Genomic DNA, 57,671 nt, shown 5'->3' with positions numbered 1-57,671 from the left:
TCGCGCAGCGAGCGGGTAATGGTGCTGGAGATCCCGCCGTACAGCGAGGCCTCGATCAGGCGATAGTATTTACTTCGATCGGAGGCGGAACGCAGACGACGCGCCACCACGCCCAGGTCGAACATCAGCGAGTGATACTCGGTGATCGAGTTGAACTGCTTAAACTGGACCCCTTCCATCGCCTCGAGCTTGTCTTTCAGCTCATTGAGACTAACCACGCGCGCCTGGCGATCGTTCAGCGTTTCGGTTAACAGCTGGGTCGGCAGGATAGCGGTGGGCAGCCCCTGAATGGCGAAAGGCTTGATATCGACTTTGCGATCGCGCCCGGCAACCTGCTGCAGACGCACGCCGACCACCACGCGCTGATGGCGCGAGTTGATGACGTCGAGCACGGAGTAACAGACCCCGGCGCGCAGCTTCCCGTGCAGGCCTTTATCGCGTGAGCCGCTGGTGGCCCCCGCTTCGGTGGTGTTACGGAAGTGCAGCAGGGTTAAATCGGGGATCAGCGCCGTGACGAAGGCCGCCATGGTCGTCGACTTACCGGCGCCGTTCCCCCCGGAGAGGGTGGTGACCAGTTCATCAAGATCAAAGGTCCGGGCAAAGAAACCGTTCCAGTTAACCAGCGTCAGCGAGCGAAACTTACCGCGTTCAATCATTACTCTTCCTCCCCGCTATCCGGCTGGTTCTCTTCATTCTCATCATTGAGCTGCAGGTGATTTTCCAGGGCCATCGCTTCCCCGTCGCGGATCAGGCGGCGCTGCGCCTCGCGCGGGTCGTCGCCGGCGCGCACATCGGCGCCAAAGCGGAATACCGATTCGGTAATACGGAACTTGCTGCTGTCATGGCCCATAAACCACACCATCCCCAGACGGCGCAGGCGGTTAAGCGACGCGCGCATTTTTTCCTGCAGCTTCTGGCGGTCCAGATCCGAACCGGTGGAACGGTTGTTGACCAGCTTCAGCAGCCTGGATTCATCCGCCAGGGTCAGCAGCTCGTCATACAGCTCCTGCTGGGTGAAAATCCCTTCATTTGCCAGGCGCTCCGGACTGAGATAGAGATAGCAAAGAATTTTGCCCACCATCATATCCAGTTCGGACAGCACCGAGCGTGAAATCAGGGTTGTGGAACGCGGGCGCAGGTAGAAGAAGCCCTCCGGCGCGCGGATCAGCTCGACGTTATAGCGAGCATAAAACTCTTCCAGATAATCCTGGAAATCCATCAAAAATGCGTGATTATCCAGCTCGTCGAGGCCGATATGTCGGCCCGCGCGCAGGGCGCTGTCCAGCGCCGGAAATAACGGATTGGCCAACGCCTGCGCCAGCTTAACCGGCATCACTTGTTCAATATTTGTCAATGACATGCGCCTGTACCTTGGCTCCGTAATCATTAATCGGCTGCCATTTGGCTGGCAGTCCGGTGAAATCTGCCTGGGCGACGCCCAGCTGTACCGCCTGATCCACGACGATCCGCGCCACGTCAAAGTGACGCCCACGCGGATATTGCGCCAGGAACTCCCGCGCCACCAGGCCGAGATCCAGCGGTATTCCTTTCTCTTTATAGACCGCCAGCTGCGCTTCGATCAGCGCCGCCAGCTGCTCGCGAATTTCGTTAAACTCTTCAAATTCAAGGTCCGCAGGCAGCTCGCCGGTGACCTCTTCATCGCGCAGGGCCATCTCCTCGTCGCGCATATCCAGCAGACGGTCGGCGTTGGCGTAAGTCAGCGCCCACGGCTCATCAAAATAGGTCTGTACCGACTGGCGCAGACGCTGAGCGAAGACGCGGTTCTTATCCATATCGATAGCGGTACGGATAAACTTGTGCACGTGGCGGTCATAGCCGATCCACAGGTCAATCGCCTGCTGGCCCCAGCTGACGATGCGGTCGAGCTTGCTTTGCAGATCGAACACCAGCCGGTCGACAAAATGGAGATCGTCGCGCGCCATGGTCGAATCCTGAATGCGCAGCAGATTCGCCTGCAGCTTATCCCCCGCCGCATCCAGCGTATCCTGCAGTTCACGCAGGGTGCCGGAAGTTTCCGACAGCAACAGTTCACAGCTGGAAATCGCCGCGCGCCAGTCTTTGTTCAACAGCTGCGCGATATCGTCTTTCACCAGCTGCTGCTGCTCATCCATGATGCGCTGCGTCAGGTCGATGCTGTCGAAAATTTCCGCCACCGAATACTTCAGCGGGGCAAAAACGTTGCGATGCCAGTGAAACTCATCGCCGCCCTCTTCTGCCGCGTCCGCCGCGCGCTTCAGCTCGCCGGCGACGATCGACAACTGCATCGAGAGACGCAGCGTCGAAAATTCGCGCTGCCGGATATAATAATCGGTGATCCCGATCCCCAACGGCGTCAGACGATAGATTGCATTGCCTTCGGTAATTTCGCTGGTAAAGCGGTTCAGCAGACGCTGGCGCACCAAATCGTTGATGGCGTTATTGGCGCGCTGGCTGATGGTTTCGCTGGTCTGCTCAAACGCATCACTCACGTGGCGGAACGCATCCACCAGTTCTCCCTCGCTCATTTCTCCTTCCAGCCGTTCGCCATTCAGGGTGGCGATCGCCAGCAGGAAAGAGAGCCTGTCGACCGGCAGCGAGATAGAAAAATCATTTTTCCTGGCCCAGGCAACCAGTTCGGGGACTGTCTGGGAAAATTCACTCATACTTTATCCTTGCATCTGCGGCTATGAGCCTGGCTCTTAAGCGCGGTGACATGAATATAACGGCCCAGGCTGAGGTACGGCTCCTGACGACAGTAGCGCGTCTCCAGCTCCAGCAGCGCCGCATAGCTGTCATGCTGTTGGCGTTTTTCACGCAGATAATCATGAAACACCCGCACGCCGGTTTTGCTGACAATTTGCCAGCCAATCTCTTCCAGCCAGTGATAAACCTGCTGCGGCTCACGCGGATAATCCGGCGACAGCGTGCGTTTTTTCTTTTTTGGCATGCCCAGTTGTACGTAATCGAAATTACCGGCAACCATATTGTGCATCAGCAGGCCGTTAGCATTGTAGAACATCAACGACAAGCCGCCGCCAGGACGCAGCGTCGACCACAGGGTACGCAGCACCGCCTGGGGCTCCGCCACCCACTCCAGCACCGCATGAAACAGTACCAGATCGACCGGGCTTTCCAAGTGCTGCGCAATATCCTGAGCCGCGCATTGTACAAAATGCATGTTGTCGATCACACCTTTATCGACAGCAGCCTGGCGGGCGCGGGCCACCATTTCAGCAGAGAGATCGCACAGCGTCACGTGATGGCCCAGTTGCGCCACTTTAATGGCCGTTTGCCCTTCGCCGCCGCCGGCATCCAGTACCCTCAGCGGTCCCGGTCCCAGCTGCGCCAGCAGCGGCTCCAGATCCTGCCAGAGGATCGCCTGGCGCAGCTGGCCTTTTGTGGTGCCGTAAATATTGCGCGAAAACTTTTCAGCAATGTCATCGAAATTGCGATCCTGCACGGGCGACTCCACAAGCCAACACAAAACCGCTATTTTGTCATACCCGCGCCGAGAATGAAGCGATCTGTTATAAGATCCGAACATAACTTTGGTTATATGGTTAAAAAAGGAACCATCTGGCATGCTTTTCACGCTAAAAAAGATCGTCGGCGGTCTGCTGCTGCCGCTTCCTGCCCTGCTGTTGCTGATCGGTATCGGGATCGTCCTGTTATGGTTCAGCCGCTTTCAACGTACCGGGAAGCTATGCGTGAGCCTCGGCTGGCTGCTGCTGGCGCTGCTGAGCCTGCAGCCCGTGGCAGACAGCCTGCTTAAACCGATAGAAGATCGCTATCCCACCTGGCGCGGCGAGCAGCCGGTGAGCTACGTGGTGGTGCTGGGCGGCGGCTATACCTGGAACCCGGAGTGGGCGCCAAGCTCTAACCTTATCAGCAACAGCCTGCCGCGCCTGACGGAGGGCATTCGCCTGTGGCAGGAGAATCCGGGATCGAAAATGATCTTTACCGGCGCGGCGGCAAAAACCAACCCCGTCAGCACGGCGGAGGCCGGGGCGAGAGTGGCGGAGAGCCTCGGCGTACCGCGCAGCGATATCATCGTGCTCGATAAGCCGAAAGATACGGAAGAGGAAGCGCTGGCGGTGAAGGGCGCCATCGGCGACGCCCCCTTCCTGCTGGTCACCTCGGCGTCACACCTTCCGCGGGCGATGCTCTTCTTTCGCCATGCCGGTCTGGACCCGCTGCCCGCACCGGCTAATCAGATGGCGATCACGTCACCGCTCAATCCGTGGGAGCGGGTCATTCCTTCTCCGGTGTGGCTGATGCACAGCGACCGGGTCGGCTATGAAACGCTCGGTCGCGTTTGGCAATGGCTGAAAGGCAGCTCAGGCGAGCCAGGGCAGGAGTGATTTTGCGGCGAGGTCGAAACGGGCGCGGTCAAAGCGCCCGGTATTGACCAGACTATCCACCTCATCCCACAGCAGATAAAGCCAGCGCCGCCAGACAAAGGCCTCGGAAACCGGCGCCTGCTGCAGGTAGCGCCATAGCAGCTGCTCGGCCTGGCCCCCCTCCGCGAGACGGAACAGTTCGTACTCCCGCGGCGCCCACAGCATCATCCCCGGGCCGACCATCGCCAGCAGCTGGTCGCTGCGCGGATCTTTCAGCATGCTGCGCAGGGTGAAATTGCCGTGCACCAGCACGGCATTATCATTGAAATCGCGGAACAGCTCAGGCAGACACTCGCGAGAGCGGAACAAAACCCGCTTATCCTGCATGGTCAGGCCGGTGTCCTGATACAGGTTCAGGGTGCTCCACAACATCGCCACCCGCTGCCGGTACCAGTTCGGCCACAGATTGTCCTGGGTATTATCGACCATCCCCACGCAGCCGCCGCTGTCCTGACGATGCCAGGCCAGCAGCGCCTCGACGATCTGCTCCTGCAGCTGCTCCCAGCGCGCCGGGGTGCGGGTGGGCGCCTCCACCGGGACGCCGCGCAGGCGCTCAAGCAGCAGCACGTCCGGCCCGGGATGCTCTTCATGCGTCATCACGCCGTAGACCACCGGCATGCGCACCGTACCGCTGCGCGCCAGAGTGGAGATCTTCCAGGCCAGCTGCCGCGCCACCCCGGGCGTGGTGAAACTTCGCGCCAGCAGCGGCATCGGATTTCCCTGCGCGTCATACAGGGACCACAGCGCCGTAGCGGCTTTTTCACTGACACACTCCACCCGGCTCAGCTTTTCGCCAAGCAGGTGACTGAGTTCGGTTCGCAACTGTTCCATTGTCGATTACCCCTATGATCACTACTGATTTCATAATGAGCGCCCGCACCTGGGTTGTCATCGGATAAGATCAAAAATGGGCAAAAAAAGCATAAAACTGGTGGGGATATCCCCTCCTGCAAGGAGGGGACAGAGGACTAGCGCAGTTCAGCGCGGACGCGCGCCAAATCTTCAGGGGTATCGACGCCGGTGCCGGGCACTTCGGCCGCCACGGCGACGTGGATCTTCTCGCCATACCACAGCACCCGCAGCTGCTCGAGCATTTCAATCTGCTCCAGCGGGCTTGGCGCCCAGCTGACGTAGCGGCGAATAAAGCCGGCGCGATAGCCATAGATGCCGATGTGGCGCAGCAGAGAATCACCAATGGCGTCGCGGGAGTGGGCAAAGCGATCGCGATCCCAGGGAATGGTGGCGCGGGAGAAATAGAGCGCATAGCCCTGCGCATCCATCACTACTTTGACCGCATTTGGATTAAACGCCTCTTCCGCATCGTGGATCGGTACCGCCAGCGTCGCCATTCCGCTGGTGCTGGCAGCCAGATTCTCCGCCACCTGGCGGACGATAGCCGGGGGGATCATCGGCTCATCGCCCTGGATATTGACGATGATGGTGTCATCGCTGAACGCGCACTTCTCCACCACCTCCGCCAGCCGTTCGGTGCCGGACTGATGGTCGGCGCGGGTCATGCAGACCTCGCCGCCGGCGGCTTCAACCGCCCGGGCGACATCTTCGTGATCGGTGGCGACAATAATGCGTTCCGCGCCGGATTCGCGGGCGCGCTCCAGCACATGGACAATCATCGGCTTGCCGTTAATGTCCTGCAGTGGTTTTCCCGGCAGGCGCGTGGAGGCGAAACGCGCAGGAATAATGACCACGAAACTCATGAGTGACTCTCTTCTACCGCCAGCGGACGCGCTTCTGTCTCCAGCAGCACAGGGATGCCGTCGCGGAGCGGAAACGCCAGACTATCAAGTTTGCAAATAAGTTCTTGCTTATCCTGACTGTAATACAGCTTACCGTTACAGACCGGGCAGGCGATGATTTCAAGTAAACGGTGATCCATGTTTCCTCCTGATGGACCGGATAGATTTCTCAGCAGCATAACACAGGAAGGTCGGCGCCGGGATCAATCGGCATCGATTTCCCACCCCTGCGTCTGGCCGACAAACAGCCCTTCCGGCAGGCGTCGGCACAGGATCCGCTCTGCCGATTGCCAGCGTGCGAAATCGTTGATCGCCCGGCGCAGCCCCTGCTCCAGACCACGGGTGATCTTCACCCCATCCTCCAGCCACAGGGCGAAGATCTCCAGTTCCCGGCTTTTGCGATGTATTTTACTGTCCATCCGCCCGACCAGTTTTCCCCGGTGCAGCAGAGGCTGTACGAAGTAGCCATACTGACGCTTCGGCGCAGGGGTATAGCACTCCAGGCGATAGCTGAAGTTGAACAGCTGCTCAGCGCGTTTCCGATCCCAGACCACCGGGTCGAAGGGCGAGAGCACGGCGCTATGGCTGGCGGTAAGTTTACCGCCGGGCGCGGACTCCAGCTGCGCCAGCGCATCGCGATGCAGCCACATCTCGCCAAGCGCTTCCACGTTGGCCGGGGTCACCAGACCCTCTTCCTGCCAGGCCGCCAGCAGACCCGGTAGCGCCGGCTGACGTAAACGATAGTAATCCGCCAGCCACTGGGGACGAAAGATGCCGAGGCTGCGGGCGCTGTTGCGCAGCATGATGGCCTCTGCGGCGTCGCGGGACAGCGCATCGCGCTCGTCGTCCCAGTGCGGCATCACCCGCCGGGTTAAATCATACACGCGGTGAAAGTTGCGCCGCTCCACCACCATCACTTCCCCGGCGGTAAACAGCCCTTCCAGGTGGCGCTTATGCGGTTTCCACTCCCACCAGCCGCTGGCGCCTTTGCGAGGGTGGGCAAAATCCGCCGAGCGAACCGGCCCGTTTTGGCCGATATACGCCACCAGCTCTGCAATACTGCCGGCATGCTCCTCCATCCACGCGCGATGATATTTCCAGCCCATCTTGTCGGGGTTCAACATCCGGTGGCGCACAAGGGCGAAATCGCTGCGCGGCAGAAAACAGGCTTCATGCGCCCAGTATTCCATCAGCTCGCCGTTGCGCAGCGACTCATCCAGCCAGTGCTGCGGATAGCTGCCGAGACGGCTGAACAGCACCAGGTAGGGGCTGCGGGCCACCACGTTGATGGTATCGATTTGCAGCAGCGACATCTGCTGGACGGTGGAAAGGATGTCATTTGGGCGAGCGCGACGCCGGGGCTTTTTTAATAACCCCTGCGCCGCGAGATGGAGGTGGCGCGCCTCATTAAGCGATAGTTGCAATACCGACATGCAGGTTCTCCGTCAGGATTTCCAGCACAGCGGCGAGCAAAGCCGGCGCGTCGGTTAACGTTGCGCCAACGTCGCTAAGTCCGCAAGCAACCGCTGTGCGCGTTCATCGGCCATTATGGCGTCGACCGGTAAATACCACCAGTTCGCAGCGGCGAAATCGCGACATTTCACGGCGTCTTTTTCGGTCATCAGCAGCGTCTGCCCGGCGGTTACCAGGGCGGCGACATCGGCCTGGCTCAGCGCCTGATGGTCCGCCAGAGCCACGGTTTTGACCGGTTGGACGCCACTGCTTTCGAGGGTGGCGAAAAAGCGCGGCGGATGGCCGATGCCGGCCATTGCCACCACGTTAGTGAAGGTAGAGACATCGCGACGTTCACCGGTGAGCAGGTTGACCGCCATCCCGGGACGCAGCTGCATCGGGATCTCTCCCGGACGCGCCACGCCGCCGTTGACGATAACCGCATCAACGCTTTGCAAGCGCGACGCCCGCTCACGCATCGGCCCGGCAGGCAGCCACCAGCCGTTGCCAAAGCGGCGCACGCCGTCGATGACGACAATTTCCCGGTCCCGCGCCAGCTTATAGTGCTGCAAACCATCGTCGGTCACGATAATCTGCAGATCGTGCGCGCTGAGCAGCGATTTCACCGCGTCGCTGCGCAGTGGGGAGACAGCCACCGGCGCGCCGGTGCGCTGATGGATGAGCACCGGTTCATCGCCTGCCTGCGCCGTACTGGTCCGGTCAGTTAACACCAGCGGGTAGCGTTCGGCTTTACCGCCGTAGCCGCGGGAGACCACCCCAACGCGAATGCCGCGCTGTTGCAGCTGCTCCACCAGCCAGATCACCACCGGCGTTTTACCATTGCCGCCGGCGGTCAGGTTACCGACCACCACCACCGGCACCGGCGCGCGCCAGGCTTTTTTCCACCCCAGCTGATAACTGAGGCGAATCACCGCGCTCACCAGGCCATACAGCCAGGAGAGCGGCAGCAGCAGGCGCCACAGCGGCGATTCACCGGACCAGATGCGCGCGATCATTCGCCGAATTGCATCTTATGCAGCTGGGCGTATACGCCTTTATGCTCCAGCAGGTCGTGGTGCGTTCCGCGCTCCACGATCCGCCCGTCTTCAACCACCACGATCTCATCAGCCTGCTCAATGGTTGACAGACGGTGGGCGATAACCAGCGAGGTGCGGTTTTTCTGCAGCTCATCCAGCGCCGCCTGAATCGCACGCTCGGACTCGGTATCCAGCGCCGAGGTGGCTTCATCGAGGATCAGGATCGGGCTGTTACGCAGTAGCGCACGGGCGATAGCAATACGCTGGCGCTGGCCGCCGGACAGCATCACGCCATTTTCGCCGATGATGGTATCCAGGCCATTGTCCATCTTGTTGATGAAGTCCATGGCGTAGGCCATCCGCGCAGCCTCTTCAATTTGCTCGCGGCTGTACTCTTCGGTACGGGCATAGGCGATGTTATTAGCGACGGTATCATTGAACAGGTGCACGTTCTGTGAAACCAGCGCGACCTGGTCGCGCAGCGAGCTCAGCTTGTACTCGCGCAGGTCGTGGCCATCCAGCAGGATCTGCCCGTCGTCGACATCGTAGAAGCGTGTGATCAGGCTGGCGATGGTCGATTTACCCGACCCGGAGCGTCCCACCAACGCCACGGTTTTCCCTTCCGGGATATCGAGATTGATATTGCGCAGCGCGGCCACTTCGCGACCCGGATAGGTAAAGGTGACGTTCTCGAACTTGAGATTGCCTTTCGCCCGCTCAATGACGCGCGTACCTTCGTCTTTTTCCTGCTCGGAATCGAGGATCGCAAACAGCGTCTGGCATGCCGCCATCCCGCGCTGGAACTGGGCATTGACGTTGGTCAGCGACTTCAGCGGACGCATCAGCGCAATCATGGAGGAGAAGACCACGGTAATGGTCCCGGCGGTCAGGGTGTCCATCACGCTCGGGAAGCTGGCGGCATACAGGACAAAGGCCAGCGCCAGGGAGGCGATAAGCTGAATGATCGGGTCGGAGATAGACGAGGCGGAAACCATCTTCATCCCCTGCAGGCGCATTTTATTGCTGACCTTATCAAAACGTTTAGTTTCCACTTCCTGGCCGCCAAACATCAGCACCTCTTTGTGCCCTTTCAGCATCTGCTCGGCGCTGGTGGTGACCTGCCCCATCGTGTTCTGCATATTCTTACTGATATTGCGAAAACGCTTGGAGACCACGCGGATTGCTACCGACACGATAGGCGCCAGTACGATCAGGATCAGCGACAGCTGCCAGCTGTAATAGAACATCATCACGAACAGGCCGATAATCGATGCCCCTTCGCGGACCACGGTGATCAGCGCGCTGGAAGAAGAGGAAGCGACCTGCTCGGAATCATAGGTGATACGTGACAGCAGCGTCCCGGTAGACTGCTTGTCAAAGAATGCCACCGGCATACCCATCATGTGGCCGAACAGGCGACGACGCATGGTCATCACCACTTTGCCGGAAACCCAGGAGATACAATAGCTCGAGATGTAGCTGGTGATCCCACGCAGCACCATCAGCCCGATAACCACCAGCGGCATCCATAGCAGCACTGAGCGATCCGTTTTACCAAAACCATCATCCAATAACGGTTTAAGAAGCGATAACATGAAGGTGTCACTGCCCGCGTTAAGCACTAACGCCACCGCCGCTACGATTAGCCCGGCTTTAAACGGTGCAATAATCGGCCAAAGTCGGCGGAAGGTCTGCCACGTGGAGAGATCTTTATCGTTCTGCATTCAATAAACCAGCTTGTGTTGAAATAGCCGCATATTCTACCCGTTATCGGCGGGCGCGCCAAACCACTGATGATACCAACGTGGTAAAACTTGATCCCGTAAGCTATGGATTTGCCACCCTTCTGCAGAAAAAACCACCGTTATCTGCCCATGCTGCGGCGTGGCGAACCAGCGATACCCCCGCTGGCGATAACGCTGAACGACCTTGTGCGAGGGCATCCGCCACGCATTGTAGCGCGAAGCGGAAACCAGCGCGGCCGCGCCATCCACCCGCCGGATCAGCAGTTCGCTGGAGGAGGTGTTGCTGCCGTGATGGGGAACCTGAATAAGTGTAGACGCCAGATGCTGCCAGTAGCGGCTGATCATCGCCTGCTCCGCCTGACGTTCTATATCGCCGGTCAGCAGGATGCTGGAGCGACCGTCATCGATCCGCACCACGCAGGAGTGATTGTTTCCCTTTGCCGTGCTGCCCGGCAGCGGCCACAGCGCCTGGAAAGTGAGTCCCTGCCACTGCCAGCGCTCGCCGCGATGGCACGGCAGATGACCCGACCAGCCTGGCGGGCTGCGCACCCACGCCTGCGGCCATGCCTGCAGCACCGATTCGAGGCCGCCGCGATGGTCAAGATGCTCGTGGCTCAGCATAATCCCCTGCAGCTGCAGATGGTGCCAGCGCAGCCACGGGATAATCACCTGTCGACCGCTATCGCCCTGCGGCCATGCCGGCCCGGTATCGTACAATAACGCCTTGCCGTAACGCTCGATCACCATCGCCAGCCCCTGCCCGACATCCAGCATCGTCACCTGCCATTGGTCCGCGGGCGGTTGCCGGCTGAATGGCCGCGTCAGCAAAAACAGCACGCTCAGACACAGCGCCGGCGAATGTCGCCAGCTCTGAAAACGCCAGCCCATCACCAGCAGCCACGGCAGGCTACTGATCCAGAGCCAGCGGGCATCCAACGTCAGCCAGCCGTCCGGTAAACGTCGTAACCCCCAGAACAACACCGCCAGCACGCGATCGGCCGCCAGCCAGATCAGCGACGCCACCATCTCCGGTCCAGTGAGATGCAGCAGCATTCCGGCGAGAATGAGCGGCACCGCCAGCAGGGTCACTAACGGTACCGCCAGCAAATTGGCGGCCATCGATGTCAGGCTTATACCGTGGAAGAGCAGCAGTTGCAGCGGCATCAGCAGCAGCGTCACGCCAGCCTGCAAATGCGCGAGGGCGAACAGGGCTTTCCACGGCCAGCGCCAACGGCTGTCAGGCAGCGGTAACCACTGGTACCAGAAGATCAGCCCCGCCACGGCGAAGGCGGATAGCCACAGGCTTTGCGACAACACCGCTAACGGATCGGCAACCAGTATCGCCCCCAGACAGCAGAGCCACACCTGCCACGCCGTCCAGCGTTGACCCGACAAACGTAAAGCACAGCAGACCGCAAGCCCTACGCAAGTGCGCAGGGCCGGCGGCTGCATACCGGTCAGCCAGGCATAGCCGACGGCGCCCGCCAGTCCGGCCAGCAGCGGTAGCCGCCAGCCGATCCAGCGCCCCGGTAAAAGTGACTGTAATCCGCGCAGCAGGAGCACGATCAGGGAAGCCGCGAGGGCAATATGCAAACCGGAGATAGCCATCAGATGGGAGGTGCCTGTGTTCTGCATCAGGACCTTTATCTCCGCCGGCAGCGCCAGCCGCTCCCCCATTCCCAGCCCCAGCATCACCGGATGCCAGGGATAAGTCTGCAATCGCCGGGTCAGCGACGCCAGGTAGCGGGCACGCAGACTGCAGCGGGTATCCAGCGCGGAAGCGGTGACGATCCCCCCGCTCAGCGGCCGATGCTGAGCCAGCGCATAGCGCTGGCTGTCGAAGCCCCCGTCATTGAGCTGTCCATGCACCGGCCGCAGGCGCAGCGTCATCATCCAGCGCTGCCCCTCGCAGACGGGCGCAGGTGCAAGTTCCCCGTATAAAGTCACGCCAACCGGAGGGAACAGGAAGCGACCCGCCAGGCGCACAATCTGCCCGCGGTGCAGGGTCTGACCATCCGTCTCGTGAAGGATCACTTCCGCCTGACGGACGGCGCCGGTGAGGTGCTGCGTTGGCCACAGCGCCTGATACGCGCTTAAAACTCCCCAGACCATCAGCAGAAGCGTCACCGCCACAACGGCGACGACCGTCCCGCGCAGACGGGTCAGCAACATCGCCAGTACGCCGGCGACCGCCAGAATGCCCGGCCCCGGCAACGCGGGTAGCCAGAGTAGCGGCAGTATTGCGATGATGGCGCATCCGGCAAGCCATGGTAGACGCATAAACACCTCCCTGTGAGCGGGCAGTGTTACGCAAAGCGAGGCTGGCGTCCTGGGGCAGTATTCAGGCGCGCGCGCAGCGTTCCAGACAATCGTCACGCTTGCAGTCAGGCACTTTTGTTTTGCGAGGCGGAACGCAAATGGCGGGTACAAAAAAAGCACCCAAAGGTGCTTTTATCGTCAGGCAGGTTGCACGTCGTGCAACTCACCCTTCATAAATATTGGCGCGGTCACGTAATTCTTTCCCGGGCTTAAAGTGCGGAACGTACTTACCTTCCAGTTCGACTTTATCACCAGTTTTCGGGTTACGTCCGGTGCGAGGTGCTCGATAGTGCAGAGAGAAGCTGCCGAAACCGCGGATTTCAATGCGCTCACCTTGAGCAAGCGTTGAGGCCATATGTTCCAGCATTTCTTTAACAGCATCTTCCACCGCTTTCGCCGGAATGTGAGATTGCTGGCTGGCAAGTCTTTCAATCAATTCTGACTTGGTCATTATTCCTCCGGTTTCCTTCAAGGCAAAAATTAGCTAACAGCTTAAACAAGGGCGGCCGTAGCCGCCCTTTGTGCTTGATTACAGGACGAATCCTGCAATCTGTCAAGTAAACTCGTCACTATTCAGGTTGTTATTACCTGAATGACAAAGATTACTCGCCTTTCGCTGCTTTGAACGCTTCAGCCATGGCGTTGTTGGAGAAGTTCGCGTCTTCCTGCTTGTTCACGGTAGCGATAGCGTCTTTTTCTTCCGCTTCGTCTTTCGCACGTACAGACAGGCTCACTACGCGGTTCTTACGATCCACGCCAGTGAATTTCGCTTCAACTTCGTCGCCAACGCTCAGAACCAGAGTTGCGTCTTCAACGCGGTCACGGGATGCTTCAGAAGCACGCAGGTAACCTTCTACGCCGTCAGCCAGTTCTACGGTTGCGCCTTTAGCGTCAACTGCAGTCACTTTACCAACAACGATAGCGCCTTTCTTGTTCAGAGCAACGTAGTTGTTGAACGGATCTTCCGCCAGCTGTTTAACGCCCAGGGAGATACGCTCACGCTCTGCGTCAACCTGCAGAACAACTGCTGCGATTTCGTCGCCTTTTTTGTATTCACGAACTGCTTCTTCGCCTGCAACGTTCCAGGAGATGTCAGACAGGTGAACCAGGCCGTCGATGCCGCCGTCCAGGCCGATGAAGATACCGAAGTCAGTGATAGACTTGATTTTACCTTCAACACGGTCGCCCTTGTTGTGGGTTTCCGCGAACTGCTGCCATGGGTTAGATTTGCACTGCTTCAGACCCAGGGAGATACGACGACGCTCTTCGTCGATATCCAGAACCATTACTTCCACTACGTCGCCAACGTTAACAACTTTGGACGGGTGGATGTTTTTGTTGGTCCAATCCATTTCGGAAACGTGAACCAGGCCTTCAACGCCTTCTTCGATTTCAACGAAGCAGCCGTAGTCGGTCAGGTTGGTCACGCGACCGGTCAGTTTGGTACCTTCCGGATAACGTTTAGCGATAGCTACCCACGGATCTTCGCCCAGCTGTTTCAGGCCCAGGGATACACGGGTACGCTCGCGGTCGAACTTCAGCACTTTAACAGTGATTTCGTCGCCAACGTTTACGATTTCGCTCGGATGCTTAACGCGTTTCCAGGCCATATCGGTGATGTGCAGCAGGCCGTCAACGCCGCCCAGATCAACGAATGCACCGTAGTCAGTGAGGTTCTTAACGATACCTTTGACTTCCATGCCTTCCTGCAGGTTTTCCAGCAGCTGATCGCGCTCTGCGCTGTTTTCGGATTCGATAACGGCACGACGAGAAACAACAACGTTGTTACGCTTCTGGTCCAGCTTGATGACTTTGAACTCAAGCTCTTTGCCTTCCAGGTGCAGCGTGTCGCGCACCGGACGAACGTCTACCAGGGAACCCGGCAGGAACGCACGAATACCGTTCAGCTCAACAGTGAAGCCACCTTTAACTTTGCCGTTGATAACACCGGTAACAGTTTCAGCGTCTTCGTAAGCTTTTTCCAGCGTGATCCAAGCTTCGTGACGTTTAGCTTTCTCACGGGACAGCAGAGTTTCACCGAAGCCGTCTTCTACTGCATCCAGAGCAACGTCAACTTCGTCACCAACCTGGATTTCCAGCTCGCCCTGGGCGTTTTTGAACTGCTCAGCCGGGATGGCGGACTCAGATTTCAGACCGGCGTCAACCAGTACTACGTCTTTGTCGATAGCAACAACAACACCACGAACGATGGAACCCGGGCGGGTTTCGATTTCTTTTAAGGATTCTTCAAACAGTTGAGCAAAAGATTCAGTCATGTTTAATCTTCAGGTTAATATTAACGTCCACCTGGCTCCGTGCCGGATGGGGTTGTTTCACATACCCGCTGACCATCCCTTGCCGCGGGGTACTGCTATAATTCGGAGGCTTCGACGCGTGACCGGTTAAGGCTTACGCAACGGCCAATTTTTCGCGCGCATATTGTAGCGCTTTTTCAATCACTTGCTCAATGTTTAGTTCGGTTGAATCGAGAACTAATGCATCGGCAGCCGGGACAAGCGGCGCCACGGCGCGATTTCTATCGCGATCGTCACGCTCTTTTATCTCGGACAAAAGACGTTCAAAGTTAACATCAAAGCCCTTTTCCTGCAACTGCCGCATGCGGCGATGCGCCCGCTCATCGGCCGAGGCATCGAGGAAAATTTTCACCGGCGCGTCCGGGAAAACCACCGTGCCCATATCGCGCCCGTCGGCAATCAGCCCCGGCAGCTCACGAAAGGCGCGCTGGCGGCGCAGCAGCGCTTCGCGAACGCGAGGGAAAGCCGCCACTTTCGAGGCGGCGTTCGCGACCTCCTGGGTGCGAATTTCGCCGCTGACATCTTCCCCTTCCAGCACCACTTCCAGGTTGCCGTCAGTAGAAATAAAGCGCACGTCAAGATGGGCAGCCAGGGGCACCAGCGCCTCTTCGGACTCCACGTCAACATGATGATGCAGCGCCGCCAGCGCCAGAACGCGGTAGATCGCGCCTGAATCTAACAGATGCCAGCCCAGCGCTTCCGCCATTGCCTTGCACAACGTACCTTTACCCGCACCGCCAGGCCCATCAATGGTGATTACCGGAACTGTTGCCGTCATCTTTTTCTCCTTCAGCAAGGCGCATAAATATCTAAACGCCGCGCATTATACGCATCTCTTCGGCGGAAAGTGAGTCTTGCTTTTAAATTACAGATAACTGGAAATCTCATGCGGAAGAATTGAGCAATTATAGCGGGCTGATTGAGCATCAGCCCGGAAGATGAGGCAGTTTTACTTTTTATCTGCAGCGATACGGTCGCGGATATGCTGCGCGCGTTCAGCTGAAGGCGGGTGTGAATCGAACAGAGATTTACTGTGGCCGGCGTCAAGGCTGGCCAGCTTGTCGAAGCTGCCCACCAGCCCCTGAGTGCTGATGTTGCGTTTTTTCAGCAGATCGTAAGAGAAATCATCAGCATCCGACTCCTGCGAGCGGGAGAACGCAGAGTTGATCATTCCCTCAGCGATATCGCCCAACTGAGATTTAGACAAGCTTGCAGCCGCTTCGCTGGTCGCTGAAATTGCATCGCGTGCGGCAATAGTCGCATACGCGGTTTGCATCGCTTTGCGCGAGTGTCCGAGCGCTACGTGACCCAGCTCATGGCCCAGAACCGCTTCAACTTCATTATCGGTCATCATGTCCATCAGGCCGCTATAGACGCGGACGCAGCCGTTGGCCATTGCCCAAGCGTTGACGTCGGATGTCATGTAAACCTTATAGGTTACCGGCGTGCCGTTGATATTATTTCCTAACGCTTTGGCAATTTTATTCAGACGTTTGGTGTACTTACTTGATGCACTAGCCAGTTTATTTTCACTATCCATTTGCTTACAGGCATCGTCGGAAAGCGTTTTGACTTCAGAGTCAGAAAGCGTCGCCGCTTTGTAAGCCGTCATTCCTGAATTGACGAGGGCGTTGGTGTCCATCCCCTGCATATTTTTACAACCTGCCAACAACGTGGCGGAAACGGCCAAAGCCAGCATTACTTTTGTATTTCTCATATCAATCATCCATTGATTAGCATAATAAACGCTTATAAATCCTATATTTACAAGCAAGCAAGGCTAGCATTTAGTTTCCTGTCCGACAAGCAGAGATAAAAAAACGCCGACCTGAGGGTCGGCGTTGTTACCTTAAATTCGCGTCATTCAGGCCGGCGTACTGATCCGCGCCAGTTGCTCAAAATAGTCGGGGAAGGTTTTCGCCGTACACTTCGGATCAAGGATGGTCACCGGCGTATCAGACAGCGCCACCAGCGAGAAGCACATCGCCATCCGGTGGTCGTTATAGGTGCCGATTTCAGCATACTTCAGCGTCGCCGGCGGGGTGATGCGAATATAATCTTCACCCTCTTCCACCTCGGCGCCCACTTTACGCAACTCGGTCGCCATGGCGAACAGACGGTCCGTCTCCTTGACCCGCCAGTTGTAGATATTGCGCAGCGTGGTGGTCCCTTGCGCGAACAGGGCGGCGGTGGCGATGGTCATCGCGGCGTCCGGGATATGGTTCATATCCATATCGATAGCCTTGAGCTCGCCCCGGGTACAGGCGATGAAATCGTCGCCCCAGGTGACGGTGGCGCCCATTTTTTCCAGTACGTCGGCGAAACGAATATCGCCCTGTACGCTGCCGCGGCCAATACCGGTGACTTTCACCGTGCCGCCCTTAATGGCGCCAGCGGCAAGGAAATACGAGGCCGATGAAGCATCCCCTTCCACCAGGTAATCCCCCGGCGACTGATACTGTTGCTTGCCGCGCACCACAAAGCGCTGATAAGACTGGTTGTCCACCTCAACCCCGAAGGTTTTCATCAGGTGCAGCGTAATGTCGATATAGGGTTTTGACACCAGATCGCCCTTAATGGCGATCACGGTATCCTGCGGCGCCAGCGGCGCGGTCATCAGCAGCGCGGTCAGGAACTGGCTGGAGACGCTGCCGTCAACTTCAACGTTGCCCCCCTGGAATCCCCCGCGCAGGCGCAGCGGCGGATAATTTTCCTGCTCCAGATAGTCGATCTGAGCGCCGCCCTGACGCAGGGCATCCACCAGATGGCCGATCGGGCGCTCTTTCATTCGCGGCTCACCGGTCAGCACGATATCGTTGCTGCCAAGGCACAGGGCTGCCGCCAGCGGGCGCATCGCGGTACCGGCGTTGCCGAGGAACAGCTCCAGCGCCGCTGCGGCATGCAGCGGGCCGCCGTTGCCGGTCACTTCACAGCGGGTACGGTCAGCAGACAGGGTGTATTGAACCCCCAGCGCACTCAGGGCATTCAGCATATGGCGCACATCGTCGCTGTCCAGCAGGTTGGTCAGCACCGTCGTGCCGCGGGCCAGGGCGGCCAGCAGCAGCGCGCGGTTGGAGACGCTTTTCGAACCTGGCAGGTTCACGGTGCCCTCTACGCGTGCGATGGGTTGTAACGTCAGGGAATCCATCAAACTTCACTCTCAAACAAACAGAATAAAAACCCCGCAGACAGGCCGCGGGGAGGAAGAAAGGAACGGGCGATTAACCGTGGCGGCGTTCGAAGTCCAGCATAAAATCGGTTAACGCCTTCACGCCGTCTAACGGCATCGCGTTGTAGATGGAGGCACGCATGCCGCCCACCACCCGGTGGCCCTTGAGCGCGTGCAGCCCGGCGGCAAACGACTCTTCAAGGAACAGTTTATCCAGCGCGCTGTCCGCCAGCTGGAACGGCACGTTCATACGGGAGCGGTTGGCTTGCGCCACATCGTTACGATAGAAGCCGCTGTTATCGATCACGCCATACAGCAGTTCGGCTTTCTGCTGGTTGATCTTGTCCATCGCGGCAACGCCGCCCTGCTGTTTCAGCCACTTAAACACCAGACCGGCCAGATACCAGGCAAACGTCGGCGGCGTGTTAAACATCGAGTCATTCTCGCTTAACACGGTGTAGTCGAGGATTGACGGGCAGGCCACGCTGGCTTTACCCAGCAGATCTTCACGCACGATGACCAGCGTCAACCCTGCCGGGCCGATATTTTTCTGCGCGCCGGCATAGATCACGCCGAAGCGGTTGACGTCAATTTCGCGGGACAAAATGGTGGAGGAGAAATCGGCGGTCACGATGACGTCGTCGCCGAAGTTCGGCGTATCGTCAATCGCGATACCGTCAATGGTTTCGTTCGGGCAGTAGTGCAGATACGCCGCGCCCGGCGTCAGCTGCCACTCGCTCATTGGCTTGACCGCGCGCTTGCCGTCGACGGTGATTTTCGCGTCGATGACGTTAGGCGTGCAGTATTTCTTCGCCTCTTTGACCGCGCTGGCGGCCCAGTAGCCAGCGTCCACATAGTCAGCGACGTTTTTATCGCCGAGGATGTTCAGCGGGATCCCGGCGAACTGGCCGCGACCGCCGCCATGACAGAACAACACTTTATAGTTGGAAGGGATATTCAGCAGAGAACGGAAGTCCTGTTCTGCCTCTTCTGCCACCTGGATGAACTCCTTACCACGGTGACTGATTTCCATGACCGACGTACCCAGACCGTGCCAGTCGCACAGTTCCTGCTGAGCCAGTTTGAGTACTTCCGCCGGCAGCATTGCCGGGCCCGAACTGAAGTTATAGACCTGAGCCATTTCCCCTCACCACGTTGCTATGTTGTTTTGCCCACGAACCGCCGCGGGCATAAGTTATTCCTGTGGCTATCGGTTTTATCATTCAGTGACACGGTCCGCAATGGCTAAAACTCGCCGACAGCAAAACGCGGCAGCCGTCACACAACAGAATCTATCGGCTTGACGTAATAAAACCGACATATTTGCTGTCAGGTGAGCCGTTTCGCCCGGCTGGCCTTCGACCATTCTGCATTTGCGCAGCGGGAACATATTCGCTTTTCTCCCGCCTGCATCGCCATCACGATGCTGCAGCGTACGCAGGCGTAGATCCCCTCCTGAGGAATAGTGGTATAGCGCGTGGTGCAGTGCGTCGGGAGAATCGACAACCCGGCCCTCACCTCGTCATCGGGATAATAAAACACGCTGATCTGGCCATTGGTTTCAAGGATCGCCAGCCGCACCTGGCCGAGCTGCTCGACGCTGTTGACCCGTAGCTCCATAAAAAATTCGAATTCGGTCATATTTTCCGCATGCAGTTTCTCCCATGCCAGTTGCCCCTCCTCCACCACCACGATAGGCTTGCCCTCCAGCAGATCCTCCAGCTTTTCACTATGCCCCATCAGCCACATGATGCCGCGATAAAGCAGCGCCAGCGTGACGAAGACCACCAGCACCGGCAACAGCGGGACATCGTCATAAAACGCCACGTCCCCCGCCGCCGAGCCGAGGGTCAGAATAATCAGCACTTCAAACAGCGACATCTGCCGCACGCCGCGCCGTCCGGTAATTTTGAGGAAAATAAAGACCAGAACGAAGGTGTAGAGGCTGCGCAACGCCACCTCGCCGAGAAATTCCACCGGCACTTTATCGAGTGCCATCCTCTGCCAGTCAAAGGCTTTCATTATCATCTCCCTGAGCATTAAAAGATGTCTCTAAGCATAGCCAGATGATGGAGATAGCACCTGTCAGATAAAAGCCGTATCATTGCGCGCTTTCCGTACGACAAAAGTGATCGCCATGACCCAAACGTTTATTCCCGGCAAAGATGCCGCCCTGGAAGATTCCATCGCTCGCTTCCAGCAAAAATTGCTCGACCTCGGATTTGATATCGAAGAGGCCTCGTGGCTGAACCCGGTGCCGCACGTGTGGTCCGTTCACATTCGCGATAAGGAATGCGCGCTGTGCTTTACCAATGGTAAAGGCGCCACCAAAAAGGCAGCCCTCGCCTCCGCGCTGGGCGAATATTTCGAGCGCCTGTCCACCAACTATTTTTTCGCTGACTTCTGGTTAGGCGACACTATCGCTAACGGCCCGTTCGTTCACTACCCGAACGAAAAGTGGTTCCCGCTGACCGAAAACGACGACGTCCCGGAAGGTCTGCTGGATGCCCGCCTGCTCACGTTCTACGATCCGGACGATCAGCTGACGGCCAGCATGCTGGTGGATCTGCAATCCGGTAACGATGAGCGCGGCGTGTGCGGCCTGCCCTTTACCCGCCAGTCCGACGGCGAAACGGTCTATATTCCTATGAATATCGTCGGCAACCTGTATGTCTCCAACGGCATGTCCGCCGGCAACACCCGCAATGAAGCTCGCGTGCAGGGCCTGTCCGAAGTCTTTGAGCGCCATATCAAAAACCGCATCATCGCCGAAAGCATCGGCCTGCCGGAGATCCCGGCGGAGGTCATGGCGCGCTATCCGGGCGTTGTGGAGTCGATCGCCAAACTGGAAGCCGAAGGTTTCCCGATCTTTGCCTATGATGGCTCGCTGGGCGGCAAGTATCCGGTTATCTGCGTCGTGCTGTTTAACCCGGCAAACGGCACCTGCTTCGCCTCTTTCGGCGCCCATCCGGACTTCGGCGTGGCGCTGGAGCGTACGGTCACCGAACTGCTGCAGGGCCGCAGCCTGAAAGATCTCGACGTCTTCACGCCGCCGACCTTCGACGACGAAGAAGTCGCCGAGCATGCTAACCTCGAAACCCACTTTATCGACTCCAGCGGCCTGATTTCCTGGGATATGTTCAAGCAGGATGCCGACTATCCGTTCGTTGACTGGAGCTTCTCCGGCACCACAGAAGAAGAGTTCGCCACCCTGATGGCCATCTTCAAGGCCGAAGATAAAGAAGTGTATATCGCCGACTACGAGCACCTGGGCGTTTACGCCTGCCGTATCATCGTCCCGGGGATGTCGGATATTTACCCGGCGGAAGATCTGTGGCTGGCGAACAACAGCATGGGCGCTCATCTGCGCGACACCATTCTGTCCCTGCCGGGCAGCGAGTGGGAAAAAGAAGATTACCTGGCGCTGATCGAGCAGATGGACGATGAAGGCCTGGATGATTTCACCCGCGTTCGCGAACTGCTGGGCCTCGCCACCGGCAAAGACAACGGCTGGTATACCCTGCGCGTTGGCGAGCTGAAAGCCATGCTGGCCCTGGCCGGCGGCGATCTGGAGCAGGCGCTGATCTGGACCGAGTGGACCATGGAGTTCAACGCTTCGGTCTTCAGCGCGGAACGCGCTAACTACTATCGCTGCCTGCAGACCCTGCTGCTGCTGAGCCAGGAAGAGGAGCGTCAGCCGTTGCAATACCTGAACGCCTTTATCCGTATGTACGGCGCCGAGGCGGTCGAAGCCGCCAGCGCGGCGCTGAGCGGGGAAGCGCCGTTCTATGGCCTTCAGGCTGTCGACAGCGATCTGCAGGCCTTCCCGGCCCATCAGTCGCTGCTGAAGGCTTATGAAAAACTGCAGCGAGCGAAGGCGGCGTTCTGGGCAAAATAAGCCCTAAGCGCGCCATCGTGGTGACCAGCAACGGAGCCCAATGCGGCTCCGTTGATTTCACCTGACGAGGCGGCCACTATAGTTTGTAGTTGCAAAGTTAATTAATAGTAAATAATGCGCTTATAAGATTTACCATTCGTTAATTTTAAATAAAATACTCCATATTAATTAACTCAAAAAATGGCGTGAAAACGAAAAAATTCAACATAACTTATAAATTTTAAAATTTATTTTCTTCATAATATTCAATCATTTAACCGCTAAAAACACAAAAACCACACACTAAAAAGGCATATAGTTCCGGTGAGATATGATCTATATCAATTTCCCTTCTATAATGCTTTGTTAGTATCTCACCGCCAACTTATATAAAGAGAGAGTTAGTGTGAAAGCTGACAACCCTTTTGATCTTTTGCTCCCTGCCGCGATGGCGAAAGTCGCCGAAGAAGCAGGTGTCTATAAAGCAACGAAGCATCCGATGAAGACCTTTTATCTGGCGATCACCGCTGGCGTTTTCATCTCCATCGCTTTCGTATTCTATATCACCGCGACCACCGGCACTGCCGCGATGCCTTATGGGATTGCCAAGCTTATCGGTGGGGTCTGTTTTTCCCTGGGTCTGATTCTGTGCATTATCTGCGGCGCTGACCTCTTTACCTCTACGGTATTGATCGTGGTGGCGAAAGCCAGCGGTCGAATTACCTGGGGGCAACTGGCAAAAAACTGGCTCAACGTCTATTTTGGTAACCTGGTGGGCGCACTGCTGTTTGTGCTGCTGATGTGGTTATCAGGCGAATATATGACTGCCAACGGCGGTTGGGGGCTCAATGTCCTGCAGACCGCTGACCACAAAATGCACCATACTTTTGTGGAGGCCGTGAGCCTGGGTATCCTCGCTAACCTGATGGTTTGTCTCGCCGTATGGATGAGCTATTCCGGTCGTAGCCTGATGGATAAAGCGATGATCATGGTCCTGCCGGTAGCGATGTTCGTTGCCAGCGGCTTTGAGCACAGCATCGCCAACATGTTTATGATCCCGATGGGTATCGTAATCCGCAACTTTGCAAGCCCGGAATTCTGGACCGCAATCGGTTCGACTCCGGAAAGTTTCTCTCACTTGACCGTTATGAACTTCATCACTGATAACCTGATTCCGGTAACTATCGGGAACATTATCGGCGGGGGTCTGCTGGTCGGGTTGACATACTGGGTCATTTACCTGCGTGGCAACGACCATCACTAAGGGTTGTTTCAGGCAGTAAATAAAAAATCCACTTAAGAAGGTAGGTGTTACATGTCCGAGCTTAATGAAAAGTTAGCCACAGCCTGGGAAGGTTTTGCGAAAGGTGACTGGCAGAATGAAGTCAACGTCCGTGACTTTATTCAGAAAAACTACACCCCATATGAAGGCGACGAATCCTTCCTGGCTGGCGCGACTGAAGCGACCACCAAGCTGTGGGACAGCGTAATGGAAGGTGTAAAACAGGAAAACCGCACTCACGCGCCTGTTGATTTTGACACTGCCCTGGCTTCCACCATCACCTCTCACGACGCAGGCTATATCGAGAAAGGTCTGGAAAAAATCGTTGGTCTGCAGACCGAAGCGCCGCTGAAACGTGCGATCATCCCGTTCGGTGGTATTAAAATGGTTGAAGGTTCCTGCAAAGCGTACAATCGCGAGCTGGACCCGATGCTGAAAAAAATCTTCACTGAGTATCGTAAAACTCACAACCAGGGCGTTTTCGACGTCTATACTCCGGACATCCTGCGCTGCCGTAAATCCGGCGTGCTGACTGGTCTGCCGGATGCTTACGGCCGTGGTCGTATCATCGGTGACTACCGTCGCGTTGCGCTGTACGGTATCGACTTCCTGATGAAAGACAAATTCGCCCAGTTCAACTCTCTGCAAGCGAAACTGGAAAGCGGCGAAGATCTGGAAGCGACCATCCGTCTGCGTGAAGAAATCGCTGAACAGCACCGCGCGCTGGGCCAGATCAAAGAGATGGCGGCTAAATATGGCTACGACATCTCCGGTCCGGCGACCACCGCTCAGGAAGCTATCCAGTGGACCTACTTCGGTTACCTGGCTGCCGTTAAATCTCAGAACGGCGCGGCAATGTCCTTCGGTCGTACCTCCAGCTTCCTGGATATCTACATCGAACGTGACCTGCAGGCGGGTAAAATCACCGAGCAAGACGCGCAGGAAATGGTTGACCACCTGGTCATGAAACTGCGTATGGTTCGCTTCCTGCGTACCCCGGAATACGATGAACTGTTCTCCGGTGACCCGATTTGGGCAACAGAATCCATCGGCGGTATGGGCGTTGACGGCCGTACTCTGGTGACCAAAAACAGCTTCCGCTTCCTGAACACCCTGTACACCATGGGGCCGTCTCCGGAGCCGAACATCACTATCCTGTGGTCTGAAAAACTGCCGCTGAGCTTCAAGAAATTCGCTGCTAAAGTGTCCATCGATACCTCTTCTCTGCAGTATGAGAACGATGACCTGATGCGTCCGGACTTCAACAACGACGACTACGCTATCGCATGCTGCGTAAGCCCGATGGTTGTTGGTAAGCAAATGCAGTTCTTCGGTGCTCGCGCCAACCTCGCAAAAACCATGCTGTACGCTATCAACGGCGGCGTGGATGAAAAACTGAAAATGCAGGTGGGTCCGAAATCTGAACCGATCAAAGGCGACGTTCTGAACTTCGACGAAGTGATGGAACGCATGGATCACTTCATGGACTGGCTGGCTAAACAGTACGTCACTGCGCTGAACATCATCCACTACATGCACGACAAGTACAGCTACGAAGCCTCTCTGATGGCGCTGCACGACCGTGACGTTATCCGCACCATGGCGTGTGGTATCGCGGGTCTGTCCGTTGCTGCTGACTCCCTGTCCGCAATCAAATATGCGAAAGTTAAACCGATTCGTGACGAAGACGGTCTGGCTGTCGACTTCGAAATCGAAGGCGAATACCCGCAGTTTGGTAACAACGATGCTCGCGTCGATGACATGGCCGTTGACCTGGTTGAACGTTTCATGAAGAAAATTCAGAAACTGCACACCTACCGCAACGCGATCCCGACTCAGTCTGTTCTGACCATCACCTCTAACGTGGTATATGGTAAGAAAACCGGTAACACCCCAGACGGTCGTCGCGCTGGCGCGCCGTTCGGACCAGGTGCTAACCCGATGCACGGCCGTGACCAGAAAGGTGCTGTTGCCTCTCTGACCTCCGTAGCGAAACTGCCGTTTGCTTACGCGAAAGATGGTATCTCTTACACCTTCTCTATCGTACCGAACGCGCTGGGTAAAGATGACGAAGTTCGTAAGACCAACCTGGCGGGTCTGATGGATGGTTACTTCCACCACGAAGCGTCCATCGAAGGTGGTCAGCACCTGAACGTGAACGTAATGAACCGCGAAATGCTGCTCGACGCGATGGAAAACCCGGAAAAATATCCGCAGCTGACCATCCGCGTATCTGGCTACGCTGTACGTTTTAACTCCCTGACTAAAGAACAGCAGCAGGACGTTATTACCCGTACCTTCACTCAGACCATGTAATTCCCTGTCTGACTGAAAAAGCGTACAATAAAGGCCCCACATCAGTGGGGCCTTTTTAACAAGCAATCCCCGCCCTAGCCTGCTTTGCCAGTTATCTATACTTTGGGTATCTGTCAAAACAGACTCGACACAGCCGCTGAGCTGTGCACCAACACGGCCCCGGATGGGCCACATCTGGAGAAAACACCGCAATGTCAGTTATTGGTCGCATTCACTCCTTTGAATCCTGTGGCACCGTTGATGGCCCGGGCATCCGCTTTATTACCTTTTTCCAGGGCTGCCTGATGCGCTGCCTGTACTGCCATAACCGTGATACCTGGGATACCCACGGCGGCAAAGAAATCACCGTTGAAGAGTTAATGAAAGAGGTAGTGACCTATCGTCACTTTATGAATGCTTCCGGCGGCGGCGTCACCGCATCGGGCGGCGAAGCGATCCTGCAGGCGGAGTTTGTTCGCGACTGGTTCCGCGCCTGTAAGAAGGAAGGTATTCATACCTGTCTCGATACCAATGGCTTTGTTCGTCGCTACGATCCCGTTATCGACGAACTGCTGGAGGTAACAGACCTGGTGATGCTGGATCTCAAGCAGATGAACGATGAGATTCACCAGAACCTGGTCGGCGTCTCTAACCATCGTACGCTGGAATTCGCCCAGTATCTGGCGAAGAAGAATATCAATGTCTGGATCCGCTACGTGGTGGTTCCGGGCTGGTCAGACGATGATGATTCCGCGCACCGCCTGGGCGAATTTACCCGCGATATGGGCAATGTCGAAAAAATCGAGCTGCTGCCCTACCATGAGCTGGGCAAACACAAATGGGTAGCGATGGGCGAAGAGTACAAGCTGGACGGCGTCCATCCGCCGAAGAAAGAGACCATGGAGCGAGTCAAAGGCATCCTTGAGCAATATGGGCACAAAGTGATGTACTAATCCCACCGGGCCGGTGATGCGCTTATGCCGGCCTGCAACGGCGTGGGAAGCTGTTACCGTCCAGCCGTTGCATTCTTATGCAAGACGGCTCTACTGCAGTAAGCACAGGCTATTAAAACGGATGACGCGCAGCATGCGCTGCGCGCTACAGGGTCAGGCGTGCGCCACCGGCGTTGGATGATGCCCGGCTTTGCGCAGCAGGGTCAGCAGATAGATAAACGACACGCTGGCGATCATAATAAACAGCAGGTTATCCGAGAAGTTCTGCATCAGCATCGCCGTCAGCGTCGGGCCCAGCAGGCTGCCGATGGTATAGCTCATCAACAGCGCCTGGTTCATTGCCACCAGCTGATGGTGCTCCACTTTTTCACAGGCCCAGGCCATCGCCACCGGATAGAGGGTAAAGCCCGAAGCGCCCAACACAAACAGCGCCGGCGCCATCGCCGCCTGGCTGAGCATCGCCATACATCCCAGAATCACCACAAAAACCTGCACCCGCAGCACCAGCAGGCGACCGTAGCGGTCTGCCAGGCGCCCTACCGGCCACTGGCCGAGGATCCCGGCGCTAACCATCACCGCCATCCAGAAGCCAATGCCGGCGTCGCTGACGCCCTGATGGTTCAGCCACAGCGGCATCAGACCATACAGCGAGCCGAGGACAATCCCTGAGATAATGCAGCCATTGACCCCGTGGCGCGCCTGGCGCAGCTTCAGCATCGGCCAGATACGTACCGTTTCATGTGGCTCTTCGGCCTGCCCCATGATGCGGGTAAACAGCAGCGGCAGGATCGCCGCCAGCGCCAGACCCGTCACCCACGGCAAGACGCTCATTAAATCGGTGGGGAGTTTACTGACCATCAGCTGGCCCAGTACGGTACCGACGTAATAGACCATCATGTACGCCGCCAGCAGACGACCGCGGCTGCGTGAAGTGCCGCTGCAGACCAGCGCGCTTTCCACCACCACCCAAATCATCGCGCAGCCTACGCCGGCGATAAAACGCCAGCTCAGCCACGTCCAGAAGCCCACGGTGATCCCCAGCCCTACGCAGCCGACGGCGAATATTAACGACGCGAGATAATAGCTGCGGTTAAACCCCAGGCGCTTGATCACCCAGCCGGCAAGCAACGTACCGGCCAGGTTGCCGGTAAAATAGGATGACCCCACCATGCCGACCTGCCAGGTTGGCATATTTTCATGGGCGAGCCAGAGCGGGACGAGCGTATTCAGCACCGCTATCGCCAGGGTCAGTAAAAGCAGGCCACAGAGCAGCATTTGCACTGGCCGGGTGTAGATGGTCATGGGTAAAAACCGTGAGGAATGTTCAGATCGCGAGCGCATCATGCCACCGCTAAAAACATTGTCAATCCACCTGAAATCAGGCCTGACGCGGTTTTGCCGGGCACGATAGAAGTTTTTTATCCACAGAAGGGATAAAGATGAGGCAACAGATAATACGCTGTTGTTTTTCTTAATTTATTAATAAATCTCGCTGTTAATTTCAGTCGAAAAATTTCATCTATCGACAGCACGTTTTCATCATGCCGGCACGCCTGTGCCGGCATGATGACGCTGATTAACTGGCGATAGCCATCCCGACGGTCATATGCAGACCATAGAATACGCCGCGGCCAATCATCTCTCCTGCCAGCACCAGAACAAACGCCAGGCCGAGCAGCGAGACCGCCGGCTTGCGGCCGCGGATCTGCGGCACGCACCAGCAGGCCAGGGCCAGCGCCAGCAGCACCACGCGCCAGGCCATGAGCAGCCCATAATCCGGCACCAGGGCGGAGGCCTGCTGAATTGAGCTGCGGATAGTGGCGAGTTCACTCCCCTGCATCAGGACCACCACGATACTCACCAGCAGCGCCAGTAAAGTGACCACCGGCAGCAGGCGCAGCGCCCAACCGTCGACGCCTGCGACGCGCAGCAGCAGGTAGCCCAGCAGCGGACCGCCGATAAACAGCGTCAGGAAGAAGCTCAGCGGCGTCCAGACGGTATACCAGGTCGGCACTGTGTCGATGGTGTTATAGACCCGCACCATCATCCAGACGAAGATCACCCCAAGCGCCATGGTCGCTACCAGCCACAGGCTACGCAGTCCGGCAGGCAACTTTTTACACACGGCCAGCAGCCAGCCAATCCCGCCGACGGCGAAGAAGATCGCCCCGCTGGCTATCTCATTACTCAGCGATGAGGCCCCTACGCGATTGAGCGAGTTAAAGGCCCGCAGCGGCGAACCGAGGTGCATTGTCGAGGCGATAAACCCGATCCCCATCAATACCCACAGGCCGAACATGCTACCCACCACGCGCTGCTCCTGCTCACGGGAAAGCTTGCCCGTCATGAGCGCCAGCGCCAGGACGATGAAGCCGCCCGCGACGCACTGGCCGAAGACCGTAAAGATCATCAGCGGCCATTCATGCCATCCGTTTCCCATCTTACACCTCCTTCGGGTTTGCCAGGTAACCGGTGGTATCGCCACACGGCCGGGCATTGGCGTTAGGTTTGATCACGATGCTCGGCCGGGTAAAGTGCGCCGAAGGCAACGGCGCCACCGCCGCCAGCTGGCCGTGCTTAGCGCGCAGTTCGGCAATCGGCCCGAAATCCAGCGCCCGCAGCGGGCAGGACTCGACGCAGATCGGCTTTTTCCCGTCGGCGACGCGCTCGTGGCAGCCGTCACACTTGGTCATATGGCCTTTGTCGGCGTTATATTGCGGCGCGCCGTAAGGACAAGCCATATGGCAGTAACGGCAGCCAATGCACACCTCTTCGTTGACCACCACAAAACCGTCTTCGCGCTTGTGCATCGCTCCGCTCGGACAGACCTTGGTGCAGGCCGGATCTTCGCAGTGGTTACAGGCGATGGAGAGGTAATAGGCGAAAACGTTCTGATTCCAGACGCCGTTATCCTCCTGCCAGTCGCCGCCGGCATATTCATAAATGCGGCGGAAGCTGACATCGGGGGTCAGATTTTTGTAGTCCTTACAGGCCAGTTCGCAGGTCTTGCAACCGGTGCAACGGGCGGAATCAATAAAAAATCCATACTGAGTTGTCATCGGTTACTCCTTACAGCTTCTCAACCTGGACGAGGTTGGTATGCGACGGGTTCCCCTTCGCCAGCGGCGAGGGGCGCTGGGTGGTCAGCACGTTAATGCTGCCCGCCTGATCCACGCGCGAGGCGTCCGGGTTATACCAGGCCCCTTCCCCCAGCGCGACCACGCCCGGCATCATGCGCGGGGTCACCTTCGCTTCGATATGCACTTCCCCACGGTCGTTGAAGATGCGAATGCGATCGCCGTTGGCAATGCCGCGCTGGCGGGCATCGATCGGGTTAATCCACATCTCCTGCCGACAGGCAGCCTTCAGTACATCGACGTTGCCGTAGGTTGAATGGACACGCGATTTATAGTGGAAGCCGGTCAGCTGTAGCGGGTATTTCGCCGTCAGCGGATCGTTGTAGTTTTCGAAGCCCGGGGTGTAGATCGGTAGCGGATCGATGACATCGCCTTCCGGCAGCTCCCAGGTGGCGGCGATTTTCGCCAGCGCCTGCGAATAGATTTCAATCTTGCCCGAAGGCGTGGTCAGCGGATTAGCCTGCGGATCCTCGCGGAAGGCCTTATAAGCCACATGGTGCCCTTGCGGATCGCGCTGCTTATAGATGCCCTGCTGACGGAAGGTGTCGAACTCCGGCAGGTCGGGAATTGCTGTACGCGACTGCTCATACAGATAGCGCATCCAGCCTTCCTGGGTACGGCCTTCGGTAAATTTTTCCTCGACGCCGAGGCGCTTCGCCAGCTCGCTGGTCATCTCATAGATAGTTTTGCATTCGAAACGCGGCTTGATGGCCTGGTCGGCAAAGATGACGTAGGACATGTTGCCGCAGGAGGCATCCAGCGCGAAATCCATCTGCTCAGAGGCGGTGCAGTCCGGCAGCAGAATATCGGCGTATTTCGCTGACGAGGTCATATGGCAGTCGATGACCACAATCATCTCGCACTTCTTGTCGTCCTGCAGGATCTCGTGGGTGCGGTTAATCTCTGAGTGCTGGTTGATCAGGCAGTTGCCCGCATAGTTCCAGATCATTTTGATCGGCACATCGAGCTTATCTTTGCCACGCACCCCATCGCGCAGGGCAGTCATTTCCGGGCCGCGCTCAATCGCATCGGTCCACATAAACATCGATATGCTGGTCTGAACCGGATTCTCCAGCGTCGGCATGCGCTCAAACGGCAGGCTGTAGGAGCCCTCGCGCGCGCCGCTGTTGCCGCCGTTGATCCCGACGTTACCGGTCAGAATGGCGAGCATCGCGATAGCCCGGGTGGCGATTTCGCCGTTGGCGTGACGCTGCGGCCCCCAGCCCTGGCTGATATAGGCCGGTTTGGCGCTGGCAATTTCGCGCGCCAGTTTAACAATGCGTTCGCGCGGAATACCGGTTATGGTCGAGGCCCACTCCGGCGTTTTGGCGATACCGTCGGCGCCCTGGCCAAGGATCCAGGCTTTATAGTGGCCATTGGCCGGGGCATCGGCAGGCAGAGTTTTCTCGTCGTATCCCACACAGTATTTATCGAGGAACGGCTGATCGACCAGATTCTCGGTGATCATCACCCACGCCAGACCCGATACCAGCGCCGCATCGGTACCGGGGCGAATCGGGATCCATTCATCTTCGCGTCCGGCGCCGGTGTCGGTATAGCGCGGATCGATAATGATCATCCGGGCATTGGATTTCTGGCGCGCCTGCTCAAGATAGTAGGTCACCCCGCCGCCGCTCATCCGCGTTTCGCCTGGGTTGTTGCCGAACAGCACCACTAACTGGCTGTTTTCAATATCCGACGGGCTGTTGCCATCCGCCCAGCCGCCGTAGGTGTAATTCAACCCTGCGGCAATCTGCGCGGATGAATAGTCGCCGTAATGATTGAGATACCCACCGCAGCAGTTCATCAGACGGGCAATCAGGGTTTTCCCCGGCGGCCAGGAGCGGGTCAGCGTGCCTCCCAGCGTGCCGGTGCCGTAGTTCAGATAGATGGACTCGTTGCCGTAGTCTTTAATCAGGCGCTGCGTCGTGCTGGCGATGATATCGAACGCCTCTTCTCAGCTGATTTGCTCGAATTTACCCTCACCGCGTTTGCCTACGCGCTTCATCGGATATTTCAGCCGATCGGGGTTATAAACCCGGCGGCGCATAGACCGCCCGCGCAGGCAGGCGCGCACCTGATGCAGGCCGTCATAGTTATCGTCACCGGTATTATCGGTTTCGACGTATTGAATCGCGCCATCCACCACGTGCATGCGCAGCGGGCAGCGGCTACCGCAGTTGACGGTGCAGGCGCTCCAGACCACCTTCTCACTGGCCGGGGCTGGCGTGTCGGCGGCGTGGGCCATACGGGAAAAGGGTAACGTTAGTGCGTTGCTGGCCAGCGCCAGGCCGCCTATTGCCGTGGTTTTCATCAGACCACGGCGGCTTACCTCAGCAGCCAGTAAAGCATCGGGGGCTTTAATTTTCATGGATACTCGCTTTGGTTGCTCACAATAAACTGACAAGCGCTATATAGTGATATATATAAGGCTTTGAAATATTATTGGTTTTTTATGCTGGTTTAATCCAAAGGGAGTATCACTGCATTCGCGGATGGGATTATTGCCCGGTATCAATAAGGATGTAAAAAAAGCGCCCGCAGGCGCTTTTAAGGGAGAAGGTAAAAATTAACCGATATATTCGAGGCCGCGCATATACGGGCGCAGGATTTCCGGGATCTCGATACGGCCATCAGCCTGCTGATAGTTTTCCATCAGCGCCACCAGGGTACGACCGACCGCCAGGCCAGAACCATTCAGGGTATGAACGAGACGGGTCTTCTTGTCGGACTTGCTGCGGCAGCGAGCCTGCATACGACGCGCCTGGAAATCCCAGACGTTGGAGCAGGAAGAGATCTCACGGTAGGTGTTCTGCGCCGGGACCCACACTTCGAGGTCATAGGTTTTACAGGCGCTGAAGCCCATATCGCCGGTGCACAGCGCGACCTTACGGTAAGGCAGGCCCAGCAGCTGCAGCACTTTCTCGGCGTGGCCGGTCATCTCTTCCAGCGCCGCCATCGAGTCTTCCGGACGGACAATCTGCACCATTTCAACTTTATCGAACTGGTGCATACGGATCAGACCGCGGGTGTCGCGACCATAAGAACCTGCTTCGGAACGGAAGCACGGCGTATGGGCGGTCATTTTTATCGGCAGATCGTCTTCATCGATAATTTCATCACGCACCAGGTTGGTCAGCGGCACTTCCGCCGTCGGGATCAGCGCGTAGTTGCTGCTGTCAGCCTCTTCTTCCAGCGGACGGGTATGGAACAGGTCGCCGGCGAATTTCGGCAGCTGACCGGTGCCATACAGGGTGTCCTGGTTAACCAGGTACGGGACATAGTTTTCGCTATAGCCATGCTGTTCAGTGTGCAGATCCAGCATGAACTGCGCCAGGGCGCGGTGCAGACGGGCCAGCTGGCCTTTCATCACCACGAAGCGCGAACCGGTGAGCTTAACGGCGGCGGCAAAATCCAGCCCCCCGTGCATTTCACCCAGCGTCACGTGATCGCGCACGTCGAAATCGAACTGGCGCGGCGTGCCCCAGCGGCTGACTTCAACGTTGTCGTTTTCGTCACGGCCAACCGGCACGTCATCGTGAGGAATATTCGGGATCGCCAGCGCGATATCGCGGATTTCCGCCAGCAGCGCTTCCAGCTCGGATTTTGCGGCATCCAGCTGTTCGCCGAGTTTGTTCACTTCCAGGCGTAATGGCTCGATGTCTTCCCCGCGCGCTTTCGCCTGGCCAATGGATTTCGATCGGGAGTTGCGCTCCGCCTGCAGGTTTTCCGTTTGCACCTGCAGAACTTTACGACGCTCTTCAAGCGCGCGAAGTTTATCTACATCCAGCTTAAAGCCCCGGCGTGCCAGTTTTTCTGCGACTGCGTCTGGCTCGGTACGCAGCAGATTGGGATCGAGCATGCTTATCCTGTGCTTATCGAATTAAAAAAAGAATAGTGGCCGCAGACTACGACCACGGAAATAGTGTAATAACCTTACCGCAACGCCTCAATTAGCGGTAGCGTTTTATCGGGCTATTTTGATCCTGTTCAGCGAGCCAGGCGAGCTTTTCGCCAATTTTGCCCTCAAGCCCCCGGTTTGTCGGGCGATAATAGCGCGTTTGCGCCATTTCCTGCGGGAAGTACTGCTCACCGGCGGCGTAGGCGTTAGGTTCGTCATGAGCGTAACGATACTCCTGCCCGTAGCCCATCTCTTTCATCAGCTTCGTCGGGGCATTGCGCAGATGCACCGGAACGTCATAGTCCGGACGGTCTCGCGCGTCGGCCAGCGCCGCTTTAAAGGCGGTGTAGACCGCATTGCTCTTCGGCGCGCAGGCCAGATAGACAATGGCCTGGGCAATCGCCCGTTCGCCTTCCGCCGGCCCGACGCGGGTAAAGCAGTCCCACGCCGAAATGGCCACCTGCATCGCCCGCGGGTCGGCGTTGCCGACGTCTTCCGAGGCAATCGCCAGACAACGGCGGGCAACGTACAGCGGATCGCCCCCGGCGGTGATGATCCGCGCGTACCAGTAGAGCGCCGCGTCCGGCGCGCTCCCGCGCACTGACTTATGCAGGGCGGAAATCAAATCGTAGAAACGGTCGCCTTTATTATCAAAGCGCGCGCTGCGCTCGCCGGCGATCTCGGTCAGCAGTTCCGCCTTCAGCACCCGCTTGCCCGCATCATCGCTCTCGGCCATATCGGCCATCATTTCCAGGGTATTCAGCGCCCGCCGCGCATCGCCGTTCACCAGTTCGGCGATGGCCCTGCGGGTCTCATCCGGCAAAACGATATCCTGGCCGCCGTAGCCGCGGGTTTTATCGTGCATCGCCTGGTCAAGCACCTGCTCGATATCGTCGGTGGTGAGCGATTTCAGTAAGTAGACGCGGGCGCGGGAGAGCAGCGCCGAGTTAAGCTCAAAGGAGGGATTTTCGGTGGTCGCGCCAATAAAGGTGATGGTGCCATCTTCAATATGCGGCAGAAAGGCATCCTGCTGGCTTTTATTGAAGCGATGCACTTCGTCAACAAACAGAATCGTTCGTCGGCCGGCGTTGCGATTCTGCCGCGCGCGCTCAATGGCCTCGCGGATCTCTTTCACCCCGGAGGTCACCGCCGAGATCCGTTCGACATCGGCGCTGGCATAGCGGGCGATCACTTCCGCCAGGGTAGTCTTGCCGGTGCCCGGCGGCCCCCAGAGGATCATCGAATGCAGGTGCCCGGCTTCGATCGCCCGCGGCAGGGGTTTGCCCGGCGCCAGCAGGTGCTGCTGGCCAATATACTGCGCTAAATTTTCTGGCCGCATGCGAGCGGCCAGAGGTTGAAACGCGTTGTCGGAAAAATCGAGCGACAGATTGCTCACTTTCGCCTCTACTTACGTTGATCGTCCACCGTCACCCCTTTCGGCGGCGTAAAGGTGAACTTAGATGCGTCGACGGCGCCGTTCTGCTGCGATTTCAGCTGATAGCTGCTGCGCTGATCATCCTGCTCGACGGCGCTGAACTGATGGATGGTGCCGTCCCGACCGACGTTGATCGTGAACTGCTTCAGGTTGCCGCTGCCGCTTTTCGGCGTCAGCACAAAATCATCGCCGTTTTGTTTGATATTGTACTGCTGCCAGTCGCTGGACTGGTTGCGGGCAATCAGCATAAACGGCGTGTTGCTGGTCGCGTCTTTCAGCCAGGTCGCCGTGGCCTGCTCGACGAACGGGTTATAGAACCACAGGGTTTTACCATCCGAAACGAGGACGCTCTCATCCGGCTGGGTCATATGCCAGTTAAACAGATTCGGGCGTTTTACCCACAGGTCGCCCTGTCCGTCCTGCACGGCGTTGCCGCTGCCGTCGGTGACTTTTTGCGTGAAGCTGGCATGGAAGCTGCTCACTTTATCAAGACGGCTTTTTAAGTCACTGGCCGCATCTGCCCAGACCTGGCTGACGACCATACCAGACAGTAATGCACAGGTGATTGCGAGTTTTTTCATTGTTCTTCCTTAATGTGCGTCACTCCCGACGCGGGAGCCTCTTCTGCCCCTAATGTAGGACCGCCGACGGCGGCGGGACAGAAGAATTGGCTGATTTTGCGCTTATTTACCCAACTTTGCACTCATTCAAAGGGCGGCGGCGCCAGTACTTCGCGGTTACCGTTATGGCCCTGCTCGCTGACAATGCCCTGCGCTTCCATCTGTTCGATAATACGCGCGGCACGGTTATAGCCGATGCGGAACTGGCGCTGCACCCCGGAAATCGACGCTTTACGCTTCTCGGTCACAAAGCTGACCGCCTGATCGAACAGCGGATCCAGCTCTTCACCACCGTCGAAGCCACCGCCGCCGCCTTCGCTTTCGCTGTCGGAGGTAATGCCGTCTACATACTGCGGACGACCGCGGGCTTTCCAGTCCTGAACCACGGCGTGGACTTCCTGGTCGCGAACAAACGCCCCATGGACGCGCACCGGCGTGGTGGAGTTCGGCCCGGAGTAGAGCATGTCCCCCATCCCGAGCAGCGATTCCGCACCGCCCTGATCCAGAATGGTACGCGAGTCAATTTTGCTCGACACGGTAAAAGCGATGCGCGTCGGAATGTTGGCCTTAATCAGACCGGTAATGACATCCACCGACGGACGCTGCGTCGCCAGCACCAGGTGGATCCCCGCCGCACGCGCTTTCTGCGCCAGGCGAGCGATCAGCTCTTCCACCTTCTTACCGACGGTCATCATCAGGTCGGCGAATTCGTCCACCAGCACCACAATGTACGGCAGCTTTTCCAGTACCGGGTGCACGGCGTCCATACTGTCGCCAGGCTTCCAGTACGGATCCGGGATCGGACGACCCATGCGCGCCGCTTCTGCAATCTTCTCGTTATAGCCCGCCAGGTTACGCACGCCCAGCGCCGACATCAGCTTGTAGCGACGCTCCATCTCGTTGACGCTCCAGCGCAGCGCATTGGCGGCGTCTTTCATGTCGGTAACCACTTCCGTCAGCAGGTGCGGAATACCTTCGTAGACCGACAGCTCCAGCATTTTCGGGTCGATCATGATGAAACGCACATCTTCCGGCTGCGCCTTGTAGAGCATGCTGAGGATCATGGCGTTGACGCCGACCGACTTACCGGAACCGGTGGTACCGGCCACCAGCAGGTGCGGCATTTTCGCCAGATCGGCCACCACCGGATCGCCGGCGATGTCTTTACCCAGCACCACGGTCAGCGGCGACGGGTTATCACGGAACTTGCTGTTGTCGAGCACTTCACGCAGGTAGACGGTCTGGCGCTTTTTATTCGGCAGCTCAAGCCCGACATACGGTTTACCCGGGATCACCTCCACCACGCGCACGGCGACCGTGGACAGCGAACGCGCCAGATCCCGTGACAGGTTAGAGATTCGCGCCGCTTTGACGCCAGGCGCCAGATTCAGTTCGAAGCGGGTGATCACCGGCCCCGGCGAGTAGTTCACCACATCCGCTTTAATGCGGAAATCGGCGAGTCGCGCTTCCACCAGTCGTGCCATCTGCTCGAGAGCAAAGGTATCCACCGGCTCGACTTCACTGGGCGGCGGCGTAAGCAGATCCAGCGACGGCAGCGGCGTCGTCGGCTTTTGCAGCGGTCGACTATCGCCATTGCGCATCAGCAGCGGGTGGATCAGGCTCTCCTGCGGCGCAGGCGCGGCAGGCTGATGCCCCTGCGGGGTAACCGGTTGGTGCTGCGGCACGGACTGCGGCGCAGTCTGGTAAGGCTGCGGCGGTACTGGCTGATGGTGTACCGGCTGGTGCTGCGCAGGTTGATAACCCTGCTGCGGAGCGGCGGCCGGTTGTTGATAGTGCTGGGCTGGCTGCTGCGGCTGTACTTCAGGTGTCGGCGTAAACAGCGGCTCGCTCGGCCCCTCATTGACCAGAGTTTTCATCGGCGAGAATTCGTAATCCGCCGGCGAGAACGGATTGGCGCCCGGCGGCTGCTCGGAGGCGTAGCGCTGCTGCTGGGTGGCGGCAAACTGGCGCGCCAGCTCCGCTTCCGCCGCGGCGTCGGCATCATCGTCATCAGTCGCGTTATCGTCTTCCCAGCGATGGCCATAGCGCTGCTGTTGAGTGGCGGCGAACTGGCGAGCCAGTTCATCCTGCTCCATAGCATCCGCTTCCTCATCAGAGATCAGCCCATCATCATAATGGGGGTCTCGCTCTGCCTGCCGCGCGCGCTGTTCTGCTTCACGCTGCGACGGTAGCTTGATGCCGTAGGAGGCCAGTTCCCGACGCGTCGGGACGCGAACACGATTAGGCCGCGGTAGTTTTGGACCAATGCCCTCTTTCACCTGTACCCGCGGTCCGCTGGAGGCCGGGCTGAACAATGGCGCCGTCGCTGCGGACGCGGCGGTCGCCGTCGTCGCGGCCGCTGAGCCGCCGCTGGCAGCCGTTGCCTGATGCACCCCGGCCGCCACCGCAGAAACCACGGTTGACTCCACGGGCGGTTTGGCCGGGGCGGCTGGCGGCGTCAGCGGTTTGGTGGCGATCGGGCTTTCCGGCTCCGGAATAGGCTGATACCAGGAAGCCAGCAGCTCGCGTTCGCGCGCCCGCTTCTCTTCCACTTCCTCGAAGTAATAGAGCGGCGGACGTTTCACTTCTTCCTGCACGACCTCAGGCTCTGGCTGCGCGGCAGGTACCGGCGCGGGCTCAGGCTGATAAGCCTGCGGCGCGGGCTGGCCGGCATGCGGATCGTAACTCGGCTGCTGATAAGGCGCAGTCTCGGGTTGATACCCCTGCGGCGCGGGCTGGCCGGCATACGGATCGTAAACCGGCTGCTGATACTGTGCAGGCTCGGGTTGATATCCCTGCGGCGCGGGCTGTTGCCCGGCATATGGATCGTAAACCGGCTGCTGGTGCGGCGCATGCTCGGGTTGATACCCCTGCGGCGCGGGCTGACCGGCATGCGGATCGTAAACCGGCTGCTGATACTGTGCAGGCTCGGATTGATACCCCTGCGGCGCAGGCTGTTGCCCGGCATATGGATCGTAAACCGGCTGCTGATACTGTGCAGGCTCTGGTTGATACCCCTGCGGCGCAGGCTGTTGTCCGGCATATGGATCGTAAACCGGCTGCTGGTGCGGCGCATGCTCGGGTTGATACCCCTGCGGCGCAGGCTGTTGTCCGGCATGCGGATCGTAAACCGGCTGTTGATACTGCGCCGGCTCTGGCTGATACGCCTGCGGCGCGGGTTGCCCCGCTGGCGGCTGATAAGCAGCCTGCTGGAACGGGGCGGGTTCAGGCTGGTAGGCCTGCTGCGGCGGATAGCTGGCTTCTGGCTGATAAGCCGGCGCAGCGCCCTGATGGCCCGCCGTCGACTCGCCCCACGCCTGCGGCGCGGCAGTGGCCGCCGCCGCTGCGCCCACCGGCTCAGCGATACTGTGGCCGTTCAGCAACGGATCGTAAGGGTCGAAATCGCCCGGGCGCGCGGCGCTGGCGCCGGAAAATAGCACATCATTCTCTGCGGGACGCGCGGCGCTGGCGCCGGAAAACAGTACATCGTCGGCGGCGACAGGCGCACCGCTGGCGCTGTACTGCACGGCCTCTTCCCCGTCGTCCATCCGTTTGCCGGAGAAAAGCGCCGCGTCGGTTTTACGCCCCATAGGGTTGGTAAACTTCTCGGCCAGACGTTTACGCCGCGCCAGCGCGCTGCGCAAGATACGGGCCCGACGCGATTCCTGGGGGGTTGCCGCCTCTTCGTCGTCGTACTCTTCATCGTCGTCTTCGTATTCGCCTTCATCGACCCAGGTATCATCCCGACGGGTGCGGTTGCTGGCAAAGGTGAGTACGGACAGGATGCCGCCGCCCAGTTTTTCCGCAATGCTGACCCACGACCAGCCGGTAAACAGCGTCAGGCCGGCCGCCCAGATGCACAACAGAGCGATGGTGCCGCCGCTGCTGTGCAGCAGCGGTTGCAGGGTGGTGCTCAGCAGGCTGCCAATCACCCCGCCAGAGGCGAAGTACCAGATATCATCGGCGTTAATCGCCGCCAGACCGCAGGAGGTCAGGATCAGGGCTAACGCACCGATGAGACGAAGAGAAACGGCGAAATAGTCAATGTATTCGTCGTTTTCCTGATGCCGCCAGGCAAACCAGCATCCGCCGATGATGATCACCGGGATGGTATAGGCCATGACGCCAAAAATGAAAAACAGGGTATCGGCAAGCCACGCGCCGGGGGCGCCGCCTAAATTATGAATAGGCTCATGCCATGCCGTTTGCGACCAGCTTGGGTCCGAGGGGTTAAAGCTCAGTAATGCCGCCATCAGCCAGATGGCGAAGAGGGAGCAAAGGATGAGCATCGCCTCAAGGAGTCGGCGCCCGCTGCTGAGTTTGGTAAGTTTGACTTCTTTGTCTTCGGTGTATTCCTGGCTCAAGAAAGGCTCTCCAGGTATCAGGCTGTTTCCTGCCTGCTGCTAAAACGGACAACAGCGCCGGGTCTCCCCGGCACTGTTGCTGTATGGATTAACAGGAGTGTAATCAAACTACGTCGAGTTTGCACCTGTTCCGTGTTAGCGCGTCTTAATAACCAGGCGATTACTTTGCTTGACTTCTTCCATTACCACATAGGTACGGGTGTCGTTAACGCCCGGCAGGCGCAGCAAGGTCTCGCCCAGTAATTTACGATACGCTGACATATCCGGTACGCGGGTTTTCAACAGATAGTCGAAATCACCGGAAACCAGATGACACTCTTGAATTTCTTCAAGTTTTTGCACTGCGGCGTTAAATTGCTCAAACACATCCGGTGCGCCACGATTCAGAGTAATCTCAACAAATACCAGAAGTGATGCATCCAGATAATGCGGGTTGAGCAGCGCCGTATAGCCCTGAATAAAACCCTGTCTTTCAAGACGACGCACACGCTCAAGGCAAGGCGTCGGAGAAAGTCCCACCCGTTTAGAAAGCTCGACGTTAGAAATTCGCCCATCTTTTTGCAATTCATTCAGGATGTTACGATCAATGCGGTCGAGATCTTTGCCAGGGCGCTTCTTGCTATCTACCATTATTATTGTCTCTCTGTATTCCTTCCCTACTCCTGTTCCGGCTCTGTGCCTTCACTGCCAGAGCCCATCCTGTTATTACCCGTACGACATTAGGTAACCCAGGGGTACGTGAGAAGCCCGTTGCCTGACGGCAGTCACCGATATCACGCATGGCGTCTGTCCACACCATGCGTAGATTTCGTTAACCCGGATAAAAATGGCATTTGCGTGCATGAAAATTCGCCGCACGCCAAATACTGCTTTTCTTCTTCCTTGAATGTTTTCGCAAAAGCACAGGGGATTGTCAAAGCAAAACATCGATTTTTAGTACAAGATGCCAGATATTCATCATCCACCCTGGTTGATTCTCATTTTTTCGTCTTATAATTGTCCCGCCAACAGTAGAAATAGTTATATTCCTTGCCGGGAAAATCGCCAATTCATCGGCCGCTTCTATTGCACACATCGTTAACAAAATCGCTGCGCTCTTTTTTTACGACAACAAATTCCCTACAATCCCAGCCCAATGTATGCCAATTATTATGGGGATCTCATGGGCACAGCCAAACACAGTAAACTGCTTATTCTTGGTTCTGGACCTGCGGGATACACCGCGGCGGTCTATGCCGCGCGCGCCAACCTGCAGCCGGTGCTGATCACCGGGATGGAAAAAGGGGGTCAGCTGACCACCACGACGGAAGTGGAAAACTGGCCAGGCGATCCGAACGATTTGACCGGTCCGCTGCTGATGGAGCGCATGCACGAGCATGCCGCGAAATTTGAAACCGAGATTATTTTCGACCATATCAGCCGCGTCGACCTGCAAAACCGGCCGTTCCGTCTGACTGGCGACAGCGGCGAATACACCTGTGACGCGCTGATTATCGCCACCGGCGCTTCAGCCCGTTACCTGGGTCTGCCTTCCGAAGAAGCCTTCAAGGGCCGCGGCGTTTCCGCGTGCGCCACCTGTGATGGATTCTTCTATCGCAACCAGAAAGTGGCGGTGATCGGCGGCGGCAACACCGCGGTTGAAGAGGCCCTGTATCTGTCGAACATCGCCTCTGAGGTACATCTGATCCACCGTCGCGATTCCTTCCGTGCGGAAAAAATCCTCATCAAACGCCTGATGGACAAAGTGGCAAACGGCAACATCGTGCTGCATACCGATCGCACCCTCGAAGAGGTGACCGGCGACCAGATGGGCGTCAGCGGCCTGCGTCTGCGCGATACCAAAAACAGCGACAACGTCGAGTCCCTGGAAGTAGCCGGTCTGTTTGTCGCCATCGGCCACAGCCCGAACACCGCCATCTTTGAAGGTCAGCTGGAGCTGGAGAACGGCTACATCAAAGTGCAGTCCGGTATCCACGGCAATGCGACCCAGACCAGCATCCCGGGCGTGTTTGCCGCCGGCGATGTCATGGACCATATTTATCGTCAGGCTATCACCTCCGCCGGCACCGGCTGCATGGCGGCGCTGGACGCTGAACGTTACCTCGACGGTCTGGCTGACGCGTGCAAATAATCTTTACAAGTCAGTAACAAAGGTAAAGAAGGCGACGAAAAGTCGCCTTTATTTTTGCCGCGATGTAACATTGCCGTGCCCAATATTCCCATAACGACACCTGCTAAGCGCGCAATGAATAAAACCCGTCAACAAGAGTTAACCCGCTGGTTAAAACAGCAAAGCATTATCTCCCGTCGCTGGTTGATGATTTCCCGCCTCCTCGGCGTGGCGAGCGGTCTGCTGATCGTGGCGCAGGCCTGGTTCCTGGCGCGGATCCTGCACCGGATGGTGATGGAGAATATTCCTGCGACCGCCCTGCTGCTGCCGCTGACCCTGCTGGTGCTGACCTTTGTGCTGCGCGCCTGGGTGGTCTGGCTGCGTGAACGGGTCGGCTTTCAGGCCGGGCAGCATATTCGCTATGAAATTCGCCGCCAGGTGCTCGACCGTCTCCAGCAGGCGGGCCCGGCGTGGATCCAGGGTAAACCGGCCGGCAGCTGGGCGACGCTTATCCTCGAGCAGATCGACGATATGCATGACTATTATGCCCGCTACCTGCCGCAGATGACGCTGGCGGCCTGCGTGCCGCTGCTGATCGTTATCACTATTTTCCCGATCAACTGGGCCGCCGCGCTGATCCTCCTCGGCACCGCGCCGCTGATCCCCCTGTTCATGGCCCTGGTTGGGATGGGCGCCGCCGATGCCAACCGGCGTAACTTCCAGGCGCTGGCCCGCCTCAGCGGCCACTTCCTCGACCGTCTGCGCGGCATGGAAACCTTGCGTATTTTTCACCGCGGTCAGGCCGAAACGGATAATATTCGCGACGCCTCGCAGGATTTTCGCCAACGCACCATGGAAGTCCTGCGCCTGGCGTTCCTCTCCTCCGGAGTACTGGAGTTTTTCACCTCGCTCTCCATTGCGCTGGTAGCGGTTTATTTCGGCTTCTCATACCTTGGCGAGCTTAACTTCGGCCACTATGGCGCGGGCGTCACGCTGATGGCGGGCTTCCTGACGCTGATCCTCGCCCCGGAGTTTTTCCAGCCATTACGCGACCTGGGCACCTTCTACCATGCCAAAGCCCAGGCCGTCGGCGCTGCGGACAGTCTGAAAACGTTTATGGAAACCCCGCTGACCCAGGTGGAGCGTGGCGAAAAAACCTTAAATGATAACGATCTGATTGGCGTGGAAGCGCGCGATCTGCTGATTAAATCTCCCGACGGGAAAGTCCTCGCCGGGCCGCTGAATTTTTCACTGCCTGCAGGCGCGCGGGTGGTGCTGGTGGGGCAGAGCGGCTCAGGGAAAAGTTCCCTGCTGAACACCCTGCTCGGCTTTTTGCCCTATGAAGGTTCGCTGAAGGTCAACGGCGTGGAGCTGCGCGAGCTGGACGCCGATCGCTGGCGTCGCCTGTTAAGCTGGGTGGGGCAGAATCCCCAGCTTCCTGCCGCCACGCTGCGGGAAAATGTGCTGCTGGCGTGGCCGGAAGCCAGCGATGCCCAGCTTCGGCTGGCGCTGGACAAGGCCTGGGTGAGCGAGTTTATCGCTCTGCTGCCGGATGGGATCCATACCGCCGTGGGCGATCAGGCGGGCCGTCTGTCGGTCGGCCAGGCGCAGCGTATCGCGGTCGCCCGCGCGCTGTTGGTGCCGTGCCGCCTGCTGCTGCTGGATGAACCCGCCGCCAGCCTCGACGCCCATAGCGAACAACGGGTTATGCAGGCGTTGACCCACGCCTCCACCCAGCAAACCACGCTGCTGGTTACCCATCAGCTTGAGGGACTGGCGGACTGGGATGCCGTCTGGGTGATGCAGAACGGACAGATTATCGAACAAGGCGACTACGCCACGCTGGCCCGCGCCGGCGGGGTCTTCTCGGCGCTGTTGGCCCATCGTCAGGAGGAGATTTAAATGCGCGCGCTCTTACCCTATCTGGCACTGTATAAACGCCACAAATGGATGCTGCTGCTCGGCATCGTACTGGCTATTGTGACCCTGCTGGCCAGTATCGGCCTGCTGACGCTCTCCGGCTGGTTTCTCTCCGCCTCTGCGGTGGTGGGCGTCGCCGGGATCTACAGTTTTAACTATATGCTGCCCGCCGCGGGCGTCCGCGGCGCAGCGATTATCCGTACCGCCGGACGCTATTTCGAGCGTCTGGTCAGCCACGATGCCACCTTCCGCGTGCTGCAGCACCTGCGCGTCTTCACCTTCAGCAAACTGCTCCCCCTCTCTCCGGCGGGGCTGGCGCGCTTTCGCCAGGGTGAACTGCTCAACCGCGTAGTCGCCGACGTCGACACCCTGGATCACCTCTACCTGCGGGTCATTTCGCCGCTGGTCGGCGCGCTGGTGGTGATTGTGGTGGTGACCTGCGGATTAAGCCTGCTCGACGTTACCCTCGCGCTGACGCTCGGCGGCATCATGCTGGTGACCCTGCTGGTTATGCCGCCGCTGTTCTATCGCGCCGGTAAACCGGCCGGAGAGAGTATGACCCAGCTGCGCGGCCAGTATCGGCAACAGCTTACCGCCTGGCTGCAGGGCCAGGCGGAGCTGATGGTGTTTAACGCCAGCGACCGCTATCGCGCGCAAATGGAAAAAACCGAGCTCAGCTGGCAGGACGCGCAGCGTCGCCAGGCCGAGCTGACCGCGCTTTCACAGGCGCTAATGCTGTTAATCGGCGGAGTCGCCGTGGTGGCCATGCTCTGGCTGGCCTCAGACGGCGTCGGCGGCAACAGTCAGCCCGGGGCGCTGATCGCCCTGTTCGTCTTCTGCGCCCTGGCGGCTTTCGAAGCCCTGGCGCCCGTCACCGGCGCTTTCCAGCATTTAGGTCAGGTGATCGCCTCCGCGCTGCGGATCTCGCAGATCACTGACCAGCAGCCGGAAGTCTCCTTCGTTGAGGGCGAAGCCAGCAGGCCTGCGCAGGTGGCCTTAACCTTCAGGCAGGTCACCTTCCGCTACCCGCAGCAGCCCTCCCCCGCCCTGGAGAACATCTCCCTGCAGATTGCCGCCGGGGAACATATCGCTATTCTTGGCCGAACCGGCTGCGGAAAGTCGACGCTGTTGCAGTTGCTCACCCGCGCATGGGATCCGGCGCAGGGAGAGATATTGCTCAACGACCAGCCGCTGTCCGGGCTGAGCGAAGCCACCCTGCGGCAGTCAATGAGCGTGGTGCCGCAGCGCGTGCATCTGTTCAGCACCACCCTGCGTGACAACCTGCGGCTGGCGGCGCCTGAGGCTGATGACACACTGCTCTGCGCCACCCTTGAGAAGGTAGGCCTGGAAAAACTGCTGGAAGATGGCGGACTCAACGGCTGGCTGGGCGAAGGCGGACGCCAGCTTTCCGGCGGCGAACTGCGCCGGCTGGCCATCGCCCGCGCGCTGCTCCACGATGCGCCGCTGATGCTGCTGGATGAACCGACAGAAGGTCTGGATGCCGCCACCGAAAGCCAGATCCTGCATCTGCTGGCGGAAGTCATGCGCGAGAAAACCGTGCTGATGGTCACCCACCGCCTGCGAGGCCTGGCGCGTTTTAATCAGATAATAGTCATGGACAACGGCCAGATAATTGAGCAAGGTAGTCACGCGGAGCTGCTCGCTAAACAGGGCCGGTACTTCCAGTTTAAACAGCGTCTGTAGGCTATTATCTAATTTTTGCTGATGCGTATTGAGGTTAAAATGCGTCTGGTTCAGCTCTCCCGGCATTCTATCGCCTTCCCTTCTCCGGAAGGCGCCCTGCGTGAACCTAACGGCCTGCTGGCGCTCGGCGGCGATCTAAGCCCCGCGCGTCTGCTGATGGCCTATCAGCGTGGTATTTTTCCCTGGTTTTCCCCCGGCGACCCGATCCTCTGGTGGTCGCCCGATCCCCGGGCAGTGCTTTGGCCGGAACAGTTCCATCTCAGCCGCAGCATGAAGCGCTTTCATCAGCGCTCCCCCTACCGCGTCACGCTCAATCATGCCTTTGGCGCGGTGATTGAGGGCTGCGCCAGCGATCGTGACGAAGGCACCTGGATAACCAGCAGCATCGTTCGCGCCTATCACCAGCTGCATGAGCTGGGCCATGCCCACTCCATTGAAGTCTGGCAGGAGAATACCCTGGTGGGGGGAATGTACGGCGTGGCGCAGGGGGCATTGTTTTGCGGCGAGTCGATGTTCAGCCGGGCGGAAAATGCCTCTAAAACCGCGCTGCTGGTATTTTGCCAGGACTTTGCGCAGAGCGGCGGTAAATTAATTGACTGTCAGGTGCTGAACAACCACACCGCGTCATTAGGCGCAGTGGATATTCCCCGCCGCGATTATCTGGACTATCTGTCGGTATTACGCGGCTACCGTCTACCCGAGCGATTTTGGGTACCACGGGTGCTATTTCCGGGCGGATAATAAAATGTTTTCAGCACATTTTGCGTCAGGATGGTATAATTGCGCGGTAGAGTAGCTTCTGCCTGTTGCCCCGCCGCCGTTTGGGAATAATAAGAGTCAGATAACGCCCATCGTTCTGTCACTCCCCTTTACGTTTGCGCCTGTCACGCGGCATGGCCGTGTGTGTCCCGGGCAATGCGCCAAAACTACTTCGGCGATTCATACCCGTCATATTTCCATTGCCGGCGTGCTGACTGCGCGCCTTGCGGTAAGGTGAATGATTCAGGGTAGACACGTAAAACTTTACTTACATGATGAACTTCGGCATTATCTTGCCGGTTCAAAACTACGGTAGTGATACCCCAGAGGACTAGATGGCCAAAGAAGACAATATTGAAATGCAGGGCACCGTACTTGAAACGTTGCCTAACACTATGTTCCGCGTAGAACTGGAAAACGGTCACGTGGTAACCGCGCATATCTCCGGTAAAATGCGTAAAAACTACATCCGCATTCTGACGGGCGACAAAGTGACTGTTGAGCTGACCCCGTACGACCTGAGCAAAGGCCGCATTGTCTTCCGTAGTCGCTGATTGTTTTCGCCACTAAGGCGTCAGATGCTGAAGGCCGGGATAATTCCCGGTCTTTTCATTTCTCCCGCCAGCCAGCAAAAAAAACCGGCCAGTGGCCGGTTTTTACATGCAAGATATCGCCTTAGTGGGCGGCTTCCGGTTTGTGCTTCGGCGCGCTCTGGAAGTCGTAAGTCAGCGTATTTTTCGCGCTGTCCAGAGAGACCGTCACCTGCCCCCCGTCGACCAGCGAGCCAAACAGCAGCTCGTTCGCCAGCGGTTTTTTCAGGTTGTCCTGAATGACGCGTCCCATCGGACGTGCCCCCATCGCCCGGTCGTAGCCTTTTTCCGCCAGCCAGTCGCGCGCTTCCTGGCTGACTTCCAGGGAGACGCCTTTCTGATCCAGCTGAACCTGCAGCTCGACGATAAACTTGTCGACAACCTGATGGATCACCGTGGTGGAGAGGTGATCGAACCAGATAATGTTGTCGAGACGGTTACGGAACTCCGGCGTAAAGATCTTCTTGATCTCATCCATTGCATCCGGACTGTTGTCCTGCTGGATAAGGCCAATCGATTTACGCTCGGTTTCCCGCACCCCGGCGTTGGTGGTCATCACCAGCACCACGTTGCGGAAGTCCGCTTTACGTCCGTTGTTATCGGTCAGCGTTCCGTTATCCATCACCTGCAGCAGCAGGTTGAACACGTCCGGATGCGCTTTTTCGATCTCATCGAGCAGCAGCACCGCGTGCGGATGTTTAATCACCGCATCGGTCAGCAGCCCGCCCTGGTCGAAGCCGACGTAGCCCGGAGGCGCCCCGATTAAACGGCTGACGGTATGACGTTCCATATATTCGGACATATCAAAACGCAGCAGCTCGATACCCAGCGCCTTCGCCAGCTGCACGGTCACTTCGGTTTTCCCCACCCCGGTCGGCCCGGCGAACAGGAATGAACCCACCGGCTTGTGCTCATGGCCCAGCCCGGCGCGCGCCATTTTGATGGCTTCCGTCAGCGCCTCGATGGCCTTATCCTGACCAAAGACCAGCATTTTCAGTCGATCGCCAAGGTTTTTCAGCGTGTCGCGATCGCTGCGGGAGACGCTCTTCTCAGGGATCCGCGCAATGCGCGCCACCACTGACTCGATATCCGCCACATTAACCGTTTTCTTACGCTTGCTGACCGGCATTAAGCGCGCCCGCGCCCCTGCCTCGTCAATCACGTCAATCGCCTTATCCGGCAGATGACGATCGTTAATGTATTTCACCGCCAGCTCAACCGCGGCACGCACCGCCTTGGCGGTATAACGCACATCGTGGTGCGCTTCGTACTTCGGCTTCAGGCCGTTGATAATCTGGACGGTCTCTTCCACCGACGGTTCGGTAATATCAATTTTCTGGAAACGGCGGGCCAGCGCACGATCTTTCTCAAAGATGTTGCTGAATTCCTGGTAAGTGGTTGAGCCAATCACCCGGATCTTGCCGCTGGAAAGCAGCGGTTTGATCAGGTTAGCCGCATCGACCTGACCGCCAGACGCCGCCCCCGCACCGATGATGGTGTGGATCTCATCAATGAACAGGATGCTGTTGGTATCCTGCTCCAGCTGTTTGAGCAACGCTTTAAAGCGTTTTTCAAAATCGCCACGGTATTTCGTCCCGGCCAGCAGAGAACCAATATCGAGCGAGTAGATGGTGCAGTCAGCCATGACTTCCGGCACATCGCCCTGCACAATACGCCAGGCAAGGCCTTCGGCGATGGCGGTTTTACCGACGCCGGATTCCCCCACCAGCAGCGGGTTATTTTTACGCCGACGGCACAGAACCTGAATGGCGCGTTCCAGCTCTTTTTCACGGCCGATCAGGGGATCAATGCCGCCGACGCGAGCAAGCTGATTGAGGTTGGTGGTGAAGTTTTCCATACGTTCCTCCCCGCCGGCTTGCTCTTCATTGCCAGGCTGGCTTCCGCTGTGATCGGAAGACTGGCTCGGCTCGTCTTTGCGTGTACCATGAGAAATGAAGTTCACCACATCGAGTCGGCTCACTTCATGTTTACGCAGCAGGTAGGCGGCCTGCGACTCCTGCTCGCTGAAAATCGCCACCAGCACGTTGGCGCCGGTCACTTCGCTGCGGCCAGAAGATTGCACGTGGAAGACGGCGCGCTGCAGCACACGCTGGAAGCTCAGCGTCGGCTGAGTGTCGCGCTCTTCTTCCGTGGCTGGCAGGACGGGTGTGGTTTGTTCGATGAAGGCTTCAAGTTCCTGACGCAATGCCACCAGGTCCACTGAACACGCTTCCAGGGCCTCACGGGCCGAGGGGTTGCTTAGCAGAGCCAGCAGCAAGTGCTCGACGGTCATAAACTCATGACGGTGCTCGCGCGCTCTGGCGAAAGCCATATTTAAACTGAGTTCCAGTTCTTGATTGAGCATAGGCACCTCCCCCAATTTTCATGCCTGTATTCAGGCTTTTTCCAGCGTACACAGCAATGGATGCTCGTTCTCCCTCGCGTACTGATTCACCATAGCGACTTTGGTCTCCGCCACTTCCGCGGTAAACACGCCACAAATCGCCTTACCTTCATAGTGAACCGTGAGCATCAGTTGCGTTGCACGTTCAACATCATAAGAAAAGAATTTTTGTAACACGTCAATAACAAACTCCATTGGAGTGTAGTCATCATTGACCAATATCACTTTATACATAGATGGCGGTTTAATCGCATCACGAACTTCGTCGTCAACCAGGTGCTCGAAGTCCAGCCAATCTCTCTTACTCATCGTCAGTGTTCATCATCGGTTGCTGTTGCCAACAGGCGGAGGCCTGTCGATGACCAGAGGTTATGCTCATCACAAATCTACAACAGATCATAGATAACTATCATCTATCGCTTCTATCCGCGACGGCTGTCACATTCCCCGGCAATAGCGTTAACTGCTTCAAATTTTGACGCATTTTTCGCCGCTCCCCCTCCTCAATCGCTTGACGCGTTTTCGTATTTCTCTAAATTGTAGTGGCGAGAGTTGGCGAGCAATTGAACAACTCGTCACTCCACCACCGGTTCATTCCATCTTACTAATAAAGATTTACGAAGGATGTCGAAGTATGGAAATGGGTACTGTTAAGTGGTTCAACAATGCCAAAGGGTTCGGTTTTATCTGCCCTGAGGGCGGCGGCGAAGACATTTTCGCCCATTACTCCACCATCCAGATGGATGGTTACAGAACGCTAAAAGCCGGACAAGCCGTTCGGTTTGATGTTCACCAGGGGCCAAAAGGCAACCACGCCAGCGTGATCGTCCCTGTGGAAGCGGAAACGGCTGCATAACTCTTTTGCTTCATTGTGTACATCCTGCTAATAAAATGCCAGTCCTTCTGACTGGCATTTTTATTTCTCATCCCGACTACTCCCGCGCCAGGGCATCCACAGGATCGAGCCGCGCCGCATTGCGCGCCGGCAGCCACCCAAACAGCACCCCGGTTAACGTCGAACAGAGAAACGCTGTCACCAGCGCCAGCGGCGAAAAACCGATCTCCCAGCCGGGGAGAAACAGCTGCAGAATAAACGCAATCATCAGCGACAATGTCACCCCCAGCGCGCCGCCGACCAGGCAAACCAGCACCGCTTCGATGAGAAACTGCTGCAGCACATCGCTGGCCCGGGCGCCAACCGCCATGCGGATGCCTATCTCACGCGTCCGTTCGGTCACCGACACCAGCATAATATTCATCACGCCAATCCCGCCGACCACCAGGGCGATCACCGCCACCAATGTCAGGAACAGCTGTAAGGTATGTGTGGTCCTTTCGGCGGTTTTCAAGATGCTGTCCATATTCCAGGTGAATACATCTTTTTTACCATGCCGCAGCTCCAGCAAACGCAGCAGCTGCTTTTCAGCGGTGTCGCTGTCATAGCCTTCATGAACGCGGACGGTGATCGAGTTCAGCCACGACTGGCCCATCACCCTTCCCGCCATGGTGGTGTAGGGCAACCAGACGCGGAGAATTTTACTGCTGCCGAACATCGACTGCTTTTCATCCGCAACGCCAATCACCGTGGCCGGCATATTGCCCACCAGAATCACCTCGCCCACCACTTTCGCTTTATTGGGAAACAGCTGGCGACGGGTATTGCTGTCGAGCACCACCACCTGCGCCCGGCTGTTGAGCTGCAGCTCATTAAAGGTATTGCCCTCGCTAAAGGTCATGCCGTAAACATTAAAGTATTGCGGCCCCACCCCTTCCGCGCTGGCGGCTACGTCAATATTGTTGGCGCGCAGACGCAGGCTTTTTGACACCGCCGGCGTAGCGGAACGCACCCACGGCTGTTTCTGGATCGCCAGCAAGTCGTCATACTTCAGCGCCTGCTGATAGCGCGGGTCGTCATCGCCAAAATCCTTGCCAGGGTAGACGTCAATGGTATTGGTGCCTATCGCGCGAATATCTGCCAGCACCATCTGTTTGGCGGCATCGCCCACCACGACGATCGACACCACCGAGGCAATCCCAATAATAATGCCGAGCATGGTCAGCAGGGTGCGCATTTTATTCGCCGCCATCGCCCGCCAGGCCATGACCAGCGCCTCGCGAAAGCCGCTGGTGAACTGACGCCACGCCGAGGGCTCCTCCTGCTGACGGGCGCGCAGCCCACCGCCCTGGCGGCTGGCGGAGGGGTTGCGGACGATTTCGCCATCGCGGATCTCGACGATCCGCTCCGCCTGAGCGGCGACCTGCGGATCGTGAGTGACAATGATGACCGTGTGCCCCTGCGCTTTCAGCTGGTGCAGGATCGCCATCACCTCTTCGCCGGAATGGCTGTCCAGCGCGCCGGTCGGCTCATCGGCGAGGATCACTTCCCCACCGTTCATCAGGGCGCGGGCGATACTGACCCGCTGCTGTTGGCCGCCGGACAGCTGCGACGGCTGATAGTCGGCGCGATCGCCAAGCCCCAGGCGCGCCAGCAGCTCATGAGCGCGCGCCAGGCGCGCCCGCCGTTCACTGCCGGCATACACCGCCGGCACTTCGACGTTCTGCGCGGCGGTCAGATGCGACAGCAGGTGATAGCGTTGAAAGATAAAACCAAAGTGTTCCCGCCGCAGACGGGCCAGCGCATCACCATCCAGCTGCGCAATATCGGTTCCCGCCACCCGATAGGTGCCGCTGGTGGGTTTATCAAGGCAGCCAAGGATGTTCATCAGCGTTGATTTACCCGAGCCGGAGGCGCCCACGATCGCCACCATCTCCCCGGCATGGATACTGAGGGTGATCCCCTTGAGGACCTCAACGCTGCCGTCGCCGGAAGGATAGCTGCGACGAATATCACGCAGCTCGAGCAGGGCCGTCATTTTGCCGCCCCGCTCGCGCTCTCGCCGACGATCACCTCATCCCCCTCTTCAAGTCCCTGCACCACCGCAACGTCGGTATCATTGCGCGCGCCAATGACAATCTCACGCTCTTTGACCTCGCCGGTACGCAACAGCCGGACGTGGTAGCGGTTATCACCGACCGCATCGCCCAGGGCGCTCAGCGGGATGGTGATCACGTTCTTTACCTCGGCCAGTTGAATATGCACCTGCGCGGTCATGTCGAGGCGCAGGATCCCCTGCGGGTTCGGGACCTCGAAGCGGGCATAATAGAAGATGGCGTCGTTGACTTTTTCCGGCGTCGGCAGAATGTCCTTCAGCTTGCCTTCATAGCGGGTTAACGGGTCGCCCAGCACGGTAAACCACGCCTTTTGCCCCGGTATGAGATGGATGACATCCGCTTCGGAGATCTGCGCTTTAACCAGCATGGTGCTGAGGTCCGCCAGGGTCAGAATGTTCGGCGCCTGCTGGGCAGCGATCACCGTCTGTCCCTGCAGGGTGGTAATTTGCGTCACTTCGCCAGCCATCGGCGCCAGGATCCGCGTGTAGTCGAGGTTGGTCTTCGCGGTGTCGAGCGTCGCCTGGTTGCGCTTAATTTGCGCTTCAATGGTGCCGATTTGCGCCTGTTTCACCGCCAGGTCGGTGGCCGCGGTATCGAGGTCCTGTCGCGAGACCAGCTGGCGCTGCGCCAGCTGCTGCTGACGGGCCAGGGTCACCTGCGCCAGCTTACTCTCCGCGCGCGCCTGATTGAGCTGGGCGCGCAGTTCCATCAACGTCGCTTCCACCTCTTTGATCTGGTTTTGCGCCTGCTCAGGATCGATAACCCCCAGCAGTTGGTCCTTTTTGACCTTATCGCCGATATTCACGTGCAGCGTCTTCAGCTGTCCGCTGACCTGGGCGCCGACGTCAACTTTTCGCAGGGCATCCAGCTTGCCGGTAGCCAGCACGCTCTGCTGGAGGTCGCCTTTGCGCACCACCAGTGTCTGGTAGTGCGGCAGCGGCGCGTTGAGGATCCGCCATCCCCAGACAGCCAGACCCAGCACCACGATCGCCAACAGCCACCAGACGGTCCTGCGTTTTCCCTTCAATTTCATATTCCGATTCCTGCTGTTTCCCTGCCGATCCAGGCGGTGATTCTATCGAAACCCGTTGGCAACAGAACATCCATTTTTCGCGCCAATGACGTTTTGTTTAGCTGCCGGAGAGCTTTGCGCCGCCGAGCCCCCCGACGGCGAAGAGATTAATCGGCGCGACCGCGGGCCAGCCACAGTACCCGCGAGAACATTTTTTTCAGCAGCGTCGGCACTGCGTCCACCCCACGGCGGCCGGCTTCCATTGCCACCTCAATCGCCAGGTCCGGCTTGGATGAACGATGAATGGCCTTGGTGATCACCCGCCGCATATTCATGGGCACATTATCCGGGATCTGCGCCACCCGGTGGTAAACGTCATCAAATCCCTGACGATACATAAAGTGTTCCATATCCAGCGCCGGCAGAGTGGTCAGATGGTCGCGCTCCAGTTCGCGATCGTTATTCAGCAGGCCGCGTACGGTCGCGGCATATTTTTTCCCTGCCTCATCGCCGTCCACCAGCACGTGCCACTGGATCCCCATCCGGCGGGCGAATTTGATCAACGGCTTCAGGCCCGACTGGGCGAATTCAATGACTTTCACCCCTTCAGCATCAAAATGATGGCCGCACTGGCGGGCCAGTTCGTTGATAACCCAGGTTTCCGTCTCCCCCTCTACCAGCAGCCAACAGCGGGCGAAGAGCGATGAGGCGCGATTGAAGCGGATATGAAAGGCAATGCGCCGACTCTCTTCGGCATTCATTCCGCCGGGCCCCAACCGCCATGCCGACACCCGCGCCGATTCACGCACCAGCCGGCACACATGCTCGACGGGCGTTAGCGACAGCAGCTCGCCGGAGTTCGTCGTCGTCACCCGCTGCAGCGGCAGCAAATTGAGCAAATGCCAGGCCACCGACAGCATAATAGGATGCAGCCGGGTTTCCGGGTCCTCAATCAACAAGAGCGGCCGCGCATCGCGATCGAGGCGCACCGTCCCTTTCGCCTGCAGCAGGGTGGCGAACAGCCCCAGCAGGATCACCCGATGGCTGCGCCCGCCGGGCTTGTCGATCATCCGGTTGATAATATCCAGATAACGCCAGCTACGCTGTTCATCATGGGAACGCCGCCGCATCAGGCGATGTCGCGTCTGGGCGCTGCTTTGCTCGGCAAAATAATGCTCCAGCAGCTGCACCATGGCCGACAACCCCTCGCGGATCTGACCGTCGGATAAATTTTGCGGGTGGCTGACCAGTTCGCGGGACAGAAAATCCAGCTGGCGGGCGGTGATCTCTATCTGCGGCGAGTGCGGTACCGTTCCGTTATGAATGCGCCGCATAAAGCGCGCGTCGCGCAGACGCAGCACCGGCATCAAACGCACCAGGTGTCTGGCCAGCTCATCGATATCCTCCAGCGCCAGCGCTTCGCCTTCGCCATCGATAAAACTGCGCAGGGTCATCACGCTGTCATCATCGGCGAGTTCGCCTTCCAGGCGGTAGAACACCCGGTGATACCCGTCATCACAGGGCACCCAACAGCGCTGAAGCGGACGGAAACGCCGCACCCGATGGCGTCCCGGCTCCGTTTCGCGGAAGGTCAGAATAATATGCAAATGGTGCTCGCGCCCCTGGATGTCGCCCGCGGGGAACCAAAAGTCATCGCGAACAAAGTGATAAAGATCGAACTCTGGCGACAAAAGCAGGGTCAGCGCATCAAGCAGACTGGACTTCCCCCACGCGTTCTCCCCGATCAGGACGTTATTTTGCTCGAGCATCAACGACAGACGATTGATACCGCGAAAACCGACGATTTCTACGCGCTCAAGAAGCATATCCCCTCCGCTACACCACCACTCTCCTTCAGTAATCAACAGTATAGCGAGGGCGGCGGCAAGATGACACTCCGCTTAGTCACCTCGCGCATCCTATTCAGGAGGTTAAATATATTCATAAAATTACACACTTACCGCCTATTAACCGCTGTTGATTATTCATCAAACAAAATAGTTTTATTTCAGACGTTATGTTCTACACTATTGATAATCTTGGATGGATATAGGAATAGTTAAACTGGCAAACGCAATCCCTTCACCTTGCCCTAAATCAATTAATATCAATATATTTAACTGGCTCTGGGATGGCGATTATCTCTAGAATAACGCCGCTTTATTTTTATCGTCGTCCCTTATCACGATAAATAAAGAACGGCACGGTCCGCTCGTGCGCGTAAACATTTAAATTGAGGTGGTTATGTTCAGAAAATTAGCAGCCGAATGCTTCGGCACCTTCTGGCTTGTATTTGGCGGCTGCGGTAGCGCCGTCCTTGCCGCAGCATTTCCCGAGCTGGGTATCGGTTTTGCCGGCGTGGCGCTGGCATTTGGTTTAACCGTATTAACCATGGCGTATGCGGTTGGCCATATTTCCGGCGGTCATTTCAACCCGGCGGTGACCTTAGGCCTGTGGGCCGGCGGTCGTTTCCCGGCGAAAGAGGTCATTGGCTATATTATCGCCCAGGTGGTCGGCGGAATTATTGCCGCCGCGGTGCTGTACGTAGTGGCCAGCGGTAAAGCCGGCTTTGATGCCGCCGCCAGCGGTTTTGCCTCCAACGGCTATGGCGAACACTCCCCGGGCGGCTTCTCTATGCTGTCGGCTATCGTTATTGAAATCGTACTGACCTGCGGCTTCCTGCTGGTTATCCATGGCGCTACCGACAAACACGCGCCTGCGGGCTTCGCGCCGATCGCTATCGGCCTGGCGCTGACCCTCATCCATTTGATCAGCATTCCGGTCACCAACACCTCGGTCAACCCGGCGCGCAGCACCGCGGTGGCGATTTTCCAGGGCGGTTGGGCGCTGCAGCAGCTGTGGCTGTTCTGGGTCATGCCGATCGTCGGCGGGATCCTCGGCGGCGTGCTGTACCGCACTCTGCTGGAAAAACGCGATTAATCTTTTCTAAAGCCCGGGTCCCCGGGCTTTTTCTTTCTGGCGACAGCTTTACTCGGCCCGGCTATTTGGATAGTGTCATGAGCGCTATTCTCATCATGCAAGGGTTGCATCGTTCATGTTCTCGGGACTGTTCATCATTCTGTTGCCGCTGGTCGTCGGCTATTTACTGCCTCTTCGTCACTCCTCCGCGTTAAAACTGATTAACCGGATGCTGAGCTGGATTGTCTATGTGATCCTCTTTTTTATGGGTATCAGCCTGGCGTTTCTCGACAATCTGGCCAGCAATCTGCTGGCGATATTGCATTACGCCGCGGTGAGCGTGGTCATCATTTTACTGTGTAATATTACCGCTCTGCTGTGGCTGGAAAGAAAAATGCCCTGGCGCAGTCTGCATCGTCAGGAGAAATTACCCTCGCGCCTGGCCATGGCCCTGGAATCACTCCAGCTGTGCGGTGTGGTGGTGCTCGGTTTCTTGCTTGGCCTGACCGGCCTGTCTTTTTTACAACACGCCACCGAAGCCAGCGAATATACGCTGATCTTTCTCCTGTTCCTCGTTGGTATTCAATTACGCAATAATGGAATGAGTCTGCGACAAATAGTCCTCAACCGGCGGGGAATGATCGTCGCCGTGGTGGTCACGGCCAGTTCATTACTCGGCGGCATCCTCAACGCCTTTATTCTGGATTTGCCGCTAAAGACCGGTCTGGCGATGGCCAGCGGCTTCGGCTGGTATTCACTCTCCGGTATTTTACTGACCGAATCCTTTGGCCCGGTGATCGGCAGCGCGGCGTTCTTTAACGACCTGTGCCGCGAGCTGCTGGCCATCATGTTAATTCCGGGCCTGATTCGCCGTAGCCGCTCCACGGCGCTGGGGCTGTGCGGCGCCACCTCCATGGACTTCACCTTACCGGTGCTGCAGCGTTCCGGCGGCGTGGAGATCGTCCCTGCCGCCATCGTGCACGGTTTTCTGCTGAGCCTGCTGGTCCCGATCCTGATCGCCTTTTTTGCCGCCTGAGCAGGCGCTGGCGGCAGACTTCCTGCCGCCAATTTTGCGCTAAATCAATCTCCCTTTAAGTTGTATCAGAAATACCTTTTCTCCTCACGCGCTCGGGCATAACCTTAAACATGTATATCAAATATAACTTTAAAGGTGTGACCATGTTTTGTGTGCAATGTGAACAAACCATTCGTACCCCGGCCGGCAACGGCTGCTCTTACGCGCAGG

The 57,671-nt window shown here is 57.9% G+C and carries 45 protein-coding genes and 1 pseudogene (2 of these 46 cut by a window edge); 14 read left to right on the top strand and 32 right to left on the bottom strand.

The genetic code is table 11. The annotated features are described in order from the left end of the window. The 4 genes in view from mukB to cmoM are tightly spaced (each overlapping or abutting the next) and all read right to left on the bottom strand, a layout consistent with a single transcriptional unit that may run on beyond the window. Positions 1-656: the beginning of a chromosome partition protein MukB gene (gene mukB / locus ACOI6Z_RS15015; protein ID WP_065812151.1), read on the bottom strand. The gene continues 3,793 nt to the left of window position 1, outside the view; only the first 656 of its 4,449 coding nucleotides appear in the window; the start codon lies at positions 654-656; its stop codon lies off the left edge, out of view. Beyond that, complete coding sequence (gene mukE, locus ACOI6Z_RS15010) at positions 656-1,360, bottom strand: chromosome partition protein MukE (protein ID WP_004150840.1); 705 nt, start codon at positions 1,358-1,360, stop codon at positions 656-658. The genes mukB and mukE overlap by 1 nt, the downstream gene beginning before the upstream one ends. After that, a complete protein-coding gene (gene mukF, locus ACOI6Z_RS15005; protein ID WP_002898189.1) occupies positions 1,341-2,663 on the bottom strand; it encodes a chromosome partition protein MukF in 1,323 nt (440 codons plus the stop codon). The genes mukE and mukF overlap by 20 nt, the downstream gene beginning before the upstream one ends. Further along, positions 2,660-3,460 carry a tRNA uridine 5-oxyacetic acid(34) methyltransferase CmoM gene (gene cmoM, locus ACOI6Z_RS15000; protein ID WP_017899447.1) on the bottom strand — a complete coding sequence of 267 codons (801 nt, stop codon included), beginning with the start codon at positions 3,458-3,460 and terminating at the stop codon, positions 2,660-2,662. The genes mukF and cmoM overlap by 4 nt, the downstream gene beginning before the upstream one ends. A 121-nt stretch (positions 3,461-3,581) precedes the next feature. On the opposite strand from cmoM, the gene elyC reads away from it, so the two are divergent. Further along, positions 3,582-4,361, top strand: coding sequence for an envelope biogenesis factor ElyC (elyC, locus tag ACOI6Z_RS14995; RefSeq protein ID WP_065812152.1), 780 nt, complete (start codon positions 3,582-3,584; stop codon positions 4,359-4,361). Here the strand turns inward: elyC and ACOI6Z_RS14990 are convergent. From ACOI6Z_RS14990 to ACOI6Z_RS14925, 14 genes are all read right to left on the bottom strand, one after another. Beyond that, entirely contained in the window at positions 4,338-5,231 is an 894-nt protein-coding gene (locus ACOI6Z_RS14990; protein WP_004201393.1) for a YcbJ family phosphotransferase, read from the bottom strand. The genes elyC and ACOI6Z_RS14990 overlap by 24 nt on opposite strands. A gap of 137 nt (positions 5,232-5,368) precedes the next feature. Beyond that, the gene (gene kdsB, locus ACOI6Z_RS14985) at positions 5,369-6,115 is read right to left on the bottom strand and encodes a 3-deoxy-manno-octulosonate cytidylyltransferase (RefSeq protein WP_023289025.1); all 747 of its coding nucleotides are present in this window, start codon (positions 6,113-6,115) and stop codon (positions 5,369-5,371) included. Further along, a complete protein-coding gene (ycaR, locus tag ACOI6Z_RS14980; protein ID WP_004201390.1) occupies positions 6,112-6,294 on the bottom strand; it encodes a protein YcaR in 183 nt (60 codons plus the stop codon). Before ycaR ends, kdsB begins: the two co-directional genes overlap by 4 nt. A gap of 63 nt (positions 6,295-6,357) precedes the next feature. Then, positions 6,358-7,587, bottom strand: coding sequence for a winged helix-turn-helix domain-containing protein (locus ACOI6Z_RS14975; RefSeq protein WP_065812153.1), 1,230 nt, complete (start codon positions 7,585-7,587; stop codon positions 6,358-6,360). Positions 7,588-7,641: 54 nt separating this feature from the next. Beyond that, positions 7,642-8,622 (bottom strand): tetraacyldisaccharide 4'-kinase, encoded by a 981-nt coding sequence (gene lpxK / locus ACOI6Z_RS14970; protein ID WP_065812154.1) that lies wholly within the window; start codon positions 8,620-8,622, stop codon positions 7,642-7,644. Beyond that, positions 8,619-10,367 carry a lipid A ABC transporter ATP-binding protein/permease MsbA gene (gene msbA, locus ACOI6Z_RS14965; protein ID WP_004201387.1) on the bottom strand — a complete coding sequence of 583 codons (1,749 nt, stop codon included), beginning with the start codon at positions 10,365-10,367 and terminating at the stop codon, positions 8,619-8,621. The genes lpxK and msbA overlap by 4 nt, the downstream gene beginning before the upstream one ends. Positions 10,368-10,403: 36 nt before the next feature. Next, complete coding sequence (locus ACOI6Z_RS14960) at positions 10,404-12,668, bottom strand: ComEC family protein (RefSeq protein WP_420687442.1); 2,265 nt, start codon at positions 12,666-12,668, stop codon at positions 10,404-10,406. A 202-nt stretch (positions 12,669-12,870) separates the two neighbouring features. Beyond that, the gene (ihfB, locus tag ACOI6Z_RS14955) at positions 12,871-13,158 is read right to left on the bottom strand and encodes an integration host factor subunit beta (protein WP_002898165.1); all 288 of its coding nucleotides are present in this window, start codon (positions 13,156-13,158) and stop codon (positions 12,871-12,873) included. Between the two features lie 151 nt (positions 13,159-13,309). After that, on the bottom strand, positions 13,310-14,983 hold the full coding sequence (gene rpsA / locus ACOI6Z_RS14950) for a 30S ribosomal protein S1 (RefSeq protein WP_002898162.1): 1,674 nt from the start codon (positions 14,981-14,983) through the stop codon (positions 13,310-13,312). A 133-nt stretch (positions 14,984-15,116) separates the two neighbouring features. Further along, positions 15,117-15,800 carry a (d)CMP kinase gene (gene cmk, locus ACOI6Z_RS14945; RefSeq protein ID WP_023289021.1) on the bottom strand — a complete coding sequence of 228 codons (684 nt, stop codon included), beginning with the start codon at positions 15,798-15,800 and terminating at the stop codon, positions 15,117-15,119. Between the two features lie 171 nt (positions 15,801-15,971). Further along, a complete protein-coding gene (locus ACOI6Z_RS14940; protein WP_044521916.1) occupies positions 15,972-16,739 on the bottom strand; it encodes a M48 family metallopeptidase in 768 nt (255 codons plus the stop codon). Between the two features lie 147 nt (positions 16,740-16,886). Beyond that, positions 16,887-18,170 (bottom strand): 3-phosphoshikimate 1-carboxyvinyltransferase, encoded by a 1,284-nt coding sequence (gene aroA, locus ACOI6Z_RS14935; protein ID WP_044521915.1) that lies wholly within the window; start codon positions 18,168-18,170, stop codon positions 16,887-16,889. Between the two features lie 73 nt (positions 18,171-18,243). Continuing rightward, positions 18,244-19,332, bottom strand: a complete 1,089-nt coding sequence (gene serC, locus ACOI6Z_RS14930; RefSeq protein WP_023289018.1) for a 3-phosphoserine/phosphohydroxythreonine transaminase — start codon at positions 19,330-19,332, stop codon at positions 18,244-18,246. 188 nt (positions 19,333-19,520) lie between these two features. Further along, positions 19,521-20,213 carry a DUF421 domain-containing protein gene (locus ACOI6Z_RS14925; protein WP_023289017.1) on the bottom strand — a complete coding sequence of 231 codons (693 nt, stop codon included), beginning with the start codon at positions 20,211-20,213 and terminating at the stop codon, positions 19,521-19,523. Positions 20,214-20,328: 115 nt separating this feature from the next. Here ACOI6Z_RS14925 and ycaO point away from each other — a divergent pair, with 115 nt between their 5' ends. The 4 genes from ycaO (at position 20,329) to pflA (ending at position 26,598) form a co-directional block, all read left to right on the top strand. Continuing rightward, positions 20,329-22,089, top strand: a complete 1,761-nt coding sequence (gene ycaO / locus ACOI6Z_RS14920) for a 30S ribosomal protein S12 methylthiotransferase accessory factor YcaO (protein WP_420687441.1) — start codon at positions 20,329-20,331, stop codon at positions 22,087-22,089. Between the two features lie 385 nt (positions 22,090-22,474). Continuing rightward, entirely contained in the window at positions 22,475-23,332 is an 858-nt protein-coding gene (focA, locus tag ACOI6Z_RS14915) for a formate transporter FocA (protein ID WP_023289015.1), read from the top strand. A 51-nt stretch (positions 23,333-23,383) separates the two neighbouring features. After that, positions 23,384-25,666 (top strand): formate C-acetyltransferase, encoded by a 2,283-nt coding sequence (gene pflB / locus ACOI6Z_RS14910; protein WP_023289014.1) that lies wholly within the window; start codon positions 23,384-23,386, stop codon positions 25,664-25,666. Positions 25,667-25,857: 191 nt separating this feature from the next. Continuing rightward, the gene (gene pflA / locus ACOI6Z_RS14905; protein WP_002898145.1) at positions 25,858-26,598 is read left to right on the top strand and encodes a pyruvate formate lyase 1-activating protein; all 741 of its coding nucleotides are present in this window, start codon (positions 25,858-25,860) and stop codon (positions 26,596-26,598) included. Positions 26,599-26,751: 153 nt separating this feature from the next. Here pflA and ACOI6Z_RS14900 read toward each other — a convergent pair whose 3' ends face one another. The 9 genes and pseudogenes from ACOI6Z_RS14900 to lrp form a co-directional block, all read right to left on the bottom strand. Beyond that, entirely contained in the window at positions 26,752-27,900 is a 1,149-nt protein-coding gene (locus ACOI6Z_RS14900) for an MFS transporter (RefSeq protein ID WP_008805851.1), read from the bottom strand. Between the two features lie 274 nt (positions 27,901-28,174). Beyond that, entirely contained in the window at positions 28,175-29,038 is an 864-nt protein-coding gene (locus tag ACOI6Z_RS14895; RefSeq protein WP_023289013.1) for a dimethyl sulfoxide reductase anchor subunit family protein, read from the bottom strand. Position 29,039: 1 nt separating this feature from the next. Then, positions 29,040-29,657: a DMSO/selenate family reductase complex B subunit gene (locus ACOI6Z_RS14890; protein ID WP_023289012.1), complete on the bottom strand. Its 618-nt coding sequence runs from the start codon at positions 29,655-29,657 to the stop codon at positions 29,040-29,042. 10 nt (positions 29,658-29,667) lie between these two features. Further along, a pseudogene (gene dmsA, locus ACOI6Z_RS14885) lies at positions 29,668-32,106 on the bottom strand (dimethylsulfoxide reductase subunit A). 198 nt (positions 32,107-32,304) lie between these two features. Beyond that, positions 32,305-33,597, bottom strand: a complete 1,293-nt coding sequence (gene serS, locus ACOI6Z_RS14880; protein ID WP_004201371.1) for a serine--tRNA ligase — start codon at positions 33,595-33,597, stop codon at positions 32,305-32,307. Between the two features lie 91 nt (positions 33,598-33,688). Further along, entirely contained in the window at positions 33,689-35,032 is a 1,344-nt protein-coding gene (rarA, locus tag ACOI6Z_RS14875) for a replication-associated recombination protein RarA (RefSeq protein ID WP_032455263.1), read from the bottom strand. Between the two features lie 8 nt (positions 35,033-35,040). Then, entirely contained in the window at positions 35,041-35,652 is a 612-nt protein-coding gene (gene lolA / locus ACOI6Z_RS14870) for an outer membrane lipoprotein chaperone LolA (RefSeq protein ID WP_004201368.1), read from the bottom strand. Between the two features lie 122 nt (positions 35,653-35,774). Further along, entirely contained in the window at positions 35,775-40,055 is a 4,281-nt protein-coding gene (ftsK, locus tag ACOI6Z_RS14865) for a DNA translocase FtsK (protein WP_420687440.1), read from the bottom strand. Between the two features lie 135 nt (positions 40,056-40,190). Next, positions 40,191-40,685, bottom strand: a complete 495-nt coding sequence (gene lrp, locus ACOI6Z_RS14860; RefSeq protein WP_000228469.1) for a leucine-responsive transcriptional regulator Lrp — start codon at positions 40,683-40,685, stop codon at positions 40,191-40,193. 532 nt (positions 40,686-41,217) lie between these two features. On the opposite strand from lrp, the gene trxB reads away from it, so the two are divergent. From trxB to infA, 5 genes are all read left to right on the top strand, one after another. Next, on the top strand, positions 41,218-42,186 hold the full coding sequence (gene trxB / locus ACOI6Z_RS14855) for a thioredoxin-disulfide reductase (protein WP_048334585.1): 969 nt from the start codon (positions 41,218-41,220) through the stop codon (positions 42,184-42,186). Between the two features lie 114 nt (positions 42,187-42,300). Then, the gene (gene cydD, locus ACOI6Z_RS14850; protein ID WP_023289008.1) at positions 42,301-44,067 is read left to right on the top strand and encodes a heme ABC transporter permease/ATP-binding protein CydD; all 1,767 of its coding nucleotides are present in this window, start codon (positions 42,301-42,303) and stop codon (positions 44,065-44,067) included. After that, the gene (cydC, locus tag ACOI6Z_RS14845) at positions 44,068-45,789 is read left to right on the top strand and encodes a heme ABC transporter ATP-binding protein/permease CydC (RefSeq protein ID WP_065812158.1); all 1,722 of its coding nucleotides are present in this window, start codon (positions 44,068-44,070) and stop codon (positions 45,787-45,789) included. Between the two features lie 39 nt (positions 45,790-45,828). Next, entirely contained in the window at positions 45,829-46,530 is a 702-nt protein-coding gene (aat, locus tag ACOI6Z_RS14840) for a leucyl/phenylalanyl-tRNA--protein transferase (RefSeq protein ID WP_049014702.1), read from the top strand. Between the two features lie 353 nt (positions 46,531-46,883). After that, on the top strand, positions 46,884-47,102 hold the full coding sequence (gene infA / locus ACOI6Z_RS14835; protein WP_001040187.1) for a translation initiation factor IF-1: 219 nt from the start codon (positions 46,884-46,886) through the stop codon (positions 47,100-47,102). 121 nt (positions 47,103-47,223) lie between these two features. Here the strand turns inward: infA and clpA are convergent, their stop codons facing one another. Then, positions 47,224-49,503, bottom strand: coding sequence for an ATP-dependent Clp protease ATP-binding subunit ClpA (clpA, locus tag ACOI6Z_RS14830; RefSeq protein WP_065812159.1), 2,280 nt, complete (start codon positions 49,501-49,503; stop codon positions 47,224-47,226). 30 nt (positions 49,504-49,533) lie between these two features. Next, complete coding sequence (gene clpS, locus ACOI6Z_RS14825; RefSeq protein ID WP_002896520.1) at positions 49,534-49,851, bottom strand: ATP-dependent Clp protease adapter ClpS; 318 nt, start codon at positions 49,849-49,851, stop codon at positions 49,534-49,536. A gap of 325 nt (positions 49,852-50,176) precedes the next feature. Between clpS and cspD the strand changes: the two genes are divergently transcribed. Further along, entirely contained in the window at positions 50,177-50,398 is a 222-nt protein-coding gene (gene cspD, locus ACOI6Z_RS14820) for a cold shock-like protein CspD (protein ID WP_002896516.1), read from the top strand. A gap of 76 nt (positions 50,399-50,474) precedes the next feature. Here the strand turns inward: cspD and macB are convergent, their stop codons facing one another. The 3 genes from macB to ACOI6Z_RS14805 all read right to left on the bottom strand — a co-directional run bounded on the left by macB (position 50,475) and on the right by ACOI6Z_RS14805 (position 55,332). After that, positions 50,475-52,415 (bottom strand): macrolide ABC transporter ATP-binding protein/permease MacB, encoded by a 1,941-nt coding sequence (macB, locus tag ACOI6Z_RS14815; RefSeq protein ID WP_044521907.1) that lies wholly within the window; start codon positions 52,413-52,415, stop codon positions 50,475-50,477. Then, complete coding sequence (macA, locus tag ACOI6Z_RS14810; RefSeq protein ID WP_420687439.1) at positions 52,412-53,527, bottom strand: macrolide transporter subunit MacA; 1,116 nt, start codon at positions 53,525-53,527, stop codon at positions 52,412-52,414. The genes macB and macA overlap by 4 nt, the downstream gene beginning before the upstream one ends. A 146-nt stretch (positions 53,528-53,673) precedes the next feature. Beyond that, positions 53,674-55,332 (bottom strand): ATP-dependent endonuclease, encoded by a 1,659-nt coding sequence (locus ACOI6Z_RS14805; protein WP_044521905.1) that lies wholly within the window; start codon positions 55,330-55,332, stop codon positions 53,674-53,676. A 418-nt stretch (positions 55,333-55,750) separates the two neighbouring features. On the opposite strand from ACOI6Z_RS14805, the gene aqpZ reads away from it, so the two are divergent. The 3 genes from aqpZ to hcp form a co-directional block, all read left to right on the top strand. Beyond that, positions 55,751-56,446, top strand: a complete 696-nt coding sequence (gene aqpZ, locus ACOI6Z_RS14800) for an aquaporin Z (RefSeq protein ID WP_004201355.1) — start codon at positions 55,751-55,753, stop codon at positions 56,444-56,446. 115 nt (positions 56,447-56,561) lie between these two features. Then, a complete protein-coding gene (locus ACOI6Z_RS14795) occupies positions 56,562-57,461 on the top strand; it encodes a lysine exporter LysO family protein (protein ID WP_023289001.1) in 900 nt (299 codons plus the stop codon). 143 nt (positions 57,462-57,604) lie between these two features. Continuing rightward, a protein-coding gene (hcp, locus tag ACOI6Z_RS14790) for a hydroxylamine reductase (protein WP_065812212.1) crosses the window boundary here: on the top strand, positions 57,605-57,671 show its start. Its footprint extends 1,586 nt past the window's final position; the window shows 67 of its 1,653 coding nt (coding positions 1-67); its start codon is at positions 57,605-57,607; the stop codon falls past the right edge of the window.

Origin of the sequence: Klebsiella sp. C239 (genome assembly GCF_048822715.1) — a bacterium.
GTDB lineage: Bacteria > Pseudomonadota > Gammaproteobacteria > Enterobacterales > Enterobacteriaceae > Klebsiella > Klebsiella quasipneumoniae.
The sequence above is the reverse complement of the archived record's forward strand: the minus strand, read 5'-3'. Positions and strand labels throughout refer to the sequence as shown.

Bases quoted from the DNA above. Each gene is read 5' to 3' on its own strand.
- macB (WP_044521907.1), bottom strand. From the start codon at position 52,415: ATGACGGCCCTGCTCGAGCTGCGTGATATTCGTCGCAGCTATCCTTCC.
- clpS (WP_002896520.1), bottom strand. From the start codon at position 49,851: ATGAGTAAGAGAGATTGGCTGGACTTCGAGCACCTGGTTGACGACGAA.
- rpsA (WP_002898162.1), bottom strand. From the start codon at position 14,983: ATGACTGAATCTTTTGCTCAACTGTTTGAAGAATCCTTAAAAGAAATC.
- ACOI6Z_RS14975 (WP_065812153.1), bottom strand. From the start codon at position 7,587: ATGTCGGTATTGCAACTATCGCTTAATGAGGCGCGCCACCTCCATCTC.
- lolA (WP_004201368.1), bottom strand. From the start codon at position 35,652: ATGAAAAAACTCGCAATCACCTGTGCATTACTGTCTGGTATGGTCGTC.
- kdsB (WP_023289025.1), bottom strand. From the start codon at position 6,115: ATGAGTTTCGTGGTCATTATTCCTGCGCGTTTCGCCTCCACGCGCCTG.
- ACOI6Z_RS14900 (WP_008805851.1), bottom strand. From the start codon at position 27,900: ATGACCATCTACACCCGGCCAGTGCAAATGCTGCTCTGTGGCCTGCTT.
- serS (WP_004201371.1), bottom strand. From the start codon at position 33,597: ATGCTCGATCCCAATCTGCTGCGTACCGAGCCAGACGCAGTCGCAGAA.
- ACOI6Z_RS14925 (WP_023289017.1), bottom strand. From the start codon at position 20,213: ATGAAAGCCTTTGACTGGCAGAGGATGGCACTCGATAAAGTGCCGGTG.
- cydC (WP_065812158.1), top strand. From the start codon at position 44,068: ATGCGCGCGCTCTTACCCTATCTGGCACTGTATAAACGCCACAAATGG.
- ACOI6Z_RS14895 (WP_023289013.1), bottom strand. From the start codon at position 29,038: ATGGGAAACGGATGGCATGAATGGCCGCTGATGATCTTTACGGTCTTC.
- ACOI6Z_RS14890 (WP_023289012.1), bottom strand. From the start codon at position 29,657: ATGACAACTCAGTATGGATTTTTTATTGATTCCGCCCGTTGCACCGGT.
- ACOI6Z_RS14990 (WP_004201393.1), bottom strand. From the start codon at position 5,231: ATGGAACAGTTGCGAACCGAACTCAGTCACCTGCTTGGCGAAAAGCTG.
- ihfB (WP_002898165.1), bottom strand. From the start codon at position 13,158: ATGACCAAGTCAGAATTGATTGAAAGACTTGCCAGCCAGCAATCTCAC.
- mukE (WP_004150840.1), bottom strand. From the start codon at position 1,360: ATGTCATTGACAAATATTGAACAAGTGATGCCGGTTAAGCTGGCGCAG.
- pflB (WP_023289014.1), top strand. From the start codon at position 23,384: ATGTCCGAGCTTAATGAAAAGTTAGCCACAGCCTGGGAAGGTTTTGCG.
- clpA (WP_065812159.1), bottom strand. From the start codon at position 49,503: ATGCTCAATCAAGAACTGGAACTCAGTTTAAATATGGCTTTCGCCAGA.
- cspD (WP_002896516.1), top strand. From the start codon at position 50,177: ATGGAAATGGGTACTGTTAAGTGGTTCAACAATGCCAAAGGGTTCGGT.
- pflA (WP_002898145.1), top strand. From the start codon at position 25,858: ATGTCAGTTATTGGTCGCATTCACTCCTTTGAATCCTGTGGCACCGTT.
- aqpZ (WP_004201355.1), top strand. From the start codon at position 55,751: ATGTTCAGAAAATTAGCAGCCGAATGCTTCGGCACCTTCTGGCTTGTA.
- aat (WP_049014702.1), top strand. From the start codon at position 45,829: ATGCGTCTGGTTCAGCTCTCCCGGCATTCTATCGCCTTCCCTTCTCCG.
- ycaR (WP_004201390.1), bottom strand. From the start codon at position 6,294: ATGGATCACCGTTTACTTGAAATCATCGCCTGCCCGGTCTGTAACGGT.
- macA (WP_420687439.1), bottom strand. From the start codon at position 53,527: ATGAAATTGAAGGGAAAACGCAGGACCGTCTGGTGGCTGTTGGCGATC.
- ACOI6Z_RS14940 (WP_044521916.1), bottom strand. From the start codon at position 16,739: ATGAGAAATACAAAAGTAATGCTGGCTTTGGCCGTTTCCGCCACGTTG.
- ycaO (WP_420687441.1), top strand. From the start codon at position 20,329: ATGACCCAAACGTTTATTCCCGGCAAAGATGCCGCCCTGGAAGATTCC.
- aroA (WP_044521915.1), bottom strand. From the start codon at position 18,170: ATGGATTCCCTGACGTTACAACCCATCGCACGCGTAGAGGGCACCGTG.
- lpxK (WP_065812154.1), bottom strand. From the start codon at position 8,622: ATGATCGCGCGCATCTGGTCCGGTGAATCGCCGCTGTGGCGCCTGCTG.
- elyC (WP_065812152.1), top strand. From the start codon at position 3,582: ATGCTTTTCACGCTAAAAAAGATCGTCGGCGGTCTGCTGCTGCCGCTT.
- lrp (WP_000228469.1), bottom strand. From the start codon at position 40,685: ATGGTAGATAGCAAGAAGCGCCCTGGCAAAGATCTCGACCGCATTGAT.
- cydD (WP_023289008.1), top strand. From the start codon at position 42,301: ATGAATAAAACCCGTCAACAAGAGTTAACCCGCTGGTTAAAACAGCAA.
- infA (WP_001040187.1), top strand. From the start codon at position 46,884: ATGGCCAAAGAAGACAATATTGAAATGCAGGGCACCGTACTTGAAACG.
- serC (WP_023289018.1), bottom strand. From the start codon at position 19,332: ATGGCTCAGGTCTATAACTTCAGTTCGGGCCCGGCAATGCTGCCGGCG.
- ACOI6Z_RS14805 (WP_044521905.1), bottom strand. From the start codon at position 55,332: ATGCTTCTTGAGCGCGTAGAAATCGTCGGTTTTCGCGGTATCAATCGT.
- trxB (WP_048334585.1), top strand. From the start codon at position 41,218: ATGGGCACAGCCAAACACAGTAAACTGCTTATTCTTGGTTCTGGACCT.
- cmk (WP_023289021.1), bottom strand. From the start codon at position 15,800: ATGACGGCAACAGTTCCGGTAATCACCATTGATGGGCCTGGCGGTGCG.
- msbA (WP_004201387.1), bottom strand. From the start codon at position 10,367: ATGCAGAACGATAAAGATCTCTCCACGTGGCAGACCTTCCGCCGACTT.
- ACOI6Z_RS14960 (WP_420687442.1), bottom strand. From the start codon at position 12,668: ATGCGTCTACCATGGCTTGCCGGATGCGCCATCATCGCAATACTGCCG.
- mukF (WP_002898189.1), bottom strand. From the start codon at position 2,663: ATGAGTGAATTTTCCCAGACAGTCCCCGAACTGGTTGCCTGGGCCAGG.
- ACOI6Z_RS14795 (WP_023289001.1), top strand. From the start codon at position 56,562: ATGTTCTCGGGACTGTTCATCATTCTGTTGCCGCTGGTCGTCGGCTAT.